This window comes from Micromonospora sp. NPDC047738 (assembly GCF_040642675.1).
Lineage (GTDB): Bacteria > Actinomycetota > Actinomycetes > Mycobacteriales > Micromonosporaceae > Micromonospora.
In genome coordinates, this window is record NZ_JBEYSO010000009.1 from 212,422 (window position 1) to 268,359 (window position 55,938).

Annotated in this window: 54 protein-coding genes and 1 pseudogene (2 of these 55 cut by a window edge); 30 read left to right on the forward strand and 25 right to left on the reverse strand. The window is 72.5% G+C overall.

The window, feature by feature from the left end:
• From ABZ783_RS17555 to ABZ783_RS17570, 4 genes are all read left to right on the forward strand, one after another.
• On the forward strand, nt 1–987 hold the 3' portion of the coding sequence (locus tag ABZ783_RS17555; RefSeq protein WP_357439044.1) for a divalent metal cation transporter. 297 nt of this gene lie to the left of the window's left edge; only the last 987 of its 1,284 coding nucleotides appear in the window; its start codon lies beyond the left edge, outside the window; it ends in the stop codon at nt 985–987.
• Between the two features lie 167 nt (nt 988–1,154).
• Nucleotides 1,155–2,270 carry a hypothetical protein gene (locus tag ABZ783_RS17560; RefSeq protein WP_357439046.1) on the forward strand — a complete coding sequence of 372 codons (1,116 nt, stop codon included), beginning with the start codon at nt 1,155–1,157 and terminating at the stop codon, nt 2,268–2,270.
• 71 nt (nt 2,271–2,341) lie between these two features.
• On the forward strand, nt 2,342–2,635 hold the full coding sequence (locus ABZ783_RS17565) for a metalloregulator ArsR/SmtB family transcription factor (RefSeq protein ID WP_073835181.1): 294 nt from the start codon (nt 2,342–2,344) through the stop codon (nt 2,633–2,635).
• Nucleotides 2,632–3,018 (forward strand): VOC family protein, encoded by a 387-nt coding sequence (locus ABZ783_RS17570; protein ID WP_357439048.1) that lies wholly within the window; start codon nt 2,632–2,634, stop codon nt 3,016–3,018. The genes ABZ783_RS17565 and ABZ783_RS17570 overlap by 4 nt, the downstream gene beginning before the upstream one ends.
• Before the next feature lie 25 nt (nt 3,019–3,043).
• Here the strand turns inward: ABZ783_RS17570 and ABZ783_RS17575 are convergent, their stop codons facing one another.
• Nucleotides 3,044–4,204: a hypothetical protein gene (locus ABZ783_RS17575; RefSeq protein WP_357439050.1), complete on the reverse strand. Its 1,161-nt coding sequence runs from the start codon at nt 4,202–4,204 to the stop codon at nt 3,044–3,046.
• A gap of 86 nt (nt 4,205–4,290) precedes the next feature.
• On the opposite strand from ABZ783_RS17575, the gene ABZ783_RS17580 reads away from it, so the two are divergent.
• The gene (locus ABZ783_RS17580; RefSeq protein ID WP_357439052.1) at nt 4,291–5,340 is read left to right on the forward strand and encodes a zinc-dependent alcohol dehydrogenase family protein; all 1,050 of its coding nucleotides are present in this window, start codon (nt 4,291–4,293) and stop codon (nt 5,338–5,340) included.
• A gap of 50 nt (nt 5,341–5,390) precedes the next feature.
• On the opposite strand, the gene ABZ783_RS17585 is transcribed toward ABZ783_RS17580, so the two are convergent.
• Nucleotides 5,391–6,377, reverse strand: coding sequence for a DMT family transporter (locus ABZ783_RS17585; RefSeq protein ID WP_357439055.1), 987 nt, complete (start codon nt 6,375–6,377; stop codon nt 5,391–5,393).
• A 105-nt stretch (nt 6,378–6,482) separates the two neighbouring features.
• On the opposite strand from ABZ783_RS17585, the gene ABZ783_RS17590 reads away from it, so the two are divergent.
• Nucleotides 6,483–7,376: a LysR family transcriptional regulator gene (locus ABZ783_RS17590; protein ID WP_357439058.1), complete on the forward strand. Its 894-nt coding sequence runs from the start codon at nt 6,483–6,485 to the stop codon at nt 7,374–7,376.
• A 43-nt stretch (nt 7,377–7,419) separates the two neighbouring features.
• On the opposite strand, the gene ABZ783_RS17595 is transcribed toward ABZ783_RS17590, so the two are convergent.
• The 9 genes from ABZ783_RS17595 to coxB are packed head-to-tail and all read right to left on the reverse strand — an operon-like array spanning nt 7,420 to nt 16,097.
• Nucleotides 7,420–9,183, reverse strand: a complete 1,764-nt coding sequence (locus ABZ783_RS17595) for a cytochrome bc complex cytochrome b subunit (protein ID WP_357439060.1) — start codon at nt 9,181–9,183, stop codon at nt 7,420–7,422.
• Nucleotides 9,180–10,043: a Rieske 2Fe-2S domain-containing protein gene (locus tag ABZ783_RS17600; RefSeq protein WP_357439063.1), complete on the reverse strand. Its 864-nt coding sequence runs from the start codon at nt 10,041–10,043 to the stop codon at nt 9,180–9,182. Before ABZ783_RS17600 ends, ABZ783_RS17595 begins: the two co-directional genes overlap by 4 nt.
• Nucleotides 10,040–10,819, reverse strand: a complete 780-nt coding sequence (locus ABZ783_RS17605; protein WP_357439065.1) for a c-type cytochrome — start codon at nt 10,817–10,819, stop codon at nt 10,040–10,042. The genes ABZ783_RS17600 and ABZ783_RS17605 overlap by 4 nt, the downstream gene beginning before the upstream one ends.
• Before the next feature lie 3 nt (nt 10,820–10,822).
• A complete protein-coding gene (locus ABZ783_RS17610) occupies nt 10,823–11,209 on the reverse strand; it encodes a c-type cytochrome (RefSeq protein WP_357439068.1) in 387 nt (128 codons plus the stop codon).
• Nucleotides 11,206–12,120: a cytochrome c oxidase assembly protein gene (locus ABZ783_RS17615; RefSeq protein WP_357439071.1), complete on the reverse strand. Its 915-nt coding sequence runs from the start codon at nt 12,118–12,120 to the stop codon at nt 11,206–11,208. Before ABZ783_RS17615 ends, ABZ783_RS17610 begins: the two co-directional genes overlap by 4 nt.
• Nucleotides 12,108–12,509 (reverse strand): hypothetical protein, encoded by a 402-nt coding sequence (locus tag ABZ783_RS17620; RefSeq protein WP_357439074.1) that lies wholly within the window; start codon nt 12,507–12,509, stop codon nt 12,108–12,110. Before ABZ783_RS17620 ends, ABZ783_RS17615 begins: the two co-directional genes overlap by 13 nt.
• Nucleotides 12,509–13,138 carry a heme-copper oxidase subunit III gene (locus tag ABZ783_RS17625; RefSeq protein ID WP_357439077.1) on the reverse strand — a complete coding sequence of 210 codons (630 nt, stop codon included), beginning with the start codon at nt 13,136–13,138 and terminating at the stop codon, nt 12,509–12,511. Before ABZ783_RS17625 ends, ABZ783_RS17620 begins: the two co-directional genes overlap by 1 nt.
• Nucleotides 13,135–15,063, reverse strand: a complete 1,929-nt coding sequence (ctaD, locus tag ABZ783_RS17630; RefSeq protein ID WP_357439080.1) for a cytochrome c oxidase subunit I — start codon at nt 15,061–15,063, stop codon at nt 13,135–13,137. The genes ABZ783_RS17625 and ctaD overlap by 4 nt, the downstream gene beginning before the upstream one ends.
• Before the next feature lie 8 nt (nt 15,064–15,071).
• Nucleotides 15,072–16,097 carry a cytochrome c oxidase subunit II gene (coxB, locus tag ABZ783_RS17635; protein WP_357439082.1) on the reverse strand — a complete coding sequence of 342 codons (1,026 nt, stop codon included), beginning with the start codon at nt 16,095–16,097 and terminating at the stop codon, nt 15,072–15,074.
• A gap of 137 nt (nt 16,098–16,234) precedes the next feature.
• Here coxB and ccsA point away from each other — a divergent pair, with 137 nt between their 5' ends.
• Genes ccsA through ABZ783_RS17660 form a run of 5 tightly spaced genes read left to right on the forward strand, consistent with a single transcriptional unit; the run spans nt 16,235 to nt 20,810 of the window.
• On the forward strand, nt 16,235–16,993 hold the full coding sequence (ccsA, locus tag ABZ783_RS17640; RefSeq protein WP_357439084.1) for a cytochrome c biogenesis protein CcsA: 759 nt from the start codon (nt 16,235–16,237) through the stop codon (nt 16,991–16,993).
• Nucleotides 16,993–17,400, forward strand: a complete 408-nt coding sequence (locus ABZ783_RS17645; protein ID WP_357439087.1) for a cytochrome c maturation protein CcmE — start codon at nt 16,993–16,995, stop codon at nt 17,398–17,400. The genes ccsA and ABZ783_RS17645 overlap by 1 nt, the downstream gene beginning before the upstream one ends.
• Nucleotides 17,390–19,312: a cytochrome c-type biogenesis CcmF C-terminal domain-containing protein gene (locus ABZ783_RS17650; protein WP_357439090.1), complete on the forward strand. Its 1,923-nt coding sequence runs from the start codon at nt 17,390–17,392 to the stop codon at nt 19,310–19,312. Before ABZ783_RS17645 ends, ABZ783_RS17650 begins: the two co-directional genes overlap by 11 nt.
• On the forward strand, nt 19,309–19,872 hold the full coding sequence (locus ABZ783_RS17655) for a redoxin domain-containing protein (RefSeq protein WP_357439093.1): 564 nt from the start codon (nt 19,309–19,311) through the stop codon (nt 19,870–19,872). Before ABZ783_RS17650 ends, ABZ783_RS17655 begins: the two co-directional genes overlap by 4 nt.
• 44 nt (nt 19,873–19,916) lie before the next feature.
• A complete protein-coding gene (locus ABZ783_RS17660) occupies nt 19,917–20,810 on the forward strand; it encodes a cytochrome c-type biogenesis protein CcmH (protein ID WP_357439096.1) in 894 nt (297 codons plus the stop codon).
• Nucleotides 20,811–20,821: 11 nt separating this feature from the next.
• On the opposite strand, the gene glpK is transcribed toward ABZ783_RS17660, so the two are convergent.
• Both glpK and ABZ783_RS17670 read right to left on the reverse strand, forming a co-directional pair.
• Nucleotides 20,822–22,339 carry a glycerol kinase GlpK gene (glpK, locus tag ABZ783_RS17665; RefSeq protein WP_357439098.1) on the reverse strand — a complete coding sequence of 506 codons (1,518 nt, stop codon included), beginning with the start codon at nt 22,337–22,339 and terminating at the stop codon, nt 20,822–20,824.
• A complete protein-coding gene (locus ABZ783_RS17670; RefSeq protein WP_357439101.1) occupies nt 22,332–23,705 on the reverse strand; it encodes a transposase in 1,374 nt (457 codons plus the stop codon). The genes glpK and ABZ783_RS17670 overlap by 8 nt, the downstream gene beginning before the upstream one ends.
• 24 nt (nt 23,706–23,729) lie before the next feature.
• On the opposite strand from ABZ783_RS17670, the gene tnpA reads away from it, so the two are divergent.
• From tnpA to ABZ783_RS17715, 9 genes are all read left to right on the forward strand, one after another.
• Nucleotides 23,730–24,155 (forward strand): IS200/IS605 family transposase, encoded by a 426-nt coding sequence (gene tnpA / locus ABZ783_RS17675; protein WP_357439103.1) that lies wholly within the window; start codon nt 23,730–23,732, stop codon nt 24,153–24,155.
• Between the two features lie 242 nt (nt 24,156–24,397).
• Nucleotides 24,398–25,684, forward strand: a complete 1,287-nt coding sequence (locus ABZ783_RS17680) for an erythromycin esterase family protein (RefSeq protein WP_357439106.1) — start codon at nt 24,398–24,400, stop codon at nt 25,682–25,684.
• A gap of 95 nt (nt 25,685–25,779) precedes the next feature.
• Nucleotides 25,780–25,938 carry a hypothetical protein gene (locus ABZ783_RS17685; protein WP_357439108.1) on the forward strand — a complete coding sequence of 53 codons (159 nt, stop codon included), beginning with the start codon at nt 25,780–25,782 and terminating at the stop codon, nt 25,936–25,938.
• 90 nt (nt 25,939–26,028) lie between these two features.
• Nucleotides 26,029–26,919, forward strand: coding sequence for an alpha/beta hydrolase (locus ABZ783_RS17690; RefSeq protein ID WP_357439110.1), 891 nt, complete (start codon nt 26,029–26,031; stop codon nt 26,917–26,919).
• A gap of 9 nt (nt 26,920–26,928) precedes the next feature.
• Nucleotides 26,929–27,696 carry a polysaccharide deacetylase family protein gene (locus ABZ783_RS17695; protein WP_357439112.1) on the forward strand — a complete coding sequence of 256 codons (768 nt, stop codon included), beginning with the start codon at nt 26,929–26,931 and terminating at the stop codon, nt 27,694–27,696.
• A 177-nt stretch (nt 27,697–27,873) separates the two neighbouring features.
• Nucleotides 27,874–28,449, forward strand: coding sequence for a hypothetical protein (locus ABZ783_RS17700; protein WP_357439115.1), 576 nt, complete (start codon nt 27,874–27,876; stop codon nt 28,447–28,449).
• An 11-nt stretch (nt 28,450–28,460) separates the two neighbouring features.
• Nucleotides 28,461–29,003, forward strand: a complete 543-nt coding sequence (locus ABZ783_RS17705) for a hypothetical protein (RefSeq protein WP_357439118.1) — start codon at nt 28,461–28,463, stop codon at nt 29,001–29,003.
• 7 nt (nt 29,004–29,010) lie between these two features.
• Nucleotides 29,011–30,471, forward strand: coding sequence for a hypothetical protein (locus tag ABZ783_RS17710; protein WP_357439120.1), 1,461 nt, complete (start codon nt 29,011–29,013; stop codon nt 30,469–30,471).
• Between the two features lie 48 nt (nt 30,472–30,519).
• Nucleotides 30,520–33,282: an AAA family ATPase gene (locus ABZ783_RS17715; protein WP_357439122.1), complete on the forward strand. Its 2,763-nt coding sequence runs from the start codon at nt 30,520–30,522 to the stop codon at nt 33,280–33,282.
• Nucleotides 33,283–33,473: 191 nt separating this feature from the next.
• On the opposite strand, the gene ABZ783_RS17720 is transcribed toward ABZ783_RS17715, so the two are convergent.
• Together ABZ783_RS17720 and ABZ783_RS17725 are read right to left on the reverse strand one after the other, a co-directional pair.
• Nucleotides 33,474–33,959, reverse strand: coding sequence for a hypothetical protein (locus tag ABZ783_RS17720; RefSeq protein ID WP_357439124.1), 486 nt, complete (start codon nt 33,957–33,959; stop codon nt 33,474–33,476).
• Between the two features lie 405 nt (nt 33,960–34,364).
• The gene (locus tag ABZ783_RS17725) at nt 34,365–35,318 is read right to left on the reverse strand and encodes a LysR family transcriptional regulator (protein ID WP_357439127.1); all 954 of its coding nucleotides are present in this window, start codon (nt 35,316–35,318) and stop codon (nt 34,365–34,367) included.
• 80 nt (nt 35,319–35,398) lie between these two features.
• On the opposite strand from ABZ783_RS17725, the gene ABZ783_RS17730 reads away from it, so the two are divergent.
• From ABZ783_RS17730 to ABZ783_RS17740, 3 genes are read left to right on the forward strand one after another with little or no spacing between them, the layout of a single operon-like run.
• Nucleotides 35,399–36,250, forward strand: coding sequence for an NAD(P)-binding domain-containing protein (locus ABZ783_RS17730; protein WP_357439129.1), 852 nt, complete (start codon nt 35,399–35,401; stop codon nt 36,248–36,250).
• Nucleotides 36,247–36,654 (forward strand): RidA family protein, encoded by a 408-nt coding sequence (locus tag ABZ783_RS17735; protein WP_357439131.1) that lies wholly within the window; start codon nt 36,247–36,249, stop codon nt 36,652–36,654. Before ABZ783_RS17730 ends, ABZ783_RS17735 begins: the two co-directional genes overlap by 4 nt.
• Before the next feature lie 55 nt (nt 36,655–36,709).
• Nucleotides 36,710–37,144, forward strand: coding sequence for a TIGR03668 family PPOX class F420-dependent oxidoreductase (locus ABZ783_RS17740; RefSeq protein WP_357439133.1), 435 nt, complete (start codon nt 36,710–36,712; stop codon nt 37,142–37,144).
• A 27-nt stretch (nt 37,145–37,171) separates the two neighbouring features.
• On the opposite strand, the gene ABZ783_RS17745 is transcribed toward ABZ783_RS17740, so the two are convergent.
• Together ABZ783_RS17745 and ABZ783_RS17750 are read right to left on the reverse strand one after the other, a co-directional pair.
• On the reverse strand, nt 37,172–38,083 hold the full coding sequence (locus tag ABZ783_RS17745) for a TIGR03619 family F420-dependent LLM class oxidoreductase (RefSeq protein WP_357439135.1): 912 nt from the start codon (nt 38,081–38,083) through the stop codon (nt 37,172–37,174).
• 84 nt (nt 38,084–38,167) lie between these two features.
• Complete coding sequence (locus tag ABZ783_RS17750; protein WP_357439137.1) at nt 38,168–38,539, reverse strand: hypothetical protein; 372 nt, start codon at nt 38,537–38,539, stop codon at nt 38,168–38,170.
• A 282-nt stretch (nt 38,540–38,821) separates the two neighbouring features.
• On the opposite strand from ABZ783_RS17750, the gene ABZ783_RS17755 reads away from it, so the two are divergent.
• Nucleotides 38,822–39,160 carry a hypothetical protein gene (locus ABZ783_RS17755; RefSeq protein WP_357439139.1) on the forward strand — a complete coding sequence of 113 codons (339 nt, stop codon included), beginning with the start codon at nt 38,822–38,824 and terminating at the stop codon, nt 39,158–39,160.
• Nucleotides 39,161–39,383: 223 nt separating this feature from the next.
• Entirely contained in the window at nt 39,384–40,607 is a 1,224-nt protein-coding gene (locus ABZ783_RS17760) for a hypothetical protein (protein WP_357439141.1), read from the forward strand.
• Between the two features lie 103 nt (nt 40,608–40,710).
• Here ABZ783_RS17760 and ABZ783_RS17765 read toward each other — a convergent pair whose 3' ends face one another.
• Nucleotides 40,711–41,673: a LuxR C-terminal-related transcriptional regulator gene (locus tag ABZ783_RS17765; protein WP_357439143.1), complete on the reverse strand. Its 963-nt coding sequence runs from the start codon at nt 41,671–41,673 to the stop codon at nt 40,711–40,713.
• A 234-nt stretch (nt 41,674–41,907) separates the two neighbouring features.
• On the opposite strand from ABZ783_RS17765, the gene ABZ783_RS17770 reads away from it, so the two are divergent.
• Nucleotides 41,908–43,476 carry an amidohydrolase gene (locus tag ABZ783_RS17770; RefSeq protein WP_357439145.1) on the forward strand — a complete coding sequence of 523 codons (1,569 nt, stop codon included), beginning with the start codon at nt 41,908–41,910 and terminating at the stop codon, nt 43,474–43,476.
• 50 nt (nt 43,477–43,526) lie between these two features.
• Here ABZ783_RS17770 and ABZ783_RS17775 read toward each other — a convergent pair whose 3' ends face one another.
• Both ABZ783_RS17775 and ABZ783_RS17780 read right to left on the reverse strand, forming a co-directional pair.
• Nucleotides 43,527–43,868 carry a transcriptional regulator gene (locus ABZ783_RS17775; RefSeq protein WP_357439147.1) on the reverse strand — a complete coding sequence of 114 codons (342 nt, stop codon included), beginning with the start codon at nt 43,866–43,868 and terminating at the stop codon, nt 43,527–43,529.
• Between the two features lie 170 nt (nt 43,869–44,038).
• On the reverse strand, nt 44,039–44,746 hold the full coding sequence (locus ABZ783_RS17780) for a hypothetical protein (protein WP_357439149.1): 708 nt from the start codon (nt 44,744–44,746) through the stop codon (nt 44,039–44,041).
• A 163-nt stretch (nt 44,747–44,909) separates the two neighbouring features.
• Between ABZ783_RS17780 and ABZ783_RS17785 the strand changes: the two genes are divergently transcribed.
• From ABZ783_RS17785 to ABZ783_RS17795, 3 genes are all read left to right on the forward strand, one after another.
• Nucleotides 44,910–46,376, forward strand: coding sequence for an alpha/beta hydrolase (locus ABZ783_RS17785; RefSeq protein WP_357439152.1), 1,467 nt, complete (start codon nt 44,910–44,912; stop codon nt 46,374–46,376).
• A 109-nt stretch (nt 46,377–46,485) separates the two neighbouring features.
• Entirely contained in the window at nt 46,486–47,727 is a 1,242-nt protein-coding gene (locus ABZ783_RS17790; RefSeq protein WP_357439155.1) for a histidine kinase, read from the forward strand.
• Nucleotides 47,724–48,419, forward strand: coding sequence for a response regulator transcription factor (locus tag ABZ783_RS17795; protein ID WP_357439158.1), 696 nt, complete (start codon nt 47,724–47,726; stop codon nt 48,417–48,419). The genes ABZ783_RS17790 and ABZ783_RS17795 overlap by 4 nt, the downstream gene beginning before the upstream one ends.
• A 46-nt stretch (nt 48,420–48,465) precedes the next feature.
• Here the strand turns inward: ABZ783_RS17795 and ABZ783_RS17800 are convergent, their stop codons facing one another.
• From ABZ783_RS17800 to ABZ783_RS17820, 5 genes and pseudogenes are all read right to left on the reverse strand, one after another.
• Entirely contained in the window at nt 48,466–48,843 is a 378-nt protein-coding gene (locus ABZ783_RS17800) for an NmrA family NAD(P)-binding protein (protein WP_357439282.1), read from the reverse strand.
• Nucleotides 48,773–49,051: pseudogene (locus ABZ783_RS17805) on the reverse strand (NmrA family NAD(P)-binding protein); the annotation flags it as partial. The pseudogene ABZ783_RS17805 and the gene ABZ783_RS17800, both read right to left, overlap by 71 nt.
• Nucleotides 49,052–49,282: 231 nt before the next feature.
• Nucleotides 49,283–50,368: a CapA family protein gene (locus ABZ783_RS17810; protein ID WP_357439161.1), complete on the reverse strand. Its 1,086-nt coding sequence runs from the start codon at nt 50,366–50,368 to the stop codon at nt 49,283–49,285.
• A 64-nt stretch (nt 50,369–50,432) separates the two neighbouring features.
• Nucleotides 50,433–53,927 (reverse strand): beta-N-acetylglucosaminidase domain-containing protein, encoded by a 3,495-nt coding sequence (locus ABZ783_RS17815; RefSeq protein WP_357439164.1) that lies wholly within the window; start codon nt 53,925–53,927, stop codon nt 50,433–50,435.
• A 257-nt stretch (nt 53,928–54,184) separates the two neighbouring features.
• Nucleotides 54,185–54,901 (reverse strand): TetR/AcrR family transcriptional regulator C-terminal domain-containing protein, encoded by a 717-nt coding sequence (locus ABZ783_RS17820; RefSeq protein WP_357439167.1) that lies wholly within the window; start codon nt 54,899–54,901, stop codon nt 54,185–54,187.
• A gap of 110 nt (nt 54,902–55,011) precedes the next feature.
• Between ABZ783_RS17820 and ABZ783_RS17825 the strand changes: the two genes are divergently transcribed.
• Nucleotides 55,012–55,938 carry the 5' portion of an NAD(P)-dependent alcohol dehydrogenase gene (locus ABZ783_RS17825; RefSeq protein ID WP_357439170.1) on the forward strand. It continues 57 nt past the right edge of the window, so only the first 927 of its 984 coding nucleotides appear in the window; it begins with the start codon at nt 55,012–55,014; its stop codon lies beyond the right edge, outside the window.

Below are 55,938 nucleotides of genomic sequence, written 5' to 3' on the forward strand. Positions count from 1 at the left end.
CTGAGCATCCTGTTGTTGATCTCGATCCTGGGGGTCAACGTCGTAACGATAGCCGCCGACGTCGCCGCCGGGGCGGCGGCGATCGGCCTGCTGGTCGGGGTGGAGTCCCGCTGGCTGGCGCCGGCCTTCGCCGCGGGGGTCCTCGCCCTGCTGCTGCTCGGCAAGTACGACGAGGTCGAACGGGTCCTCAAGGTGGTGATGCTGGGCCTGCTCGCGTACGGCGCGGCGGCGGTGCTGGCTCACCCGGACTGGCTCGCGGTGGCCCGGGGCAGTCTGATCCCGTCCATCCCCTTCACCGAGGCCCACCTCGCGGGGGCGCTGGCGATCCTCGGCACCACCCTGACGAGCTACATGTACGTGTGGCAGACGGTGGAACAGGTCGAGGAACCGCGGGCCCGCGAGCAGCTCAAATTCCGCGAGTTCGACGCGCAGGTCGGGGGCGGTCTGGCCGCGGTGATCTTCTGGTGCATCCTGGTCGCCAGCGGCGCCACGCTCGGCGCGCACCACCAGCAGGTCGAGACCGCCGAGCAGGCCGCCCAGGCGCTGCGTCCCCTGGCGGGGCCGCTGGCCGGTGTCCTGTTCTCGTTGGGGCTGCTCGCCTCGGCGATCATCGCAGTACCGGTGATCATGGCCAGCGGCGGGTACGTCACCGCCAGCGCCTTCGGCTGGCCGCGGGGGCTGAGCCGCACTCCCCGCCAGGCGCCCCGGTTCTACGCGGTGGTCGTCGCCCAGACCGTGGCCGGCGTAGCCCTGGCCAGCACCGGGATAGGTCCGATCCGGCTGCTGTTCCTGGCGAGCCTGATCGGCGGCATCGCCACCCCGTTGGGGCTGGTCCTGCTCGTCCTGGCCGCCGGAAACCCCAGGCTGATCGGCGCGACCCCGATCCACCTGAGTCTGCGGGTCGCGGGGTGGGCGGTCGCCGCGTTGGTGGCCGCCGTCAGCCTGCTCTTCCTCGCCCAGCAACTCCATCTCGTGCCGGGGGCGTGACGGGTGCCGGGCCGGATTCCTGCGGTGCGCCGCGGTAGCCGGGCCGTGCGCGCGGGCGTTGAACCCCACATGCGGCTGGCTCGGAGGCGGGAACGGTGGTGTGACGTGGGCTCGGTGGCCGTCTGGCGGCGGTGTGCCGCCGCGCCTGCGGGCGGACGGGGGCGCGGATGGACCTGATGCGGTGGTTCGCGGGGGTCGCCGGGCTGGCCGTCCTGGTCCTCGTCGCGAGCAGCATCCTGGGCAGTCTGGTGGTGCCCCGCGGGTTGGGGTCCGCGTTGGTGCGGGTGCTGTGGCGGTCGATGCGATGGGTGCTGCGCCGTGCGTCGGCCCCCTTCCACAGCTACGAGGTGCGCGACCGGTTCCTCGCCTGGCTCGCGCCGGCGGTGCTGATCGCGATGCTGTGGTCCTGGCTGGCCGGGCTGCTGGTCGCGTACGGGCTGCTCATGCACGCGGTGTCCGGGATCTCGTGGCCGGACTCGTTCCGGGAGGCCGGATCCAGTCTGTTCACCCTCGGCTTCGCCTCCGGCAAACGGTCCACGCTCAACCCGCTGGACTTCATCGCCGCGGCGAGCGGACCGGTGGTCATCGCGCTGCAGATCGCCTACCTGCCGACGTTGTACGGCGCGTTCAACCGCCGGGAGCAGGAGGTCACCCTGCTCCAGGCCCGCGCCTCGCAGCCCGCCTGGGGACCCGAGCTGCTGGCCCGGCAGGCCCTCGTCGGCACCGTCGACGAGCTGCGCGGCCTGTACGAGGACTGGGAGCGGCTGGCCGCCGACATCGGCGAGACGCACAGCAACTACCCGGTGCTGCTGTCCTTCCGCTCGCCGCGCCCGTACCGCGGCTGGGTGGTCGCCCTGATCGCGGTGATGGACGCCGCCGCCATGCACATCTCCCTCGCCCCGTCCGCGGCGGTCGTCCCCTCCGCGCGGCTGATGCTGCGGTCGGGGTTCACCGCGCTGCGCGAGATCGCCCGGGTGGTCCGCATCCCGTTCGACTCCGACCCCGACCCCGACGGTCCGCTCCAGCTGACGTTCGAGGAGTACGCCGAGGCCGTGGCGCACATACAGAAGGCCGGCTTCGTCACGGAACGCTCGGCGGAGGAGTCCTGGCCGCACTTTCGCGGTTGGCGGGTCAACTACGAGAGCATCGGCTACGCGTTGGCCCGCAACCTCGACGCCGTGCCGGCCCTGTGGAGCGGCGGGCGGGACTTCCCGCATGAACCGGTAGCCCCCCAGAGGCCCCTCGATCGGCGGCCGCAGCCGTCCCGGGACCATCCCTCCTGACTCGTGCGCCCGGTGGGCGTGCCGGGCCGGCGACTTGATAGGCAAGTGGCTGCTTGCATATACTCGGCACGGTGAAAGACGGTGACGTGTTCAGAGCGATCGCCGACCCGACCCGCCGCAAGATCCTCGACGAGCTGACCGAACGCGACGACCAGACGCTGTTCGAGATCTGCTCCCGGCTGACCATGCGGCACCAGATCACCTCCTCCCGGCAGGCGATCTCGCAGCACCTCGAGCTGCTGGAGGCCGCCGGGCTGGTGGTGTCACGCCGCGACGGGCGTTACAAGTTCCATTCCATCAATCCCGCCCCGCTCGAACAGATCGTCGAGCGGTGGCTCAACCGCCGGACGAAGGAGTCCTCGTGAGGATCAACCTGACCAGCGTGCTCGTCGACGACCAGCGGAAGGCGCTGCGGTTCTACACCGAGGTGCTGGGCTTCGTGAAGAAGACCGAGATCCCGATGGGCGCGGTCAGCTGGCTCACCGTCGTCTCGCCCGACCAGCCGGACGGCACCGAGCTGGTGCTCGAGCCGGACGCCCACCCGGCGGCGAAGCCGTTCAAGGCGGCGCTGGTCGCCGACGGCATCCCGTACACCTCGTTCGCCGTGGAGGACGTGCACAAGGAGTATGACCGGCTGCGGGAGAAGGGCGTCGTCTTCACCCAGGAGCCGACCGCCATGGGTCCGGTGACCACCGCCGTGTTCGACGACACCTGCGGCAACCTGATCCAGATCGCCTCCCAGCAGTAGGCGTCGGGCTGCGGGCCGGAGGTGGCTATCCGGCCCGCACCGCAAGCTGGTCGAGCTGCGGCAACCCGACGCCGAGTTCCCGCAGCCGGGCGCTCGCCACCTCGACGGCATGCAGCTGGCCGACCGTGTCGGCGACGAACAGCCACCGGCTGTCCGGCGACCAGACCATTCCCTGCGGGAAGAACCCGGCATCCACCGCCAGCTCCACCGGGACGTCCCCGCCGGAGCGCAGGTCGAGCAGATGGACCCGGGGCAATGCGCCCGGCGAGGTCACCCAGATGGCGGCCCTTGTCCCGTCCGGCGAGATCAGCCCACGGCTGACCTCGTTCTCCGGCAGCCGCAGCGGCACCGCGCGTCGGGCCCCGGTGCGCTGCTCGATCAGGACCGCGGCGCAGCGCAGGCGCTCGTCGCACTCCCGGGCCAGCCAGTGTTTCGGGCCGACGGCGAGCACCTCGCCGGTGGTGATCCGGCGGACCCCGTCGGGGCGCAGCGAGTAGACCCCGCCGGTCGCGCCGACCAGCGGGTATCCGGCACCGTCCGGCTCGGCGAAGCCCTGCATGTTCCGAGGGAGCACGAGCGTCTGCCCGGTGCGCCGGCCGTCGAAGCGGACCAGGAGCATCCGCCCGGCCTCCTCCTCACTCACCCACACCGAGGTCGGATCCGGACCGGGCAGCGCCGCGCCACTGCGGCTGAACTCGTCGGTCGCTTCGGCCGCGGGTCCCCCGTCCGGCACCACGTAGCCGGGCACCGCGTCCAACGGCCGGACGACCACCCGGTCGGGGCCGACCAGGAAGTTGACCGGGCCGGTGCTGCGCAGCATCGGCACGGGGGTGGTGGTCACCCGGCCGCTGGCGAACTCGACGCGGACCACCGATTCCGGCCCCCGGCCGTACAGCTGCCAGCCGGCGTCGATCCCGAGCAGGGGGTGGCCGAGCTCGGTGACCGCTGGGGCGGCCGGCCTGGGGGTGGCCCCGCTCGGCGATGCGGCGGCACTGGTCACGGACGGCGACGGGGTCGCCGGTGGCCGGTCCGCCCGGCTGTCGGCGCCGGTGCGCGCATAGACGGCCAGCCCGACGCCGGCGACGAGCACCAGCGGCAGCCACTTCCGCCAGGGGCGCCGGGGGCGGTCGTCGCGGACCGGACCGCCGATCTCGATGATGTCGCCCGGGTGGTCGTCGGCCGTCACCCTGCCATCATCTCCCGCGGTGCCGCCTGGCGCTGCCCCCCGGTCCGCGGTTGGCCGCCCGTCCACGGCGTGTGAGGATGCGGCGCATGCGAGCGGTGATCTTCGACGAGTTCGGTGTCCGACCCGAGGTCCGCGACGTCCCGGATCCGGTGCCGCCGCCCGGTGGCGCGGTGATCCGGGTCGAGGCGACCGGGCTGTGCCGCAGCGACTGGCACGGGTGGCAGGGGCATGACCCCGACATCCGCCTGCCGCACGTCCCGGGCCACGAGTACGCCGGGGTCGTCACGGCGGTCGGCGCCGGCGTACCCGGCTGGCGACCCGGCGACCGGGTCACCGTGCCCTTCGTCTGCGCGTGCGGGCGGTGCCCGACCTGCCTCGCCGGCGACCAGCAGGTGTGCGAGCGGCAGACGCAGCCCGGCTTCACCCACTGGGGCTCGTTCGCCGAGTACGTGGCGGTGCGGAACGCCGACGTCAACCTGATCCGGCTCCCCGACGAGCTGGGCTACCCGGCCGCGGCGGCGCTCGGCTGCCGGTTCGCCACGGCGTTCCGGGCGGTGGTCGGCCAGGGGCGGGTCGCCGCGGGCGAGTGGGTGGCGGTGCACGGCTGCGGCGGCGTGGGACTGTCCGCGGTGATGATCGCGGCGGCGTGCGGTGCGCAGGTGGTGGCCGTCGACATCGCCCCCGGCGCGCTGGGACTCGCCCGACGCTGCGGTGCCACCGTCTGTCTGGACGGACGTGCCCTCGCCGGCCCCGGCGCGGTGGCCGCGGCCGTTCGCGACGCGACCGGCGGTGGGACCCACCTGTCGCTCGACGCCCTGGGCAGCCACGCCACCTGCGCCGCCTCCATCGAGAGCCTGCGGCGGCGCGGACGGCACGTGCAGGTCGGTCTCCTGCCCGCCGCCCAGGGCCGTCCCGCTCTGCCGATGGACCTCGTGATCGCGTACGAGCTGGAGCTACGCGGCAGCCACGGCATGGCCGCCCACGCCTACCCGGAGCTGCTCCGGCTGGTCACCGCGGGCGTGCTGCGCCCCGCCGAGCTGGTCACCCACACCATCGGCCTCGCCGAGGTGCCCGACGCGTTGGCCGCCATGGACGGTCCCGCGCCGGGCGGAATGTGCCTCATCCGACCGGCGTGAGTGGGCGGGCCGCAGGCGGTGGCACACCGGTGGGTGCGCGGAGGATCCGCTCAACCGGCTCGGGTGCCCGCCGCCGCGGCAGGCCCGGCGTTCGCCGGGTCCGCGACCGGCCGGCCGGCCGGCGAATGGCCCACCTCGGCGGCGGGCGCTGCCTCCGGCGCCCGTGGCGGCCACCGGGTCAGGCCGACGCCGAGCAGGACGACGACCATGCCGACGGTCATCCGGATGGTGACCGGCTCGTCGAGCAGGAGCGCGCCCAACGTCACCGAGACGACCGGCAGGAGATAGCCGACGCTGGCGGCGTTGGTGGCGCCCTCGTGGGTGATGATCTTGTAGGTGAGGTGGAAGGTGACCGCCGTGCAGCCGAGGGCGAGGACGACGAGGGCGCCGACCGACGCCACGGTCACCCGCGGCGCGTCGAGGCCACCGACGGGCAGGAACAGGGCGCTCCAGCCGGTCGCGACGAGCAGTTGGGCGCTGGACAGCACGATCGTCGGTACGCCTCGGCCGACCAGGGTCCGCCCCAGGTAGGCGAAGGCGGCGGCGTAGCTGACGGCCGCGCCGAGGATGGCCAGGGCGTTCCAGCTGACCAGACCCCCGTGGCGCCACGGAGCGAAGATGGTCACGACTCCGGCGAAGCCGAGCAGGAGGCCGCCGAGGCGGATCGGACGCAGGTCGCGCTCCGCGCCGATCGCGAGGCCCAGCAGCAGCGACCAGAGCGGCGTGGTGGCGTTCAGCACCCCGGCGGTTCCCGAGTCGACGGTCCGCTGGCCGAGGCTGAACAGCGCGAACGGCAGGGCGTTGCAGAGGAAGGCCGCCACGGCCAGGTGCCGCCAGATCGACGGGTCCGTGGGCAGGCGGTGGCCGGCCAGCCGGCACGCCAGCAGGAGTGCCGCGGCGCCCAGGGCGCACCGGACGAAGGTCACCTGGGCGGGTGTGAACCCGTCCAGGGCCACGGTGATCCACAGGAAGGTGGAGCCCCACAACAGGGCCAGTACGCCCATCCGGAGCAGGTTCCGTGCGCCGCCGCTGATCATGGCTCTCCCGTCGAGGGGTGTCGTCGCGTCGTGCCGGCTCCACGGTGCCCCGACCGGATCAGCAGGACAAGTGAACGTTTCTACCTGACCGTTAAGCTCTGCTACATGCTTGACGTGCGTCGCCTCCAGGTCCTCCGCGCGGTCGTGACCAGCGGCTCGGTCACCGCGGCCGCGACCCATCTCGGTTACACCCCGTCGGCGGTCAGCCAGCAGATCGCCGCGCTGGAGCGGCAGACCGGCGTCCGGCTGCTGGAGCGGATCGGCCGGGGCGTACGCCCCACCGCGGCCGGCCGGCTGCTCACCGAGCACACCGGCATCATCGGCCGGAGCATCGCCGACGCGGAGACCGCGCTGGCGGAGCTCCGGGCCGGCCGCACCGGGCTACTGACGGTGCGCTACTTCGCCACCGCCGGCGCCGCCCTGATCCCGCCCGCGCTGGCGCGGTTCCGCCACCACCATCCGGACGTACGCGTCGAGTTGAAGCTGATCGACCCTGACCCGCTGCCGGAGGTGGCGCAGGGCCGCGCGGATCTGGCCATCCTCGTCCGCACGGGCGCGCCGCTCCGCGACGGCGTCCACCTCGTCCACCTGCTCGACGATCCGTACCTGGCCGTCCTGCCCGGCGATCACCGCCTCGCCGCGAAGGAGGCGGTCGACCTGGCCGATCTCGCCGCGGAGCCCTGGGTCAGCAGCGAGCCGGCCGGGCCGTGCCGGGAGGTGGTGCTGGCCGCCTGCGCGGCGGCGGGTTTCCATCCGCGGACCGCGGTGGAGTGCGACGACTACCCCACCGCGCAAGGTTTCGTCGCCGCCGGGCTCGGCGTCAGCGTGATCCCGCGGACCGCCCTCGACAGCCGCCACCCCGAGGTGGCCGTCCGGGAGATCCGGAACCCGCGGCCGGTCCGGCGGATCCACGCGGCGGTCCGGGAGACCTCGCTGGAGCAGCCGGCGCTGCGCGCCCTGCTCACCGCGCTGCGGGACGCGGCATGCGGGCGCGACTGACCGACCGCGGCGGCAGACCCGGCCGCCGCCACCGGCCCGCGGTTCACGCCGGGTCGCCGCCGCCCGAGGTGGCGTCTGCCTGCTCGGCCGGCGGAGGTTCGTCGTCACCGCCCCGCCGCCGGCGGCGTTCCCGCCTGCGCCCGAGCAGCGCCGCGACGAGCAGCGACCCGGCGGCGGTCGCGCGTCCCCAGCGGCGCAGGGCCACCCGGAGCGCCCGGGCCGGCGGCGGGGGCGGCCCCGGCACCACGACCCGGTCCACGCCCGGGTAGGCCAGCCGGGCGGTCTCGACCGCCTCCTCCTCCGACGTGACGGCCCGGTTGTTGGTGAGGGTCAGCTGTCCGGCCTCGTTCCGGTAGCGCCACCGCCACACCTCACCCTGTGGCCAGAGCTCGATCCGCTCCCCCGGGCGGTGGCGGACGGGGACCTCGGGTTCGTCCTCGCCGGTCGGGCGCCGCGGCGCGGGGCGGGCCCCCCGGCGCAGGTCGGCCCGGGTGAGTTCCCCGAGGGAGGCGGCCTCGCCCCGGTGCAGCGCCCGCGCGATGAGGAACGCGAGCACGCCGGTCACGATCGGCAGGACCAGCACCAGGACGCGGAACAGCGCCAACAGGTCGTAGACCGGCACCCGGAGCAGCCGGGCGAGGATGTCGTCGCCCGCGGCCACCACGAGGACCACGTAGAAGGTCAGTGCGCCCACGCCGATGCCGACCCGGACCGGGTGGTTCCGGGGCCGGTCGAGCAGCTGATGCGGGCGGCGGTCGCGGGTGCACCATCGTTCGATGAACGGCCACAGGTAGAGGGCGACGAAGCTCAGCCCGCCGAGCACGACGCCGGGGAAGAACGGGGCCGGCACCAGGTACCCGCCGATGCGGAACTCCCACGGCGGGAACAGGCGCAGCGCGCCGTCGCCCCAGGCGACATACCAGTCCGGCTGCGCCGGCGAGCTGGACTCGGCCGGCGCGAACGGACCGTACAGCCAGACCGGGTTGATCTGGACCAGCCCGCCGAGGGCGAACAACACCGCCAGCACCCAGGCGAACAGGGCGAGCGTGCGCAGGGTGTAACCCGGCCAGAACCGGGAGCCGACCACGTTGTGCTCGGTCCGTCCCGGGCCCGGGAACTGGCTGTGCTTCTGCCGCACCAGGATGCCCAGATGCAGCGAGACGAGGGCGACGAGGATCGCCGGTACGAGCAGCACGTGGGTGATGAACATCCGCGGGATCATCTCGTCGGAGGGGAACTCGCCGCCGAGGGCCAGCGCGGCCAGCCAGGTCCCCACCAGGGGGATGGACTCCACCACCGAGGTGATGATCCGCAGACCCAGCCCGGACAGGAGGTCGTCGGGCATGGAGTAGCCGGTGAAGCCGTTGGCCAGGGCGAGGGCCAGCATGGTCACGCCGATCAGCCAGTTGAGTTCGCGCGGCTTCCGGAACGCCCCGGTGAAGAAGATCCGGGACAGGTGCAGCACGATCGCCGCGACGAAGGCCAGCGCCGCCCAGTGGTGGGTCTGCCGGATCAGCAGTCCGGCCCGGACGTCCCAGCTCAGCCGCACCGTCGAGGCGTACGCGGCGGAGGTGGTGGCGCCGTCCAGCGGGGCGTAGGAGCCCTGGTAGACCCGGTCGGCGGAGCTGGCGTCGAAGAAGAAGGTGAGATAGACGCCGGTGAGGATCAGCGCGATGAACGAGTAGAGCGCGATCTCCCCGAGCATGAACGACCAGTGGTCGGGGAAGATCTTCGCCAGCGCCCGGCGGGTGATCGGGGAGAGCCGGAGCCGGTCGTCCAGCGCGCGGGCCAGCGGACCCATGATCATGGTCGGCTCCAGAATCCGGCGCCGGGCGGCGCGGTGAAGTCGCCGGTGGCCCGCAGGAAGCCGTCCGGGCCGACCTCGATCGGCAGCCCCGGCAGGGGCCGTGCCGCGGGGCCGGCGATCGGCCGGGCGCCGGCCAGCAGGTCGAACGAGGACTGGTGGCAGGGGCAGAGCACCCGGCCGGCGCCCTTGAGGTAGAGCCGCACCGGGCAGCCGGCGTGGGTGCAGAGCAGCGACCAGACGACCAGGCCGCCCAGGTGCCCGCCAGCGGGCTGGCGGATGAAGCGCTCCGGGTTGAGGCGGACCGCGAACGCGGGCGCGTCCCCGACGTCGATGCTGCCCTCCGGAAAGACCGCGACCATTGTGTCGGCTGGCACGTCGTCCGGCCGCAACGGTCGCCCCTGGTCGTCGACCAGCCGGACACCCGGCCCCCACGGGGTGTCCTTCAGCGACCGCGTCGGGCGTTGCCGGTCCAACGGAAGCAGGGAGCGCAGCGGGAACAGCGCGGCGACGCCGAGGGCGGTCAGCGCGAAGCCGAGCGCCGCGAGCAGCCCCCACCGACGCGTCGGGCTCTCCGGCGCGCGGAACACCGCCGCGGTCATTGCCTGCTCGGCGGGGGGCGGAACGAAGCCCTCGTGCTCCTCGACGTAGCCGCCGACCGGCACCAACCGGCGGGACCAGACCGCGAGCCCCACCGCCAGGCCGGCGAAGGCGACCGCCAGGCACACCCCTTCCCACTGGGTACCGCCGTTCAACCCGTACGTGACCGCGAAGCCGACCGCCCCGGCGGCGCTCACCAGGAACGCGGCGGTGATCCGGCGGCTCGCGGCCCGCTCGCTCTTCGACGGAGTCCGGCCGCTCACTCCCCCGCCCTCCGGCCCAGCCATCGCACGGCGCCCACCAGCAGGGCGAGCACCACCACCCAGCCGACCAGCCCCTCGGCCAGCGGTCCCAGCCGGCCGATCGGGTTGCCGCCCCGGTCCAGTCGCTCGGAGCGCAGCCGCTGCACGTAGCTGGTCAGGTCGTTCACCTGCCGGTCGGTGAGCACCTGGCTGGGGAAGGCCGGCATCAGCCCGGGCCCGACCCGGACCGCCTCGGCGACCTGGGTGGCCGTGGACTCGTACAGCGGCGGAGCGATCCAGCCGTTGGTGAGGACCGCACCGGAGCCGCCCGCCCCGTGGCAGGGCGCGCAGTTGGCGGCGAAGAGTGCGCGGCCCGAGACCACGTCGCCGGGCGCGACCCGGGGAATCTGCGGGCCCCCGCCGCCGAAGCTGGCCACGTGGCCGACCAGCGCGGAGATGTCGTCGGCGGAGAAGACCGGTGCGCGGCGGGTGGCCTGCGGCACCTCCTGCGAGAGCGGCATCCGCCCGGTGGAGAGCTGGAAGTCCACCGAGGCCGGTCCGACGCCGATCAGGGACGGGCCCCGCTGCGATCCCTGTCCCTGCGGCCCGTGGCAGCTCGCGCACTGCTCCAGGTAGAGCTGGGTGCCCCGGTCGGCGGCGGGGGTGGTGGCGGTCGGGCTCGGGGTGGGTGCGGGCGCGAGCGCCACCGGTCCCGCGGCCAGCGCCAGGACGGACCCGACCGCGAGGGCCCGGCGGGGGTGCGGGGTGGGCAGCGTCACCGCTCGTGGTCGCCGCATCGGTCAGTCCAGGGTGTAGAGGTACGCGGCGATGTCCTGCGCGTCGATCGCGCTGACGCCCAGCTTCGGCATGGCGGTGCCCGGTTCGACGGCCTGCGGGTCGGTGATCCACCGTTGCAGGTTGTCGGCGTTGTTGGGCAGCTCACCGGCGATGTACGACCGGGCACCGAAGCGGGTCAGCGGCGGGCCGACCAGCCCACCGGCCTGGTCGATGCCGGGAATGGTGTGGCACGAGCCGCAGCCGTACTGGGCGATGAGCTGCGCACCCCGGTCGGGCCGGCCGACGCGGGACTCGGGCGGCGGTGGGGGCGGCGCCGAGGCGCAGCCGGCCACGGTGACGACCGGCAGCGCCGCCAGCACGGCGCCCAGCATCCAGAGACGACGGCTCATCGCACCATCCCTTCCGTTGCGGCACCGGTCGCCGCCGGCTTCGGGTGCCGGCCCGGCCGGTCGGCAACCAGGTGGTCGGGCCGGTCCCGGTCCAGCCGCAGTAGCCAGGCGAGGAAGACCGCCAACGTCGCCACCAGCACCGCCACGTCCATCGGCGCCCACATCAACAGCCCGGCGAGCTGCTGGTCGGCGACCGGGTCGGGGCCGAGGACGCGCGCGGGATAGACCGGCTCGGGGGCGAAGGTGAGGGCCGCGCCGAGGGCGGACGCGGGCAGCATGGTGCCGACCAGCAGCAGCAGCGACACCGGAGCGGGCGCCCGGTGGCGCGCCGGGCCGAGCACCGGCGCCCACAGCAGCCAGGCCGCCGCCACCAGGCTCACGTGCTCGGCGGCGTGCAGGACCGGGCGGTCCACCGCGGCGACGTACGGGCCCGGCAGGTGCCAGAACCACAGGACGAGGGTCTGCGCCGCGGCGGCCAGCAGGGCGTACCCGGCCGGGCGACGCAGCCGACGCACCGGGCCCGCGGCCCGCCAGCGGGCCAGCAGCCGGCGCAGCGGCCGGGGTGCGGCCACGGTCAGCGGCAGCCCGGCCGCGCCCGCCGCGAGCAGCGGGCCGGCCACCAGCAGGAGCAGCATGTGCTGGGCCATGTGGCCGGCGAAGGAGGACTCCGCCAGCCGGTGCACCGGCCCCTGGTCGGCCGCCAGCACCACCAGCAGCCCACCGCCGAACGCAGCCACCCGCCAGCCCGGCACGACCCGGCCGGGGCCACGGCGCGCCCACAGCTCCTGCACGCCCCGGCCGTAGCCGGCGGCGAGCAGGCAGAGCCCCGCGACGACCAGCATGGTCAGCAGGCCGTCGGTCACCTCGCCGGGGCCGGGCCCGTGGGCCCGGTAGCCGCTCAGCCCTGACATGGCGGGAACACCAGCACGGCGACGCCGCCGAGCGCGATGATCGTCAGGAACAGCAGGTTCGCCCAGACACCCACCACGGCGAGCATCCGGGACCGGTCGAGGGCCCGGTCGTGGGCGCCGGCCGCCCGCGCCTGCCCGGTACGCCTCAGCACCAGGGTGGCGACCAGCAACGATCCCAGGGTGGCCACGCCCGGGACGAACACGGCGACGCTGAGGGCCTGCCAGAGCGGTACGCCGGCGATGCGCTCGGACTTGGCGGCGCAGGCGAGTTCGTCCAGGCTCCAGGCGGCGATCAGATGCACCGCCCAGGCGATCGCGCCGCCGAGCACGCCGTACCAGAGCAGCAGCCCGCCGGTCAGGCGGGCGTGTGGGCCGGGTCGCGCGGTCATCACAGGCGCGGGGAAAGGTAGACGGTGAACAGGATGGCGACCCACACCGTGTCGACGAAGTGCCAGTAGATCGCGGCGTTGCGGACCCGTTCGTGGCGGTGGGACCCGAAGCTGCCGCCGCGCAGGGAGGCGACGAGCAGCCACCCGATCATCATCAACCCGACGCTCACGTGCAGCCCGTGGAACCCGGTGATCACGTAGAACAGCGACCCGTAGACGTTGGTGGTCATGGTGAAGAGCCGGAGGTCGTCCTGGTACTCGATGACCAGTAGGGCCATGAAGGACAGCCCCATCACCAGGGTCGCGGCGAGACCGGCGCGCAGACGCCAGCGCTGGCCCCGCCGGATGCCGTGTTCCGCCCAGACCACCGGCAGGCTGCTGGGCACCAGCACCCCGGTCATCACCAGCGGGATGAGCAGCTTCGGCTTGTCGATGCCGTCGGGCGGCCAGACGGGGCCGTGCTGGAAGCGGAGGTAGAAGTAGCTGCCGAGCAGGCAGGCGAAGAGGGTGGCCTCGGTGGCCACGAACATCACCATGCCCCACCAGCCGGTCGGCCGGCCGACCGGCTCCTCCGTGGTCAGCGCCTCGACACCGGTGGCCGCGGCCACCACCCCGCCCCGGTCCGTCATGACGCTATCCCGATTTCCTCGTCGGGCCGCCGGGGCGGCCAGAGCCACGCCGCGATCGTCGCCGCCACCGCCAGTACGGCGGCCACCGCGACCGGGTACGCGCCCAGCAGCAGGGCGGTGAAGAAGATCAGCAGTACGCCGGCGAGCACGAGCGGCTTGAACGACGGCTCCGGCATCTGCGCCGCGCGCTCGGGGCGCGCGTCCAGCTCGCTGGTGAACAGGGTGCGCTTGCCCTCGCTGAGGATGCGGTCCTTGGTCGCGCCCGTGGTGGTCGACTCCACGGTCCGTTCGTCCCAGGTGGGATGCAGGCTGTGCACGCGGGGAATGACCGGGAAGTTGTACGCCTCGGGTGGCGAGGCGGCCGACCATTCCAGGCTGTCGCCCTCCCACGGGTCCGGCCCGGCCGGCCGGCCCCGCCGGATCGCGTGCACCACGCCGATGAGCACCAGCAGCAGCCCGAGTGCCAGCACGTACGACCCGATGCTGCTGATCAGGTTCCCCACATCCCAGCCCAGGTCGCTGCGGTAGGTGTAGACGCGCCGGGGCATGCCGAACAGGCCGTAGAGGTGCATGGGGAAGAACGTGACGTGCATGCCGGTGAAGACCAGCCAGAACGCCCACCGCCCGAGCCCCTCGTGGTACATCCGACCGGTGATCTTGGGGAGCCAGAAGTAGATGCCGGCGAGTATCGGGAAGAGCGCCCCGCCGAGCAGCACGTAGTGGAAGTGGGCCACCACGAAGTACGAGTCGGTGACCTGTTGGTCGAAGGCGGTCAGCGCGAACATCGCGCCGGTGAAGCCGCCGAGCACGAAGGTCACGATGAACCCGATGACGAACAGCAGCGGGACCCGCAGCACCAGCCGGCCGAGCATCATGGTGGCCAGCCAGGCGAAGATCTGGATCCCGGACGGGATGGTGATGATGGTGCTGGCCGCGCTGAAGAAGCTGTACGACAACTGCGGCAGCCCGGTGGCGAACATGTGGTGCACCCAGACCCCGAACGAGACGATGGAGATCGCGACGATCGCCAGCACGATCAGCGGGTAGCCGACGACGCCACGGCGGGTGAACGCGGGGAGCACGGCGGAGACGATGCCCAGCCCGGGCATCACGATGATGTAGACGTCGGGGTGCCCGAAGATCCAGAACAGGTGCTGCCAGAGCAGCACGTTCCCGCCGCCGCCCGGGTCGAAGAAGTGGGTGTCGAACCGGCGGTCGAGGAAGAGCAGCGCGTTGTCCGTGTTCAGCGCGGGCAGGGCGAAGACCACCATGAAGGCGGTGGCCACGATCGCCCAGACGAACAACGGCACCCGGTTGAGCGACATCCCCGGCGCGCGCAGCTTGAGCGCGGTGACGATGAAGTTGATCGCGCCCGAGGTGGTGGAGATGCCGAGGAAGAGCAGGCCCAGCGCGTAGACGTCCATGTGCAGGCCGGGGTTGTGCTGTTCCTGGTTGAGCGGCGCGTAGGCGAACCAGCCGTTGTTCGGCGCCGCCCCGAACGGCAGGCTCGCCCACATGAACAGCCCGGCGAAGAGGAACGCCCAGTAGCCGAAGGCGTTCAACCTGGGGAACGCCATGTCCCGGGAGCCGATCATCAGCGGGACGAGGAAGTTGCCGAAGCCGAACAGCATCGGCGTGGCGAACAGGAAGATCATCGCCGTGCCGTGCATGGTGAAGAGCTGGTTGTACTCCTGCGGCGACAGCACGCCGGACTCGGGCCGGGCGAGCTGGGTGCGCATCAGCAGGGCGCTGAGCCCGGCGAGGACGAAGAAGAACGCGGCGGTGACCAGGTACCGTCGGCCGATCTTCTTGTGGTCCACAGTGGTGAGCCAGGCGCGCAGCGAGCGGGGTTCGTCCCAGTGCTCGGCCAGCCGGGTCAGGTCGTCGCGGCCGATGCCGGGTGGTGTGCTGGTGGTTGTGGACATGGTGGCCCCTACTCCAGCGACCGAAGGTAGGCGATGAGGTCGGGCAGTCGGGCGGCGTCGACCGGTTGCGGCGGCATGGCGTTGCCGGGCTTGACGGTCTGCGAGTTGGCGATCCAGCCGCCGAGGTGGCCGGCGTCGTTGGGTACGGCGCCGGCGCCGATGCTCCACCGCGATCCCACGTTCGACAGGTCGGGCCCGACCCGCCCCTGCGCGCCGGTGCCCCGGATCGAGTGGCAGGCGGCGCAGGTGCCCTGCACGAAGGTCTGCTGGCCGCGCCGTTCGGCATCCGTCTGGGGCGCCCGGGCCGGGGCGTCGAGCCGGTCCAGGAAGGCGTCGAAGTCGGCGCGGGGTTGCGCCACCACGAGGAACGCCATGTGGGCGTGCTGGGTGCCGCAGTACTCGGCGCACTGGCCGCGGTAGCTGCCGGCCTGCCGCGCCTCCAGCCAGGTCTCGCGGGTCTCGCCGGAGATCAGGTCGGTCTTCGGCATCAGCTGCGGCACCCAGAAGCTGTGCAGCACGTCGTCGGTGCGCAGGCGTACCTTGACCCGCTCCCCCACCGGGATGTGGATCTCGTTGGCGGTGGCGCCGGATCGGCCCGCGTAGCGCACCTCCCACCACCACTGGTGGCCGATGACCTCCACGGTCAGCGCGTCCCGGCCCGGTCCGGCGCCGAGCGCGGCGAGGTCCCGCAGGCCGACGCCGTACACGGCCACGAGGATGATGAACGGCAGTCCGGCGCCGGCGATCGTCACGAAGCGCAGCGGCTGGCCGTGGCGCACCCGGGCGGCGCCCCGCCGGAACACCAGCGCCCACGCGAGCAGCGCCATGACCTCGGCGAACACCGCCACGGAGATCCAGAACAGCAGCCACCAGAGGCCGTTGACCCGGGCCGCTCCGGTCCCCTGCGGATTCAACGCGGACGGTGACCCGCCGGAGCAGCCGGCGAGCAGCAGCAGGCCGGCCAGCAGCAGCATCGGCCCGGGTCGGCGCTGCCGCCGGGCCGGGTGCGGGGCAGTCTCCGCTGTCGTCCTCATCGGCAAGGACCTTAGTCCCGGTTGACCGCCTTCACCCGTTTTATTCCGAACGGAGGGATATAGGGCTACGAGCGCCTTATGGTGGGCTCCAGTCCCCACCTTCGGTCAAGCGCCCCTGGGACGCGGACAGGGAGATCATGCAAGCCTCCACGGTGGACCTCGTCGCGGACACGGCCAGAGCGGCCGCCGCGCGCCGGACGATGGGCTGGGTCGCCGGCGGGCTCGCCGCGGCGGCCACGGCGGCCGGCGCGTGGCTCGCGCCCCCCGACGAACTGCAGGGCGACGCGCAACGGCTGATGTACGTGCACGTCCCCGCCGCCTGGGTGGCGTACGCCGCGTTCGCGGTCGTGCTCGTGGCCAGCGGGGCGTACCTGATCGGCGGTGACCTGCGCTGGGACCGGTTCGCCCGGGCGGCGGCCGAGCTCGGCGTGGTGCTCACCGCCGCCGCCATCGCCACCGGATCCGTCTGGGGGCACCTGGTCTGGGGCACCTGGTGGGCCTGGGATCCCCGCCTGGTCAGCACGGCCCTGCTGCTGCTCACCTACGCCGGCTACCTCGCCCTACGGCGGGCGCTGGCCGAGCGGACCGGGGGACGCGACGGCGGCGACCACCGGGTGGCGAAGCCCGCCGCCGTCGCCGGGGTGGCCGGGTTCCTCCTCGTGCCCGTGGTGCACTTCTCGGTCGTCTGGTGGCGCTCGCTGCACCAGCAGGCGACGATGCTGGCCCCGCACCGGCCGCCGATCGACGCCCGGATGGCCACCGCGCTGCTGCTCGCCGTGGCCGCCGCAACCCTCGCCGCGTGCTGCGTGCTGCTGCACCGGGTGGTCCGACTGGAGCGCCGCCTGGCGCCCGAGCCCGCCCCCACCGCCGAACGCACCCGGGTGAGAGTCGGATGATGCGTCGCCGGACGGGCCGGGTGGCCCTCCTCGCCGTGCTGCTCGCCGCCAGCGGTCTGCTGGTCACCAGCGCGCTTCGCGACACCGTCACCTACTACCGGACCCCGGCAGAGCTGCTCGACGACCCGGACCTCGCCCGGCACCGGGTCCGCCTCGGCGGTGACGTGGTGCCCGGATCGCTGCGCCACGACGGCGACCTGGTGACGTTCCGGCTCGCGGCGGCGGGTCGCGAGATCGCCGTCGAGCAACGCGGCGCGCCGCCCGAGACGTTCCGGGAGGGAACCGGGGCGGTCGTCGAGGGCACGCTGTCGTCCGACGGTGTGTTCCGCTCGGACCACGTGGTGGTCCGGCACGGCAACGAGTACCGGCCGTCGTCCCCACCCGTGGCTCCGGTCAATGCTCGGTGACCTCGGCACCGCCAGCCTCGCCATCGGGCTGGCCTGCGCGACCCTGACCGCCCTGCTCTGGCTGCGGGTGGCCCTGTTCGACGCGCCCGTACGCACCGCCCGGCTCGGCAGCACCGCCACCCTGGCCGCCGCCGCCGTGGCCTGCGCCCTGCTGGAGACCGCGCTGCTCCGGCACGACTTCAGCGTACGGTTCGTGGCCGAGAACGGCGGCCGGCACGTCCCGCTCTACTACACGCTGACCAGCCTGTGGTCCGCGCTGGACGGCTCGCTGCTGCTGTGGCTGCTGGTCCTCGGCGGGTACGCGGCGCTGCTGGCCCGGCGCGCGTACCCGCCCCGGCTGCACGGGTACGCGATGGTGGTCGTCAGCGTGGTCATGCTGTTCTTCTTCGCGCTGTCCAGCTTCGCCGCGAACCCGTTCCGCCCGGTGAGCCCGGTGCCGACCGACGGCCCCGGACCGAACCCACTGCTGCAGCAGCACCCGGCCATGGGCGTACACCCGCCGCTGCTCTACGCCGGTTATCTCGGTCTGGTCGTACCCTTCGCGTTCGCGCTCGCGGCGCCGCTGGCCGGGCGGGACGGACGCGACTGGGTGCGGATGGCCCGCCCGTGGGCGCTGGTGGCCTGGGCCGCGCTCACCGGCGGCATCGGCCTCGGCGCCTGGTGGTCGTACGCGGTGCTGGGCTGGGGCGGTTACTGGGCCTGGGACCCGGTGGAGAACGCCTCCCTGCTGCCCTGGCTCACCGCCACCGCGTTCCTGCACACCACGCTGGTACGCGGCCGGACCGCCTGGCACAGCGCACTCGCCTGCGCGAGCTTCCTGCTGGTGCTGCTGGGCACCTTCCTCACCCGGTCCGGCGCGGTGGCCAGCGTGCACGCCTTCACCGATTCACCGCTGGGTCCGATGCTGCTCGGCTTCGTGCTGCTGGCGGTGGTTGTGTCGACCGTCCTGACCGGCCGGCGGGCCCCCGAACCGGCCCGCACCGGACGGCCGCGGGCGCTCTCCCGCCCCACCCTCGTGCTGGTCAACGGGGTACTCCTGGTGACCATCGCCGCAGTGGTGCTGATCGGCACGATCCTGCCGCTGCTGTCCGCCCCCTTGGGCGGGACCCGCGCGTCCGTGGGACCCGCCTACTACCAGCGCACCGCGGTGCCGCTGGCGGTGGTGGTGCTGCTGGTGCTGGGCGTGCCGCCCGCCCTACGTGACCGGTCGGCGGCGCTGCGGCGGCTCGCCGTGCCCGCCGGCGTCGGCCTCGGCACGGTGGCTCTGGTCGGACTGCTCAGCCGACCCGGCCCGGCCGCGCTCACCGCGTTCGGCGCGGCGGCGTTCGTCCTCACCGGACTGGCCGGTGACCTGGTCCACCGGCTGCGCCGGTCCGGCCCCCGCCCCGGCCGGCTCGCCGGGCTGGTCGCGCACGCCGGGCTCGCCCTGGTCGCGCTGGGCGTCGCCGGGTCGTCGGCGTACGGGCGGGACGCCGAACGGACACTGCGGGTCGGCGAGACCCTGCGGGTGGGTGACGTCGCGGTCCGCCTGGTCGGCGTGGACCGGACCGGCGGCAGCGGGAGCATGGCGGTGCGGGCCCGGCTGGCGCTCACCGCGTCGGGCCGCGCCGGCCCGGCGATCACCCCGGCGCTGCGCTATCACCCGGCCCGGGACACCGCGGTGACCGTGCCGGCGATCGGCACCGGCCTGCTGCGGGACACGTACGTCACGCTGATCGCGGTCAGCGAGGACAGCGGCAGCGCCACCGTACGACTCGCGGTGAACCCGCTCGTCGGCCTGATCTGGGCCGGCGGGGCGCTGACCGCCACCGGCGGGCTGCTCGCCGCCGCCCGCTCCACACGGCGGCCGGCCGCCCGCGCCGGCCGGGCGGAGCCCGCCCCGGTGGCCGTCGGTTCCGGAGCGGCACGGTGAGGCGCCCGGCGCTGCGCCGCCCCGGATGGCTGCGCGGCGGGCCGGCGGTGGTCCTCGTACTCACCGCTGTCGTCGGCACTCTGGTCGTCCTCGGCCTGCGCGCACCCGCCGCCCCGAACCCGGGCGAGGGGTTGGCGGTGGCGGGCACACCCGCCCCGGCGCTGTCCGGCCCCACCCTGGATGGTGGCCGCTTCGCGCTCTCCGACGTCCGGGGCCAGGTGGTGCTGGTCAACGTCTTCGCCTCCTGGTGCGGGCCCTGCCGGGACGAGCTGCCGCTGCTGGTCGACGCCGAGCGTGAGTGGTCGCCACGCGGCGTGCGGCTGGTCGGGCTGAACATCCGCGACGGTGCCGAGGCGGTCCGGGCGCTGCTCGACGAGACCGGCGCGAAAGGGCTGACCGTGGTGCCGGACCCGGACGGCACCCGGGCTGTCGAGTGGGGTGTGCGGGGCGTACCGGAGACCTTCGTGGTCGACCGCGACGGCCGGCTCGTCGACCGGCGGCAAGGCGTGGTGACCCGGCAGTGGCTGGAGCAGCGGATCGCGCCGCTGCTGGCCGGATGAGGTGGCGACCCGCCCCAGGGCTTCTCTCCCGCAGAGACGCCCTCGTGGCGCTCGTGCTCGTCGCGCTGGCCGCCGCGGCCGGCATCGGGCTGGCCCGGACGACGAGCGACCACGGCCGCCAGAATCCGGTCCGCGCGGTGGCTGCCGGGCTGCGCTGCCCGGCCTGCCAGGGCGAGTCGGTGGCGGACTCCCGGTCACCAATCGCCGTGGCGATGCGACAGGTGGTGGCGGACCAGCTCGCCCAGGGGCGGGACCGCGACGAGATCCGGCGCTGGTTCGTCCAGCGGTACGGCGCGGACGTGCTGACCGACCCGCCGGCCCGCGGGGTCAAGCTGCTGCTGTGGGGCGTACCCGCGCTGGCCCTGCTGACCGGCGGCTACGCGGCAGTGCGGACGCTACGCCCCCGCACCGGCCGGGCCCGTCCGGCCGCGCCGTCGACGCCGGACGCCCGGGGCGCGCGGCGAGCCTGGCGGGTGGCGTCGGTGGGGGTGGTGGCGCTGGTGGCGTCCGTCGCGGTCGCCGCCGACCGGCTCGACCCGCCCGCGCGGCCGGCCCCCGCCGACCCGGTCGCGGTCGCCCTCCAACTCGCCCACGACCTGGAGACGCAGAACCGGTACGACGCCGCGGCGCGGATGTACCAGGAGGCGCTGCGGGAGAGGCCCGACGACGGCGTCCGGCTGCGGCTCGCGTTCGCGCTGCTGCGGGCCGGTGACAGCACTGGCGCCCAACGCACCGCCCGGGAGGTCCTGGCCCGCGAGCCCGACTCCCCCGACGGCCTGCTCGTGCTGGGACTGGCGCAGCGGACCACTCAGGCCGCCGAGGCGGCGACGACCCTGCGGCGTTTCCTGGCCGTCGCGCCGGCCCACCCGGCCGCCGCGGAGATCAAGCGGCTTCTCGCCGCGCCGCCGGCATCTGGCGGACCCTCCCGTGGAGGGTAAAGGTACGGCGGTCAGTCCACCTCGACCCAGTCGAGGGTGCGCTGGACGGCCTTCTTCCACCGGGCGTAGCCGTTCTCCCGCTGCTCCGGTGACCAGGCCGGCTGCCAGCGCCTGCTCTCGTTCCAGTTCGCCCGCAGCTCGTCGGTGTTCTTCCAGAACCGCACGGCGAGGCCGGCCGCGTACGCGGCGCCGAGCGCGGTGGTCTCGGCGACCACCGGCCGGCTGACCGGCACGCCGAGGATGTCGGCCTGCAACTGCATGCACAGGTCGTTGACGGTGACCCCGCCGTCGACCTTGAGGCATTCCAGATGCACCCCGGAGTCCTGTGCCATGGCCTCGGCCACGTCCCGGCTCTGGTAGCAGATGGACTCGAGGGTGGCCCGGGCGATGTGGGCGTCGGTGTTGTAGCGGGACAGGCCGACGATGGCGCCGCGGGCGTCGGAGCGCCAGTACGGTGCGAACAGCCCGGAGAAGGCGGGCACGAAGTACACGCCGCCGCTGTCCGCCACCTGGCTGGCCAGGATCTCACTCTGCGCCGCGCTGCTGATGATCTTGAGTTGGTCGCGCAGCCACTGCACGGCGGAGCCGGTGACCGCGATGGAGCCTTCGAGCGCGTAAACCGGTGCCTCGTCGCCGAACTGGTAGCACACCGTGGTGAGCAGCCCGGCCTTCGACCGCACGATCTCCCGGCCGGTGTTGAGCAGCATGAAGTTGCCGGTGCCGTAGGTGTTCTTCGCCTCGCCCGGGGCGAAGCAGACCTGCCCGACCGTGGCGGCCTGCTGGTCGCCGAGGTCGCCGGTCAGCGGGACCGGGCCGCTGAACGGTCCGTGCGGCCCGGTGCTGCCGTACGAGCGCGGGTCCGACGACGGCCGGATCTCCGGCAGCATGGCGCGGGGAATGTCGAAGAAGGACAGCAGCTCGTCGTCCCAGTCCAGCGTCTCCAGGTTCATCAGCATCGTGCGGCTGGCGTTGGTGGCATCGGTGACGTGCACGCCGCCCTCGACCCCGCCGGTGAGGTTCCACAGCAGCCAGGTGTCGGTGTTGCCGAACACGGCCTCGCCCCGCTCGGCGGCCGCACGGACCCCGTCCACGTTCTCGAGGATCCACTGGATCTTCCCGCCGGAGAAGTACGTCGCCGGCGGCAGCCCCGCCTTGCGCCGGATGACGTCGCCCTTCCCCTCACGTTCCAGCGCCGCGGCGATGCGGTCGGTGCGGGTGTCCTGCCAGACGATGGCGTTGTAGTAGGGCCGGCCGGTGCGGCGGTTCCACACCACCGTGGTCTCGCGCTGGTTGGTGATGCCCAGCGCGGCCAGGTCGGCGGCGGTCAGACCGCGCGCGTTCATGGCGGTCCGGATCACCGTCTGGGCCCGCTCCCAGATCTCCAGCGGATTGTGCTCGACCCAGCCGGCCTGGGGCAGGATCTGCTGGTGTTCGAGCTGGTGGCGGCCGACCTCGTTGCCACCGTGGTCGAAGATCATGAAACGGGTGCTGGTGGTGCCCTGATCTACCGCACCGACGAAGTCAGCCATGCCGGGTCTCTCCTTGTCGTGCTCGTCGGGAGGTCGCGGGCCGTCGGCGTCGCAGGTCAATGGCGACATTGACATCCACTCCCGCCTGGCGGGAGATTCCCGTTTCCAGCGTCGGTTGTCTGTGACGCTGGGTGGGTGGTCGACAGGACGCCTTTCGGCTCCTGTCCCGGACTGCCCGCCCGGTGAGTGGGGACGGCGCCTCGGCGGCGTCCCTGATGTTGATCGCCGCGTTCACGTCAGCGTTGGCCTGGTGTCCGCAGGACCCGCACCGGAACATCGCTTGGCTTTCGCGGTTGTTCCGGTCGGTGTTCCCGCAGCGGCTGCACCGCTGGGAGGTGAACGCGGCTGGCACCCGCACGATGCGGGTGCCGGTGGTACGTGCCTGGTTGGCCAGGGGCACGTGGAACAGCCCCCAGCCTTTGTCGAGGATTGCCCGGTTCAGTCCGGCCTTCGCGGCCACGTTGAGGCCAGGCTCGGTGGCGGTGCCCTTCGCGGTGGCGGTCATGGCCCTGATGTTGAGGCGTTCCAGCTTGACGGTCGCGTGCTGGGTGCAGAGCCGGTTCGCCGCCCACATCACGAAGTCGCGGCGCCGGTTGCGGATCTTCGCCTCGGTCCGGGCGATCTCCGCACGGACCTTACGCGCACGGTTCGAGGTTGTCGCGCCGCGCTTGCGGCGGATGGTCTCCTGCCGGCCGGCCTTCGACTTCAGCCTGGCCAGCTGGCGCTCCTGATCGGGTGAGGTGAAGGCGCGGTTCCACATACGCCCGTCAGACATCGCCAAAGCGACCTTCACTCCACGGTCAACACCCACAACAGTGGCGGGCCGGGCGTGCGCCTCGGGCGCCTTGACGTCGGCGTGGACGCCGAACCCGACGTGCCAGGCCACACCGTCGAAGGACGCTACCGCGTTGCGGACCGTGCCGCCCAAGGGGCGGGACCAGCGGAACTTGACATCGCCAATCTTCGGGAGGCTGACGGCGCCCCAGCGGCGGTTGAGGTGGCGGACGTGGATCGCCTGACCGGGGAACGGAATCGACAGCCGGGCAGACCGGCGTCTATGCGTCGGCGCCCCGGCGGAGTGCTGCGGGTTCCACCAGTTGCGGTACGCCTGATCCAGTTGGCGCAACACCTGCTGACCAGACTGCGCCGGCAGGTCCGCCACCCAGTCGAAGTCCTTACGCGCCTCCGTCAAGAAGGCGCACTGGGCGGTGACCCCGAGGGTGACCTTGCGCTGCTGCCAGGCGAACTGGCGCTGTTCCAAGGCGCTGTTGTACAGCCAGCGGCACGTGTGCCCCCACGCAGTCAGGCGCTGCGCCTGCTCATCGGTGGGGTATAGCCGGTATCGCCGGCCAGTGTCCGCTTTCACACCGCCAATCCTACAGTTGGTTTCATGGCCATCGATCACCCGGTTCGCACCGGCAGACACTGTCTCTTCCTGCTCCACGCCCATTTGGTTTTCGTTACGAAGTATCAGGCGCCCGTCTTCACCGACGAACACCTGCGCTACCTCGAACAGGTGATGCGGGACGTGTGCGAACAGTTCGAGTGCGAGCTGGTCGAGTTCGACGGCGACGACAACCACGTCCACCTGCTGGTCAACTTCCCACCCAAGGTGACACTGTCCAAACTGGTCAACTCCCTCAAGGGCGTGTCCTCACGTTACCTGCGCCGCGACTTCCCTGAGATCCGCCGCTACTACTGGCGCGGCGTCCGGCTGTGGGCCGGCTCCTACTTCGCCGGCTCCGTCGCCGGCGCGCCGCTGTCAGTGCTGCGCCAGTACATCGAACAGCAGAACCGCCCCGACCAGCCGAGATGACGCCAAGAGCCCTCGCGGCCTTCGACCACCCGGAATCGGAAAGCCGACTCACCACCGCCCTTAAGGACGGCGCACCGCGGCTTGTCTTGGTAATCACTTCGGCGGAAGGTCACCGCCTGTACTTTCCGTCCTGTTGGGTCCACATGAGCCACGGCCGGCGCGCCGGATTTGCGGCGGGCGGCGCGCCGAACTCGGGGTGGGCGGCCTCGCATGGCTGCTACCGCAACGGGTACCGCCCGCCCATGGGACGCTACGACGACGAGGTCGTCGGCCTGGCGGCGCCGCTGGCCGACCCCGGAGACCTGGACGCACTGCTGGACCGGGTGGGCGACGCCCGCGTGGTGATGCTGGGCGAGGCGAGCCACGGCACGCACGACTTCTACACCTGGCGCGCGTGGATCACCCGCCGGCTGATCGAGGAGAAGGATTTCTCGTTCGTCGCCGTCGAGGGCGACTGGCCGGACTGCGACCGGGTGGACCGCAGCGTCCGCTGCGGGCCCGACGCACCGGCGGACCCCCGGGACGCGCTGGCCACCTTCGAGCGCTGGCCGACGTGGATGTGGGCCAACGAGGAGATCGTCGACTTCACCCGCTGGCTGCGCACCCGCAACGAGCGGGTGGACGAGCCCGACCGCGCCGGATTCCACGGCCTGGACGTGTACTCGTTGTGGGAGTCGCTGCGCGAGATCCTCGTCTACCTGCGCGAGCACGACCCGGAGCAGGTACCGGCGGCGCTGGCGGCGTACGGCTGCTTCCAGCCGTACGAGGAGGACGCGCAGCAGTACGCGCTGGCCACCCGCCTGGTGCCGACGAACTGCGAGAACGAGGTCGTCGACCTGCTCGTCGGGCTGCGCGAGCGGGCCGCCGCCGACGGCGCGGGCCGCTTCGGTGCCTGGCAGAACGCGGAGGTCGTGGCCGGGGCGGAGCGCTACTACCGGACCATGGCGCGCGGTGGCCGCGAGTCGTGGAACGTCCGCGACCGGCACATGGACGACAGCCTCGACCGCCTCCTGCGGCACTACGGGCCGGCGGCGAAGGGGGTCGTCTGGGCGCACAACACCCATGTCGGGGACGCCCGCGCGACCGACATGACCGACGCGGGCGAGGTCAACATCGGCCAGCTCGCCCGCGGACGGTACGGGGCCGACCAGGTCGTGCTGGTCGGTTTCGGCACCCACCACGGCACCGTGGTCGCGGGCGACGCCTGGGGTGCGCCGATGGAGGTGATGCCGGTGCCGCCGGGCCGCCGGCACTCGCTGGAGGAGGTCCTGCACGGCGCCGCGCCGGCGCAGGCCCTGTTCGTGTTCCCCGGCGACGAGCCGCTGGATCTGCTCACTGACGAACTCGACCACCGGGCGATCGGCGTCGTCTACCACCCGGAACGGGAGAGCTTCGGTAACTACGTCCCCACCGTGCTCGGCGACCGGTACGACGCGTTCTGCTGGATCGACGAGTCCCAGGCGGTCCGGCCGCTGCGCCTGCGGCCCACCGCCCTCGCCGAGCCCGAGACGTACCCCTCGGGCGTCTGATCCCGCGCGGCCGACCGTTTGACCCCAGGGGCTGCGGGAACGCAGATCTCTCCAACCGGAGTCGCTTCAGGCTCTTGAGCACACGGGAGGCTGACATGGCCGATCGCGAGAAGCTTCACGACCTGCGCCAGCAGGCCCACAACGCCGGCATCGAGGGCAACTCCAAGATGACCGAGGGCCAGCTGCGGCAGGCGCTCAACAAGGTCAACAAGGGCGCCAATCCGCAGGAAGCCAAGCGGCAGGCCAAGGGTTGACATCAGCTCGCTCGCGGCGGTGCCGGGCAGAGGCGCCCGGCGCCGCCGTCGTGCGGCGCACCGCTCCTGCCGCCCGACGCGGAGGTCCTGATGTACGACGGTTTTGAGGCATTCGACCTCGCCAGCAGCGGTACGACGATCCACGGACGTCGCGGCGGCCAGGGGGAAGCGGTCCTGCTCCTGCACGGCATTCCCGAGACCCACCTGATGTGGCGGCACGTGGCGCCGGCGCTCGCCGAGCGGTTCACCGTGGTCGCCACCGATCTGCGCGGGTACGGTGCCAGCGGCAAACCGCCGACCGGCCCGGACCACGCGCCGTACAGCATGCGGGAGATCGCCCGCGACCAGGTCGAGGTCATGGCGCAGTTGGGGTACGACCGGTTCAGCGTGGTCGGCCATGACCGGGGCGCGCGGTGCGCGTACCGGATGGCGTTGGACCGTCCGCGGGCGGTCACCCGGCTCGCGGTGCTCGACGTCATCCCGACCGCGGACACCTACCGCAACGTGGACCGGGAGTTCACCCGCGGCTTCTGGATCTGGTCCTTTCTGTCCGCCCCGGAACCGGTCCCCGAACGGCTGATCGCCCAGGCCCCCGACGTCATCGTCAACCACATGCTCGACGCGTGGTCCGACCAGCCGGAGGCCTTCCCGGCCGACATCCGCGCCGCCTACGTCGACGCGTTCCGGCATCCCGACACCGTCCACGCCGTCTGCGAGGAGTACCGGGCGTCGATCACCCTCGACGTCGCGCACGACGAGGCCGACCGCGGCCGGCGGCGGATCAGCTGCCCGGTCCTCGCGCTGTGGAGCGGCACCGGGTTCCTCGCCGGCCGGTACGAGCCGCTGATGGTCTGGCGGCAGTGGGCGGACGAGGTGCACGGTGGCCCGATGCCGGCGGGGCATTTCCTCGCCGAGGAAGCGCCCGCGGAGACCGCACGCCGCCTCCTCGATTTCCTCTCCATCACTCCGGCGGCGGCTTAGCATCGCGGAGTGTCACCGGATCGCCGCGGCGCGCTGCGCGCCGCCGCCACTGCGGCCGCCGGACTTGTCGGACTGGCTGGCTGTAACCCGGCGCGCCGACCGTCGGTCGCCCGGTCGGCCACGTCGCCGCCCGCCTCCCCGCCCCCGTCGGCCGCCGGGGCCTCCGCTCCTCCCGCCCTACCGGGGGAGATCAGCAGCGGACCACGGGACCGGCCCAACGTGGCGCTGACCTTCCATGGCCAGGGGGAGCCCGCCCTCGCCCGCCAGTTGCTGGCCGAACTGGAGCGGGCCGACGCCCGGGTCACCGTCTTCGCGGTCGGTACGTGGTTGGCCGACCAGCCCGCGATGGCGCGGCGAGTCCTCGACGGCGGCCATGAGCTGGGCAACCATACCGAGAACCATGCCGACATCAGCCGGCTGACCCCGGGCGAGGCGTTCGCTGAGATCAACCGGTGCGCCCAGCGGATCAAGCAGCTCACCGGCTCGATCGGCGTCTGGTTCCGCCCGTCGCAGACCCAGCACGCCAACGCCATGGTCCGCGCCCAGGCCAGCCGGGTGGGCTATCCGACGTGCGTGTCGTACGACGTCGACTCGCTCGACCACACTGACCCGGGTGCACCGTTGGTGGTCCGGACCACGATGAGCCAGGTCCGGCCGGGTTCGATCGTCAGCCTGCACTTCGGCCACCGGGACACGCTGGCCGCCATCGGGCCGATCCTCGACGGGCTGCGCCAGCGGGGTCTGCACGCCGTGTCGATGAAGAAGCTGCTGACCTGATGCTCGTTGTCGGGTGGCCTCGCCGGCCTCCCTGGGGCGACGGCGGTGGCCGCCGGCCGCAGCGGGATCATGCGCTGGTCCTGGCGCCGGTGCGGGCAGCCGGCGCCAGGGCCGATTCGTGACGGCGTAGGGAATCACCCGATTACCCGGCGGCCCCCGCGCCATAGCGTCGACCGCATGGCCCGTCACCTGTTCGCGTCGGTCCGCCCCGCGGGGCGTCCCGCCGCACCACGCGCCCGAGCCCGTGCCCCCCGAGGGCGGCGGCTGCTGCCGCTGCTGCTGCTCGCCCTGCTCGTACCCGCTGCCTGCGACAGCTCGGCCGACTCCTCCGCGTCGAACGGCACCGGCTCGGGGGTCGACGCGAGATCGGACGACCTCGGCAAGCTCGCCGACTCCGTGCCGACGTGCCCCTTCACCGCCGACCGGGTGTCCGAACTGCTCGGCAAACCGATGAAGGACCAGGGCAACTGCGCGTTCGGCGACGGCAACGGCGTCGCCAGCCTCACCATCACCATGGCGTCCGAGTTCGCCGGTGCGACGACCTACGACTACCAGCACGAGCAGGCCGGCGAGCAGTACGACAAGGTGGTGGACCTCGGTGACCGGTCGTACCTCGCCGCCAAGGACATCGCGGGAGAGGCCGTCGTGGTCAGCCCCAAGGGCAGCTACACCATGATCATGAGCAGCTTCAGCATGGACGTCGCGACCTATGAGCAGAAGCTGCGTCAACTGCTCGACGCGCTGCCGGAGTGAGGGGGATCCAGATGCGTGGCAGACACCTCGCGGTGCTCGGTGTGGCCGTGGTCGCGCTCGTGCTGCCCACCGCTTGTGGCGGCTCGGACGACAAGCCCGCCGCGGGCGGCAAGCCGGCCCCGACGACCGCGGCGGAGCCGGCAACCGGGGAGAACAGCCCGGCGGGCGAGGAGAGCAGCCCGGCCTCCGCGCTGCCCGACGCCTGCACCCTGGTGTCCAAGGCGGACGCGGAGAAACTGGCCGGCACGCCGGTGGACGACGCGGTGGCGGTCCGGGAGAGCTGCACCTACACCGCACCGGTCACCGGCCCGACCGCACAGGTCGAGGTGTACGTCGGTGACGGCGCGAAGAAGTACCTCGACATCGAGCGCGACCTCGGCCACGAGGTGCGGCCGCTGTCCGGGGTGGCGGACGAGGCCCACCTCACGCTGGAGGCGTTCTTCATCAGGAAGGCCGACGTGTGGGTGGCGGTCCGGCTGGTACGGCTCAACGACCCGGCGGAGAACCGCAAGCCGCTGGAGGGCCTCGCCCGCGTCGTCGCCGGGCGGATGTGAGGTGTCGATGCGACCCCGTCGAGGGCGGGCCCTGCTCGCCGCCGCCGTCGCGGTCCTGATCGCGCTGACCGGCTGTGACAGTCTCCGGCCGGCGGTGCGAACCGACGCGACGATGGGCGACGCGGACCTGCGCTACGGTGCCGCGCCGGCACCCGCTTCCGGGGTCACGCTGCAACCTGACGTCGTCCTGGTGGGCGGGGGCGGCCGCTCGGTGCGTTCGGTCACCGCCGACGGGCTCACCTGGCGCATCGACGCGGCCGCGAGGAACGCCCGGCAGCTCGAACCCGGCAAGGTCATGTTCATCACCGGCCGCGGCGTCGGCCGGGTGCTGGACATCGCCGAGGACGGCGGTGACCTGCTGGTGACCATCGGCCCGGTGGACATCACCGAGATCATCCGGGACGGCACCTTCGAGAAACAGGGCGTCACCCTCGACGATCCGGTCACCTACCCCGCCGGCGAGCCGTCGTGGGCCGAGGACCAGCCGACGCCACCGAGCACCTTCGGCCGGAGCCGCCCGGTGCGGCGGCCGCCGCTGCTCGGGTCGTCCGACCCGCCGGTGCAACCACCCCCGCAGCGGGGTGGCCGGGTCGGCACGAGAACCCACGGCTACCAGGTGTACTCCAGCTGCTGTTCCGACGGCGTGGGCGCCCATTTCGCCTACGACGACGGAGGGGTCCGGCTCGTCGGCACAGTCACGCTCACCTTCAAGCGACCGGACGCCGCCTTCCACCTCGCCATCGGCGCCGGGAAGGTGACGCGGGCGGAGCTGGAGATCAGCGGTGGGTTCGGGATCAAGGTCGACTTCGAGGGTGGCATCCAGGACGGGCAGAACCACAAGAAGGTGTTCCCGATCCCGGTCGACATCTCCTTCCCCATCGGTCAGGTGATCGGGATCCCGCTCTCGTTCACGGTCAGCCAGACCCTCGAGGTCGCCACCGCGTTCGGCGCCAAGGCGGGCACGGTCAAGGGCTCGGGTGAATACTCCCTGGCCGGCAAGCTCGGCTTCGGCTACGTCAACGGCAGCGTCGGGCCGCGCGTCACCGAGCAGTTCCAGCGCCGCAAGAGTCTGCTCAACTCGCTCACCGGGGTACCGGTCGGGGTCATGGGCCTGGTCATCCGCCACGGCGTCCGGTTCACCGTCGGCCTCAGCGCCTTCCTGTTCACGGCCGGCGTCTACTTCGAGCTGACCACGTCGTACGGCTCGACGCTCGGCTCCGCCCTCGGCGCGCCGTACGCGCAGTGCCGGGGGGTGGGCATCGGAGTGAAGGCCGTCTTCGGCGTCGGTTACCGGATCCTCGAACCCGTGGTGAAGGTGATCAACAAGATCCTCAGCCTGTTGACACCGAGTAGAGCGCCGACGATCCCACCCGTCGTGGCGGCGAGCGGACCGCGCTGGAGCGCCGACGTCTACCGCAACGAGGAGGTCATCCCGAACGTGGCGGTGTGCGGACACGCGCCGAAGTGAGCGACCACATCGCTCGGCGGGATGGCACGGCTGTGCCATCATCCCGCCATGGACGCCTCCCTCGTCGGCCGTGACGCGACCCTCGAGCAGACCTGGCGAGCGCTGGTGGGCGGGGCGTCGGCGCTCCTGGAAGGCCCCAGTGGCATCGGCAAGACCGCGCTGTGGCGGGCCGTCGTCGCCCGGGCCGAGCGGTCCGGCTGGGTCCTGCTGGCCAGCGCGCCGACCGAGGCCGAGGCCGTGTTGCCGTACGCGGCCCTGGCCGACGTGCTGCGGCCGCTGGCCGGCCGGGTGGCGGCCCTGCCCCCGCCACAGCGGATCGCCGCCGAGGTGGTGCTGCTGTCCGCCGACCACGACGAGGCGATCGACGAGCGGGCGGTGGGGGCGGCCACCCGTTCGTTGTTCGAGGCCGCGACGGGTGGCGAGGTGCCGGTGCTGCTCGCCATCGACGACGCGCCCTGGCTCGATCCGCCGAGCGAGCGGGCCCTGCGGTTCGCGCTGCGCCGCCTTGCCCGCTGGCCGGCCACCCTACTCACCCGCCGTACCGACGCGGCCGGGGCGCCCGCCCTCCCGCTCGGGCTCGACGACGACCGGGCCGGCGACCGCCGGCTCACCCGGATCGGCGTGCCGCCGCTGGGCCCGGCGGCGCTGCACCGCATCGTGCAGGCGCGGCTCGGGGGCACGCTCAGCCGCCCCTTGCTCGCCCGGATCACCCGGGACGCCGGGGGCAACCCGCTGCTGGCCATCGAGCTGGCCCGGGCGGTGCTGCGGTTGCCCCGGCCACCGCGGCCGGGCGAGGACCTGCCGGTGCCGTCGTCGATGCGTCAACTGCTCGCGGACGCCCTGCGGGCACTGCCCCGGCCCAGCCGTGACGCGGTGCGCCTGGCCGCGCTGCTGAGCGTGCCCACCCTGCCGGACCTGCACGCGGCCGGCGTGCCGGTGGACGCGTTCGACGCGGCGGAGGAGGCTGGCCTGTTGAGCGTGACGCCGAGGCGGATCAGCTTCGCCCACCCGCTGTACGCCGCCGCGGTGCGCGAGAGCATCCCGTCCGGCGTCCGGCGCCGGCTCAACGGTGTGCTGGCCGAGGCGGTGTCCGACCCGGACGAGCGGGCGCGGCAGCTCGCCCGGTGCACGGTGGCGCCGGACGAGGCGCTCGCCGCCGAACTGGCCGCCGCGGCCGCACGCCAACACTCCCGGGGCGCTCCCGCCGTCGCCGCCGAGTGGTACGACCGTGCCGCCGACCTCACGCCCCCGACGGCCGCGGCGGATCGGGACCGGCGGCGCCTGGACGCGGTGCAGTGCCGGATCGACAGCGGCGACTACGCGGCGGCCGGTGCGGCGGCGGACGCCGCCGCCGGACAGCTGACCGGCGCGGCGCACGCGGAGGCCCTGCTGCTGCGCGCCATGGTCGCCTGGTGCGTCGACGACCTCACCGGCGCGGTATCCCTCGCCCGGCGTGCGTTGGCCGCGGCCGAGGGGCATCACGACCTGGCCGGACGCATCCACACGCACCTGACCCTGTTCCAGGACGCTCCGGAGCCCGCCCGCCGGCACGCCGAGGCCGCCATCGCGCACCTGTCCGACCGGGACGAGCACCGTCCGCTGCTCACCGCCGCGCTGTTGCTGCTGTTCTTCCACGAGGTACGCGCCGGGCGTCCGGCCCGGACCGAACTGCTCGACCGGGCGCTGGTCCTGGAGGCCGGTGAACCGTCCTGGCTCGCCGGGTCGATTCCGGCGATCTGGTGGAAGGCCACGGACGATCATGAGCGGGCCAGGGCGCGGCTGCACCACATGCTGGGTCGGGCCGTGGCGCGCGGCGACGAACCGTGGCAGCACGAGATGCTCACCCACCTGGGCGAGGCCGAGCTGCTGGCCGGCCGGTTCGACGCGGCCGGGGAGCACATCGCGGCGGCCCGCGAGCTGGGCGAGCAGCTCGGCACCGGCCTGGTCGGCGAGACCTGGCTGGCCGGCATGCTGGACGCCTACCGGGGCCGGCTCGCCGAGGCCGGCGCGGTGGCCGAGGGCGGGCTGCGCCGGGCCGACGAGTTCGACGACGCCTGGTGCCGGCGGATCCACCTGCAGCTGGCCGGGTTCGTGGCGCTCTCCGCCGGCCGGATGGCCGAGGCCGCCGCCGCGTACGGGGCACTCGTCGCCGAGTTGGACGGCTCGGGGATCGCCGAGCCGCTCGCGCAGCGCTTCGAGCCGGACTGGATCGAGGCGTGCGTCGGTGCCGGTGACCTGGAGACCGCGCGCGCCGCGCTGGTCCGCCTCGCCGAGCGGCACGCCCGGCTGGGCCGCCCGTGGACCACCCTCGGCCTTGCCCGCAGCCGGGTGCTGGTGGACAGCGCCACCGGAGCCGACCCGGCCGAGGCGCTGGCCACGCTCGTCGCGGCGCGGGCGAGCGTGCCGGTGGACGTGCTGCCGCTGGACCGGGCCCGCTGCCTGCTGGTCGCCGGCCGGGCACACCGCCGGGCCCGCCGCCGCCGGGAGGCCCGCGAGGCGCTCGACGCGGCGGCTGCCGAGTTCACCGCCCTGGGCGCCGTCGCTTTCGCCGAGCGGGCCCAGCTGGAGCTGGCCAGGATCGGCCGGCGTACGCCGGCGCCGACCGTGCTCACCGCCACGGAGGAACGGGTGGCCCGGCTCGCCGCCCAGGGCCGCACCAACCGGGCCATCGCCGACTCGCTGTTCATCAGCCCGAAGACCGTCGAGGCCAACCTCGCCCGGGTGTATCGGAAGCTCTGCATCTCCAGCCGCGCCGAGCTCGGCGCGGCCATGGGCAGGCCGGCGCCACCGCCGGAGTCCATCTCCAGCTGACCGGAACGGCCGCGGGCCGACACCCGCCGGAACTATGTCCGGTTTTCGCCGTTTAAGGCGTGTTTGTCGGGTAAGCTTGCAGGCATGATCGAGGTGGTGCCGTCAACGGCCGACGCAGGACGGAGCGCGATGCCGGGTGGACCGGCGGGCACTCGCGAGATCGACCGCGGGTCGTGGCGCGCGCCGTGCCCTCACCGTCCGGTCCGATGCTGGGGCACCAGCCGGGAGAGTGGCCGCGCCGCCCGTCCGTCCGTACCGCGCAACGCCACGTCGACAAAGGCGCCCACGCCGACCTGCGCGGCGTCCGACAGGCAGGCGACCACCAGCAGCCGGTGCATGACGTGCCGGGGCTCATCCGGCACGGCCGGATCCAGCGGGTGGTGGCGACCGGGCAGGAGTGCGGCCAGCAGCTGCCCGTCCACCTCCGGGAACCAGGTGCCGACGCGGTCGGCCTGCAACGCCACCAGCGGCCACAGGTCACCCGCACCCGGGGCGAACTCCTCGGCCAGCAGCTCGGCGGTGCCCGTGAGGGCCCGGCGCACCCAGGTTCCGGGCAGCCGGGTCAGCCGGTCGGCCGCCGCGGCGAAGGCCTCGCGATCCATCCGGTTGACCGCGTGGACGCCAGCCACGACGGCGTTCCACAGCTCCTGCTCCGCCGGGGTTGGCGGCTTCCACATCACCCTCTCCTCTCACATACCGGACCGGCAGGGCGAGGTGAGGGAGATTCTCGGCGCCCCGTCGCTGTCGCCACCGCCTCCGCCCCTTGCTGAGGTGGCCGGCACGGGCCCGTAGGAGGGCGAGACCCGTGCCGGCCGCGGTGATCACCCAAAATCACCGTCTGTCGCCGCTGCGGGCCGGAGGGGTTCCGGCCCGCAGCGGCGGTGGTCGTACCGCGCCGGGCGGCACACCTGCCGCCGCAGAACCGCCCGGCTGGTACCACCCCGTGCCGGTGCCGCCGATCGGCTCTGCCCGCGTGCCTGCACCGGGCTTCCGGGGCAGGTTCCGCTGGGTCGAGTATATGACACTTGAAGAAGTTACGGGCATTTTGCGAATATAAGCCGGAAGGTTGCATTCTGCCTGAGTTATCCCCCTGCGGGCTGGTGATCATCGGGTTGACCCGCCGGCATCCGGCCGCCAGCCAGCTCCAGCCCGGCCGCCGCTGTGTCGAGGTGGTCGAGGAACCGGCGCACCGCCGGCGGACGACTACGCCCGGCGACGGTGGCGGCGAACACCCGCCGGACGGAGACGTCGTCGGGATGCAGCCGGAGCAGTGCCAGGTCGGGCGGGGCGGCCCGGACCGCCAGGGCAGGGATCAGCGCGACGCCCAGTCCGGCCGCGACGCAGCCCAGCTTGCCGGTCCAGTCGGCGGCGACGATGTCGATCCGCGGCCGGAAGTCGGCCGGCAGGGTGGCGCGGAGCAGCGTCTTCTCGGCGTCCGCCGAACCGGCGATGAACGCGTCGTCGGCGAGCTCGCGCAGCCGCACGGTGCGCCGGTGGGCGAGCCGGTGCGTGCGGGGCACCGCCACCAGCAGCACCTCGTCGACCAGATGGTGCAGGTCGAACCGCTCGTCGTCGAGGGGCTGATCGGCGGGGGCGCTCAGCACGGCCACGTCGGCGTCGCCGGCGAGCAGGCCCGCCAACAGGCCCGGCGTCAGCCCCTCGACCAGGGAGAGCGCGACCCCCGGATGGGCGGACCGAAACGACGCCAGGGCGCGCGGCACGAGCGCGGCGACGGCCGTGGGGAACGCCCCGACCCGCAGCCGGCCGGCGGTCAGGTCGCGCAGCGCGGCGAGGTCACGGCGGGCGGCGGCCAGCCGGTCGAGCACCGCCTCGGCGTGACCGAGCAGGCAGCGGCCCTGCTCGGTCAGGGCGACACCGCGCGGCAGCCGGTCGAACAGGGTGGCTCCGGTCTCGGCTTCCAGGGCGGCGATCTGCCGGGACACCGCCGACTGGGTGTAGCGCAGAGTCCGGGCCGCAGCCGTGATGGACCCGTGCTCGACGACGGTACGGAAGACCTCAAGCGCATGCGGCTGCATTCCGCCATGTTCTCTCAGCATGGCTGGCATGTTCAACATTCGCTGGTGGCATGGCCGGCCGCCGCCTAACGTTCCGGATCATGGAAGCCATCGCACTGCTGGGCGCGGGCACGATGGGCAGCGCGCTCGGTCGCCGGCTGCTCGTCGCCGGGCACCAGCTCACCGTCTGGAACCGCACCCCCGGCCGGACGCGGCCACTGGTCGAGGCCGGCGCGCGGGCCGCCGCCAGCCCGGCCGAGGCCGTCCGGGACGCCGACGTGGTGATCACCATGCTCACGGACGCGACCGCCGTGCGGGAGTCGCTGTTCGGCGCCGACGCGGCAACCCGCGCCCTACGTCCCGGGACCCACCTCGTGGAGATGTCCACGATCGGCCCGTACGCCCTTCGTGAGCTGGCCGGACAGCTGCCGCCCGGCGTACGCCTCGTGGACGCGCCGGTCGCCGGCAGCGCCGCAGCCGCAGAGGCCGGCCGGCTCGTGGTCCTGGCCGGCGGCGCCGAGGCGGCCGTCGACCGCGTCGCTCCGGTGCTGGCGGCCCTCGGCACGGTCCGCCGGTGCGGTGGCCCCGGCCGGGGCGCGGCCATGAAGCTGGTGCTCAACACCGCCCTGGTCACCGCGGTCGCGTCGGTGGCCGACGCCCTGGCCGTCGCCGATGCTGTCGGCGTGGACCGCCGTACGGCGTGCGAAGCGCTCGCCGGTGGACCGCTCGGCGGCGCGGTCGCCCGGGTGACCACCACCGAGGCCGCGTTCGCCATCGCGCTGGCCGCCAAGGACGCCCGGCTCGCCCTCGACGCGCTCGGCGACGCGTCGGCGCCGGTCCTGCGGGCCGCCGCATCGGTGCTGGCGGCCGCGCCCCGGCCGGACGCCGACATCGCCACCCTCACCGACGTCCACCGCGTGGCCGTCACCCACCCCGACAAGGAGCAATCGTGACCGTGATCCTGGACAACCCCGCGACCGTGCCCGCGCCGTACGGCGACCGCTTCGCCCACGTCGCCCGCTTCGACCTGCCGGGTGGTGCACTGCTCGTGCTCTCCGGTCAGGTCGGCGTGGACGACGCCGGCGCCGTGGTGGCGCCCGGCGACGTACGCGCCCAGAGCGAACGGATCTTCGAGCTGATCGGCGGTCTGCTGGCCGCGCACGGCGCCACGTTCGCCGACGTCATGCATGTCCGCACGTTCATGACCGACCTCGACGACCTGGCCGGCTACGGGGCGGTCCGCAGCCGGTACTTCGCGGGCGCCCAGCCGGCCAGCACCACGGTGGAGGTGAACCGGTTGTTCCTGGACGGCGCGGTGCTGGAGGTCGAGGTGACCGCCGCGGTGACCAGGAGCTGACCGGGTCACGGCTGATGGGCCCCTCCCCCGGGCCGGGCTCGGCTATGGTCGGGCTGTGCCCGCCCACGACCTGCGGCAGCGGGTCGCCTCGGCCCGGGTCGCCCGGCTGGCCACCGTCGGCGCCGACGGCCGCCCGCACCTGGTGCCGGTGTGCTTCGTCCTGCTCGGCGACGCGGTCTACCACGCGGTGGACCGCAAACCCAAGCGCCACCGCCGGCTACGGCGCCTGGAGAACATCCAGGCGACCGGGCGGGCCTGCCTGCTCGTCGACGAGTACGCCGAGGACTGGTCGACGCTGTGGTGGGTACGCCTGGACGGGCACGGCCGGGTGGTGGTGGACCCGGCGGAGGAGGACGCCGCCCGCGCGGCGTTGTGCGACAAGTATCCGCAGTACGTGGCCCGGCCGCCGGACGGGCCGGTGGTCGCGGTCACGGTGACCCGGTGGTCGGCGTGGTCGGCCGCCGAGGGAACAGCGGACCCGGCGGCGTGAACCGAGCCGGGACGTCTCCGGGCCGGCTCACCGACCGGGGGCGAGGGCGTCGAGCACCTCGTCGGCGCGGCGCAACGACGCGTACGGGTCCGCCCGTGGTGAGCCGATCTCCGGGTCGAAGTTGAGGTCGACGAACAGTTCGGTGATGCCGGCCGCAGCGAGTGCACCCAGATCCGACCGGATCTGGTCGAGCGTGCCGGTGAGCGGCTCACGGTCGGGCGGGCTGGCCGCGCGTACCCGAACGGCACCTCGGCAGACGAAGCGCAGCGCCTCCGGGTCCCGGCCCGCGCCGGCCGCGGCGGCCTTCACCGTCGCGACCGCCTCGCCGATGCCCTTCAGGTCGGCCTGGCTGCCACTGACCCAGCCGTCGGCGAGCCGCCCCGCCCGGTCCAGCGCGGCGGGCGCGTGCCCGCCGAGCAGGATCGGCGGGTGCGGTCGCTGCACCGGCTTCGGCTGCATCCGCGTCGGCGGGACCTGGTAGAACGCGCCGTCGTGCGCCGCGACCTCGTCCTGCCAGAGGGTACGGAGCACGGTGAGGAACTCCTCGGCCCGCCGGCCCCGTTGGTGCCGGCTCGCGCCGGTGGCCTGATATTCCTCGTCCGCCCAGCCGAGACCGAGTCCGACGTCGAGTCGCCCCCCGGCGAGGATGTCGAGGGTCGCGGCCTGCTTGGCCAGCACCACCGGTGACAGAAACGGCATGTTGAGCACCGCCACGCCGAGCCGGATCCGCCCGGTGTGGGCGGCGAGGAAAGCCAGCGTCGTCAGCGGATCCTGGACGCTGTGATAGGACTCGCTCCAGGCGAGGTCGGCGGGTACCAGCAGGCGCTGGAATGTCCAAAGCGAGTGGTAGCCGAGCTGTTCGGCCCGGCGGGCAACGTGGATCATGTGCTCCGGCGTGGCCCACGACCCGGACACGGGCACGGCGAATCCAATCTCCACCCCGGCACCGTACCCAGATCCGCCGCAGTGCGGCTTGACAACGGTCCGGACGACGACCAGATGGCCGGGGTGCGGGCCCGGGACCTAACTTTCGGCATAGACGAGGTCCATGGTGTCGGTGCGCCCGGACCAGCGGAGTTCGAGGTGCCAGCAGCCGGCCCGCGGCACGTCGATGATCGACGGGCCGGGACCGCCGCTGACCTCGTGGGTCACCCGGGTGTCGGTGCCGTCCAGCGTCGCCGTGATCACCAGGGTGTCCGGCGATGTCGTGTCGGACGGTGCCGGGGCGGGCCGGGCGACCCAGAGGATCTTGTTGTTGTGCCCGTCAGCCGGGTGCTGCGACAGCGGGTAACCGAAGAGCACCCCGAGAATCTCGCCCTTCACGCCGAAGACATGCGGCGGTCCCGAACCGCCGCCGCTGAACCCCTCGTCCGCCCAGTCGGGCAGGGGTCCCATCTCGATCGGCGAAGGGCAACCGGCGGCCGCGCGCGGCGAGACCGTGCTGGCCGGCGCGGCCGACCGCCCCGTGGTGGTACACCCCGCCAGCAGGAGCACCGATCCCAGCACCACCCTGCTCCATGAGCCCATCGCACACCCCCGGACGATCCCGCCTGCCGATGGCCTGAGTCCCTCAGCCACTACAAGGACACCGGCAGGGGCACGCGGGTTCCGGCGAACGGTGCCTATAGCTACTCCGCTGGCCGTTGGCTGCCGCCAGGGGATCTGCGACCATGAACCATGGCTTCCCGATGGCGAAGCGGGGCCGATCTGCTGGCCGGCGCCGCGGCGTTGATCGCGGTGCTCATGCTCGGCCTCTACCTGGGAGTGATGCGCCAGCAGGGCGACCAGCCCCTCGCCTGGGTGGTCACCGCGCTGGCGCTGGCCGCGGTCCTCGCCGGCTACGGGGCGTTCTACGCAGCGCCCCGGCGGGGCTGGGCGCTGGCGGCGTCGGGGGTGCTGCTGGGGGCGTTGGGGCTGCTCGCCATCCTGTCGATCGGTCTGCCCATTCTCATCGCGGGCGGGCTGGCCCTGGTCGCCGCCGTCCGGAGCGTTCGGCGTCGCTCTCCCGCCCGCTGATTCCCTATCGGAGATCGGCTGTCATGGCTTCGCCTGCCTCGACCGTGTGGATGGGCTGGGTGCGTCCACGCTTCGTGCTCTACCGCCAGTGCGTCTGATCTCGGTCATGGCGACTTCCCGCCACCGTCGAACCCTGTCGCTTCGTCGAGCCGGAGCCGATGCTGGCTGGACCGGAACCGTCCGCGATGCGGACGGTGGTTGGACGACAACCCACGGAGCGTACATGAGGAAGAACGCCCTTTGGCTGGTCACCGCAGTCTCCAGTATGGCCCTCATCGTGGGGCCCGGACTGCCGGCCGCCGCAGCGGATCCAGCCCTCGCGACGACCGCGTCGCAGACCTACACCTACGACCTCGCCACCGGCACCACAAGCGACCCGGTGGCCCAGGCGAAGATCGACAAGATCGCCGCACAACTACCTGCGGACTGGCGTGCCCGGCTGGCGGCCGTGCGGGCCGAGTCCGGCATCGAGCCGTCCGGCTTGCAGAACGCCATCGCCGCAGCCATCGACCCCGACGACTACGTGTGTAGCGACACCGCGTTCAGCGCCTGGGTGGACGAAATCGTCGGCGGCATCGATTTCGGCACCCTGTTCGTCCTGCTCATCTTCGGGGTCCTCGACTATCCGACCTACGACGCGGTGCTGTACGGCTCGTCGGCGAACCAGGCCGACTACGGCCTGCCCGCGCAGTACCAGAACTCGATGTCGGTGGCCTTCCGCGCCGCGAAGAAGTTCTGGGACGTGCCGCTCGACGATGTCGACTTCCTCGCAATGCAGAACGACATGCTGCAGGATCCGGAGCGGGTCGCCCGAATGGTCACGCTCTTCTGGGGCCTGAGCCCTGAGGACGCCCTCAGCATCGCCGAGCAGCTCATCGGGATCATCGACTCCGCTCCCGGCCTCGCCGGCGGAGACAGCCCGCTCTTCACCCTCAACGCCTTCGCGTTCAGCGCCGTGGACGAGACCGAGCCGCCCTTCGCCAACCTGCCCGACAAGATGGTCTTCGGCGAGGGCATGTTCACTGCGCTTGAGGTGTTGGGCATCAGCGACGCCGGCCCGCGTGCGGTGCTCGGCCACGAGATGGCCCACCACGTCCAGTACGAAGCCGGCCTGTTCGACAGCCCGCTCACCGGTCCGGAGGCCACGCGTCGCACCGAGCTGATGGCCGACGCGTTCGGCACCTACTTCGTCACCCACGCGCGCGGTCTGGCCCTGAACACCCGCCGGGTCCTGGAGGCGGAGCGGGCCTTCTACGAGGTCGGAGACTGCTCGTTCACCTCGGGCGGCCACCATGGCACCCCGAACCAGCGGCTCAGGGCCTCAACCTGGGGTGCGGACCTCGCCAGTGCCGCACAGAAGCAGGGTCACATCCTGCCTACGCTCACCATCGATCTGAAGTTCGAGGAGCAGTTGCCGGTGTTCGTCGCGCCGGACGCGAACGAGTGAGACTGCGCTCCTGAGCAGGCGGGCCGTCCGCTACGGGCGGCCCGCCGTGCCCCCGCGCCGCCGATGCTGTTCAGCTTCGCCGCCTTGCGATCGCGGCTCCCGTTCAGAGCCAGCCTCGTCGCGCTGCCTGCACACCCAGCTGAAACCGGCTGCGGGCGCCGAGTGACTTCTGCAGGGCGGCGATCCTCCTGGTGACGGTACGCTCGCTCACGCCCAGCTCCCGCGCGATCGACTCGTCGGTGAGGCCCGCACCGAGCAAGGTGAGGAGATGCCGGTTCGACTCGCTGGGCCCAGCATCGAGCGCGCCGTCCGCGGGAATGGCCGAGATCGGCACGCCAAGTGCCCAGAACGACTCGAAGACGCCGATCAGGGCGTCGAGGAAACCGCCGCCGAGTATCACCAGCCCGTGCAGACGCTCGGCACCGGGCATGGGTGCGGTGAGGACCGCCCTTCGGCTGTCGGCGATGGTGAGATTGCAGGGCACGTTCGGGAAGACTCGGGCGGATTCTCCCACCAGGATCGCCTGTTGAACGAGCGCCATCGCCGTGGGCTGCCGAAGGATGTCCGCGCTGTAGACCACGCGGTACGTGACACCCCGACTCATCGCCTCGAAGGACCCCGGTGCCTGCGCCAACTGGGGTGGGTCACTGCCGACGGGTCCGACCGAGAGTGCCATGACCTCGCCGCGCACCTCGCGGTGCAACTTCTCCTGCGCCGCGTACGTGCTGTCCGTGGTGGTGAGCACCTCCAGGTAGACGGGCAGGGGTGACTGCTCCGCCCACAGCCGCCCCAGCACTTCGGAGCTCTCTCGGGCCGCTGCGGCGGTACGCAGGTGCTGTTCTGCGAGGACCTCGAGGGTGAACCGTGGCGGCAGCGGGACGCACCTCTCCCCGGTGAGCTCCACGAGGCCGAGGCCGACCAGCTCGTCGAGCGCGACATCGACAGCAACCACATCGGTCTCGAGCCGTGCGGCGAGCTCCTCGCGGTGTCGAGGACCTCCCTGCACCAGGGCGAGGTAGGCGCGTTCGGCCACTTCAGACAATCCGAGATCACGCAGTGCACCCACCACAGCTGTCTATCACGGATCTTGGGCCGGGCTGTTCAGCCTTTTCGGGCTGCAGCAGGTCCGATTGGTGATACGGGCACGTCCGGCATGCTCGTCATCTTTCGGCGATCCGCACCGGGGTGCACGCGCCGATCGCGGCGCGGACGAACCGCATACCCGGTGGGTGTCCCTGTGGGGCGTAGGTAGAGGATGGCAAAGTGGTGGATCACCGCCCCTCGAGACCGTGAGAGTCACATGAGCATCCGCGTGTATCGCAACGCCGCCATCCACACGGGAGACAGCGGCAACCCCTTGGCCGAGGCCATGGCCGTGGACCGGGGTCGCCTGCTGGCCGTCGGCCGCGAGGCGGAGGTTCGGGCGGCCGCGGGCCACGGTGTGGAGCTGATCGACCTGGAGGGCGCCGCGGTGCTGCCCGGGCTCTACGACGCCCACATCCACACCGCGCAGTACGCGCAGAGCCTGGGCGCCGTGGACCTGCGCGAGGTGCGCTCCCTGGACGACGCCCTCGCCATGGTGGCCGCGCACGCGGCACGGCTGCGGCCGGGAGCCTGGCTGTTCGGCGGACGCTGGAACAGCAACACCTGGGATCCGCCGGCGCAGCCGGACCGGTACGCGCTGGACTCGGTCTGTCCCGAACTGCCGGTCGCGTTGCCCAACGCGGACGGCCACACGGTGTGGGCCAACTCAGCGGCCCTGCGGCTGGCCGGCATCGACGCGAGCACGCCCGACCCGATGGGCGGCGAGATCGTCAGGGACGCGAGCGGAGAGCCGACCGGCATCCTGCGCGAGGCGGCCTCGTACCCGCTGCGCGACCTGATGGTCTCCCCCGACCTGCGCGACCTGCTGCTCGCCGCGCAGGAGGAGCTGCTCGCGCTCGGCCTGACCAGCGTGCACGACATCGACGGCGAGGACTGCCGGGCCGCCTACCTGGCTCTGCGCGACGCCGGCGAGCTGAAGCTACGCGTCCACAAGGCGATCCCGATGGTGCACCTGGAGACGGCCATTGCCGAGGGCCGCCGCACCGGGCAGGGCGACGACTGGTTCCGCACCGGGCCCGTGAAGATCTTCAGCGATGGCGCGCTCGGCTCGCACACCTGCCACATGAGCAGGTCCTTCGCCGGCGAGCAGGGCAACGTGGGCATCGCCGTCACCCCGTACGAGGACCTGGTCAGGCTGTTCGCCAGGGCCACGGGAGCTGGCATCGCGGTGGCCACGCACGCCATCGGTGATCAGGCCAACCGCCTGGTCATCGATGCCTACGAGGCGGTCGGCGGTACGCCGGGGCTGCGGCACCGCATCGAGCACGCGCAGCACCTGCGGCCCGCCGACCTGGCCAGGATGGCCAGGTCGGGCATCGTCGCGTCAATGCAGCCGGTGCACTGCACCAGCGACATCGATCTGGTCGACGCCCTGCTGGCCGGCCACGAGCTGGCCTCCTACGCGTGGCGCGGGATGCTGGACGCCGGCGTCACGCTGGCCTTCGGTTCCGACGCCCCGGTCGAGCATCCCAACCCGTTCGCCGCGCTGTACTCCGCGGTGACCCGTGCCCGCCCCGACGGAACTCCGGCCGGTGGCTGGCAGCCTGAGCAGCGGCTGAGCATGGCCGAGGCCGTCACCGCCCACACCCTGGGCGCGGCCTATGCCGCCGGCGAGGAGGACCGCAAGGGCGTCCTCGCGCCCGGCAAGCTCGCCGACTTCATCGCGGTGGACACCGACCCCTACCGGGAGTCACCGGACGCGGTGCTCCGCACCAAGGTCATGACGACTGTCGTCGGCGGCGAGATCCGCTGGCAGCAAACCTGATGGGCACGGGCGCCGACTGGTGCTGCCCGGCCAGCGGGGCCGCCTGCGCCTCAGCCGGCCTCCGGCTCGTCCGTGGCCGCGCGCAACCGGTGCACCAACTGCTCCAGCGCGGCGACCTCGGCCCGCAGCGCCGCGCGCCCCTGCCGGGTCAGCCGCAGCCAGGTGCACGGGCGACGGGCCTCGTACCCCTCGTTCACCTGGAGCAGCTCGGCCTGCTCCAGGATCCGCAGGTGGCGGTTGAGGTTGCCGTCGGTGAGCCCCAGTTCGTCCCGCAGGGTGGCGAACTTGCACTCCCGGGTCTCGCTCAGCACGGTCAGGATGCCGAGCCGTACCCGCTGATGGACGGTGTCGTCCAGACTCAGCGCGGGATGCGACGGTCGGGGCTCAGTCACGGGTCGCCGGGGCGGACGAGGGGCCGCCGACGGTCCGGCGGGGTGGGCAGCATGCGTAACGAGGCGAAGCTGATCAGTGGCAACGCCATCAGCACAAGGTAGTGCCCGGGGCGCAGGGCCAGCATGCCGCCGAGGTGGTCCGGCCCCGCGCCGAGCAGCAGATCTCCGAGCTACTGTTCCTGCTCGGATTCTGACCGGGCTACTCGGCCGGCGACCCGCCACAGGAACACCGCCAGCAGCAGCATCCACACGATGAACAGGCTGACACCGAAAAGGGAAGAGTTGCCTTCGACGGTCCGGCCGAGGACGCTGAAGATCGCGCCCAGGGCGAACACGCCAGCCGCGACGAGCCCGCCGACGCCGAGCCACTTCGGCAGCAGCCCGGTGCGAAGTGCGCTGAGGGAAACCGTGGCGGTCAGCGCGGTGATGCTCCACACGATCGGGGTGCGTCCTTGTAGCTGGTTGAGTGCCAGCACTGCTGACGGGTCGCCCGCGCCGGCCGCGCCGACGAGGGCGGTCTCGGCGGCCTGGGACACGAACCCGAGCGTGACGAACACCGTGCCGCTGATCGCGATCGCGGTGGCGAGCGTGTCCTGACCAGCCCTACGTACGACCGGCGCCAAGGCCGCGACGAACGCGATCGCCGCCAGCAACGCCGCGCCGACAGCGACCTCGCTGGCCACCAGTGCCGCCCGGTGCGCCACGTTGAACGCGGCGACGGCGGCGGGAGTGTCCCCGTCCGGGCCGAGCCCTTGCAGCAGCCGATGGATCACGTAGAACACGTCGAAGCCGAGCGCCCCGAGGGCTGCCGTACGCAGACCGCGAGTACCGGTGACACCGATAGTCGTGCCGGACGAGGAAGCGAATGCGATGGACATGCCTGCGATGCTGTCCCAATCGGGCGGCCGGGATCGTCCGCCGGCGGGAGACAGTCGCTCGCGCGGCTACTGCGGGCGGAGTAGGCGACAGTAGTACCGGCGAGCGGTGGTTGCCTCCCGGGGGCGGACGATGGCGTGCGTCCGGGTCGCGACGATCGGTGGCATGCCAGAGACGTCGCTGTCCCCACCCGCCGCAAACGCCGTCCTGACCCCCGCGGCAGAGCACCTGCCGTTGCGCCGGGGCCCCCTGCTGGTCACGTCGCTGCTGGCCGTGACGGCCGGCGCCCTGATCTACCTCGCTCCGCTGGCCGCAGTGTGGCGCACCTCGTGGCCGTACGCGCTGCTGTTCGCCGCGCTGGGCACAGCACAGTTGGTCACGGTTGCCCGCGTGCTGGCCCGCCCGGCGTCGCGTCGGGTGGTGTTGGCTGCCGGCGCGGCGCTGGCCGTACTCGTCGTGTGGTTCCTGACCCGCCGCACGCCGGTCCTACCTGGTCCCTCGCCGTGGATACCGGCGGACTCGGTGATCGGGTTCGTCGACTACCTCTGCGCGGGGCTGCAGGTCATCGGCGTTGCGGGATTCGGCATCGGGTGGGTTCTGCGCGCGATGGCCCGCTCCGGCGGCGCCGAGGCGCAGGCTCGGCGCCGGCCGCGGCTGCGCCGGGTGGCGGAGGCGGTCGCCGTCACGCCGGTGACGCTGGTCGTGCTCCTGGCCACGTTCGTGGGGTTCAGCGGAGCCAGCGACGGGTTGGCGGGAGCGGGCTTCCCCGGCGACACCGTGCCGCCGCGCCATTTGCCCGCCGGGAAGCGCAGCACAGTGGAGTATTGCCGAATCGACGGGGTCCCGCTGGCCATGGATATCTACACCCCACCGGCCGGTGCGGCGACGCCCGGCCGGGGCGCCCCGGTGGCGATGTACATCCACGGCGGTGGCCTGGTACTCGGTGACCGGAAACTCTCCGGGCTTGGCGCGTCACTGTCCAACCATCAGGCGGCGCTGTTCACGCCGCTGCGGAAGCGGCTGAACGCCGATGGCTACGTCGTCGCTTCGATCGACTACCGGTTGACCCCCGCCGCCCCGTGGCCCGCCCCGCTCGATGATGCCAAATGCGCGGTCCGGTTCCTCCGGGCCCACGCCGCCGACCTCGGTATCGACGCATCCCGCATCGGTACGTGGGGTGCCAGTGGCGGTGGTTGGCTCTCGTCGATGCTGGGTCTGACCGGCCGGCAGGACGGGACCGGCCCGTACGCCGAGCAGTCCAGCGCGGTCCAGGCCGTGGTGGACATGTTCGGCCCCACCGACCTCAACGACTTCGCCGACGCGCCGCCGTTCATCCGGTTCCTGCTCTGGGCCGGTATCGGTACATCCACGGCTACCCGCCACTCGGCCAGCCCGATCAACCACGTCACTGGCAGTGCGCCGCCGTTCTTGATCCTGCACGGCGCGCAGGACGAGGACATCGCGCCGCGCCAGTCCGTCCGGTTCGCCGAGCGGCTGCGCACCGCCGGTGTGCCGGCAGAGTTCGTCGAGGTCGCCGGCACCGGGCACACCCTGGCCACCCCCGGACAGCGACCGTCGACGCAGGAGCTGACCGACATGGTGGTCGATTTCTTCAGGGCGACGCTGCGATGACGCCCGTCCGGGGTGGGCGGGCGTCACCGCAGCGTGAACAGGGGTTTGCGCTCCTCGTCGGCGGGATGACCCATGGCGGATCGCGCGTGCGGGCGCATACGGTGAGCGCGTGTTGAGGGGCGGGGCGGTGCTGCGGCGGTGGATGGTGGACGCCGGAATCGCGCTCGCGGTGTTGGTCGCCGCCGAGATCGCGATAGCGACCGGCAACGAGGACGGCTCGGTCGACCGGGACTGGTTCGCGTACCTGCTCGGAGTGGCGATGGCGGTACCGCTGCTGCTGCGCCGGCGGTACCCGACCGTCGTGCTGTACGCAGTCTCAGCGGTGCTGTTGCTGTTCTACGCCCTCAACTATCCGGGCTTCCCGCCGGCCCTGGTGCTCGCGGTACCGCTGTACGACGCGGCCCGCGCCGGCCGCCTGTGGTGGGCGGTGCCGGTACCGGTGTCCTTCCTGGCGGTCGGTGCCGTCGTGCTGATCGTGCACCGGGAGATGCCGCCGCTGGAACTGCTCGCCGCGTTCCTGCCGCAGGCCACGACGCTGGCGGTGGCGGTGCTGCTCGCCGCGTTGATGCGCAGCCGGTCCGCGTACACCGCGGAGGTGCGGCACCGGCTGGACCAGGCAGAACGGGAGCGCGAGTTGGAGGCGCGGCGCCTGGTCACCGAGGAACGGCTGCGGATCGCCCGTGACCTGCATGACACGGTGGGGCACGCGATCGCCACCATTACCGTCCAGTCCGCCGCCGCGCTGCGGCTGCTGGACGCAGAGCCGGAGCGGGCTCGGGAGGCGTTGGTGAGCATCCGGGGCACCGGCAAGGCGGCGCTGGCCGAGATGCGGGCCACCCTCGGTCAGCTGCGCTCCGACGGCAGGCCGGGCTCGGCGGGGCCGGACCTGCGGGGGCGCGGGCAAGCGGAGCGGGACACGGGACTGCACCGGCTGCCCGAGTTGCTGGCCGCGGTGCAGGCGGCGGGTTTGCCGGTCGAGGTGAACAGCGAGCTGTCCGGCGAGCGGCTGCCCGCAGCGCTGGACGAGGTGGCGTACCGGATCGTGCAGGAGTCGCTGACCAACGTGCTGCGGCACGCCGGGGCGGCCGCTCGTGCCGAGGTGCTGCTGCGGGCGGTGCCGGACTCGCTGTGGGTAGAGGTACGCGACGACGGGGTGGGCGCCGGTGCCGGCGGGACGCCGTTCGGCGGGCGGGGGTTGACCGGGATGCGGGAACGCGCCGAGGCACTGAGCGGCCGGTTTGAGGCGGGGCCGCGGCCGGGTGGGGGTTTCCAGGTCCGGGCGATACTGCCGCGGAATGCGCCGGAGGGGACGTCGCCGGCCCGGGAGACGCTGGAGGGTGGGGCGCGGTGATCCGGGTGTTGCTCGTCGACGACCAGGCCCTGGTCCGGGCGGGGTTCCGGGCGCTGCTGGAAGGCGTGCCCGATATCGACGTGGTGGGCGAGGCCGGCAACGGCGGTACGGCGGTGGCGCTGGCCCGGGAGCTCCGCCCGGACGTGGTGCTCATGGACATCCGGATGCCCGATGTGGACGGGGTCACCGCGACCCGCCGGATCACCGGCGACGCCCAACTGTCCGGCGTACGGGTGCTGGTGCTGACCACCTTCGCCGAGGAGGACGACGTGTTCGCCGCCCTCCGCTCCGGGGCCAGCGGCTTCCTGGTCAAGGACACCGACCCGGACGATCTGCTGCAGGCGGTACGCGTGGTTGCCCGCGGCGACGCGTTGCTGTCGCCCAGCGTCACCCGAGCGGTGATCAGACGCTCGGTCGGGGCGGATCAGCCGGCCGCCCGGCCGAGGCCGGCGCCGCCGGAGTTGGCCCTGCTCACCGCCCGGGAACGGGAGGTGGTGCAACTCGTCGCCGCTGGCCTGAGCAACGATGACATCGCTTCCCGCCTGGTGGTCAGCACGCTCACTGCCAAGACCCACGTCTCGCGGGCGATGGTCAAGGTCGGCGCGCGGGACCGGGCCCAACTGGTGGTCTTCGCCTACCAGAACGGCCTGGTTACCCCGGACGGATACGACGCTGGGAGTACGCCCCGGTAGCTGGCCGCCGGCAGCTCGCCGGACCAGCGAAGGCCCCTGGGAGTGTTCACCGGACGGATCCGAACGTGTGGTGGGCCCAATCGGCGAAGCTGGTCCAACGAACCTCGGGGTGGGCGGCATGCAGCGTGGCGATGTCGACCTGGTAGCCCGGCCCATTCAAGAATGTCCACATCGCGCGCATGTCCGGATTGCCGACCTCGGCCAGCGGCACCCTCTCGTGGTGCACTTCCCGTCCCAGCGCCGCGCTCAGCGCGGTCGCCATCTGGGCGGGGGTAGGGGCATCGCTGGCCAGCTCGATGCGCCGCCCGACATAGGGGGCGGGGTTGCGAAGTATCTGCGCGGCGAAGACGCCGAGATCGGTGCGGGCAAGCTGCTGCAGCGGCCGATCCGCCGGCAGCGGCAGATCGAGCAGCCCACTGCGAATGCGATCCGCCCCGCCGAGGGCGTTGTCGAAGAAGTACGTCGGCCCCCGCGACCACCTCGACACCCCGGTCGGCCAACCGGCGAGCCGCACCCCGCTTCGGGTCGCGCACCAATGCCCGCACCCGAGCGCCGTGGCCCAACAACGCCTCGGTGACGGCGCTGCCCTGGCCGCCGGTCGCCCCAAGCACCAAGATCGGCGCATCGGCCATCACAGACACCTCTTCTCGGCGAGCAAGCGGCGGCGACCGGTCGTCGCCGCGCGCCACAATATCCGCGCGCCTCGGTCGTCACCCCACCCTTGCGCGCGTTCGGCAGATTGGCTGTCGACCACCACGCGGGCGGCGCTCGGCCTGCTGAGTGCCCGAGCCGGGGCAGCTTGCCAAGGGCCGACCAGGCGTTGTGCCCGCAGGGCGGCCGCCGGAGCAGGCACGGTGACGGTGTCAAGGCCGTTTCGTCGTGAGGCCGGTGCACCTCTTCGCCGTAGCGATCTTGTCCTCGATCCGCTCGCTGGCCGCGCCGGACACGAGCACGGGCTGCCCGGTGTCCGACACCGTCGCTGGCAGGAACTCGGTGCGTGTCACCGTCCGCGCACGCACGGTCAACCGCAGGACTCCGGAGTCGGTGCTGTGCGACTCGCTGTACCAGAGGAAGTTGCCGAGCCCGTAGTGCACGTAGGTCTTACCGAGCCAACCGTCGGCGAGCAGGGTGTGCGCGTGGGTTCCGACCACGATGTCCGCTCCGGCGGCGGCCATCCGGCGGGCGAACGTCTTCATCTCCCCGGTTGGGCAGGAGTTGCCCTCGACGCCCCAGTGCATGAAGACGATCACCAGGTCGGCCTGCTGGCGGGCTGCCTGCAGCGCGGCGGTGGCGCGGGCCTCGTCGAACGCCATCGCGATTCCCGGCCGGGTTTCCGTCGCTTTCCACTGCGCGGCCAGCTCGTGCACCTGCGACATCCCCAGCACCGCGATCCGCACGCCCTTCACGGTGCTCAGCCATGGTGCGTACGCCGCGTCGACATCACGCCCCGCACCGAACACCGGGAAGTCCGCGGCCGCCGCCGCGTCGAGGGTGTCGAGCAGCCCCACCTGGCCGTAGTCGAGGGTGTGGTTGTTGGCAATCGATGCCGCGTCGATCCCCGCCGCGCGAAGCGCCGAGTACGCGGTCTCCGGCGATCGGAATTGATAGCGTTTGGGCTGCGGCGTGCCGCGGTTCGTCACCGCCGTCTCGAGGTTGACCAAGGTGAGGTCGGCGTCGCGTAGCACCGCGGCGATGCGACCGAATGCCGTCTCCGGGTCGTCGAGCAGACGCAGCGTGCGGCCCGTGAAGTGCACGTCGCCCGCGAAAGCCAGCCGCAGCTCGACCGGCGGGGCCACGCCCGGCTCGGTGCCACTCGGCGATGCCGTGGCGTTCGACGTCGTGGCGGCTGGGGGCTTCCACTCGGCTGCCGGGCGGCCTTCGGCGGCACACCCGGCCAATGCTGCCCCGACCGCGACGGCCGCCACCGCCACCCGCACCTTGCTGATCACCCGCTCAGGATAGTGGGGCCGAGGAAGGCCACCGGAGAACAGCTGCGTCTCGGGGCAACCTCCGCTACGGCGCGACCGGGTAGACCTCCATCTCATAGAGCGAATAGCCGTATCCCGTGCCACGCTGAACGCCCTGCATCCGGACGAACTTCGCCGCCGGCGCATCGAAGCGCAGGGTATCTGTCCCGCCGTCGCCCGCGGTCACGGCCGCCGCGGTCGTCCAGGTCGTGCCGTCGGCAGAGGTCTCGATCCGGTACGCCCGGCCGTAGGCCGTCTCCCAGCGCAGAACGACCTTGCCGACCCGCTGCGGCTGCGCGAGTTCCACCTGCAGCCACTCGTTGTCCGTGTGGTTGGACGACCAGCGGGTCGTGCGATCACCGTCGATCCCATGATCGGGGGTGAACTGGGAGAGGTTCTGTTCGGTGGTTGACGCCGAGGCGGTGCCACCGTTCGTGGCCAGCGCAGCGTTGGTGCCACTGGTCTTCGGATAGACGTGGACCGTCAGCACCGCACTGACCGGCTCACCGCTCGCTGGGCGGAAGGTCACCCGAACGTCGTACGTCCCCGTCGGCGTGCCAGCCGGGACGGTGACGGCCACGGGGACGGCCGTGTCCTGGCCACGGAAGATCGTGGTCGGCTGGCTCGCCGGTTGCGCGGAGATTCCCTCCGGTGCGGTGACGGTCAGGGTGCCGGTGAGGTCCGCAATGCGGGCCGGCACCAGGTGTGCTGTCGTCCTCGCGGGCTGCCCGCCCGCCTCGACGTCAACCATCGCCGGGTCGAGGGAGAGATCAGCGACCGGAGCGTCGGCAAACCACGGAATCAGCTCGTTGATCCGCGGTGCGGCGGAGGCGTCCTGCCAGGCGAGCCGGATCGCGTCGGTCTTCACGCCTGCCGCGTCGAGCTGGGTGTAGCCGCCGGACAGGACGCCGATGGTGGTCCAGGTGCCGTCGGCGGAGCGGACCTGGACCGCAGCTGTCGCCGCGGTGCCGGACTGGAGGACCACCACCTGGTCGACGGGACGGGCCGGCGAGATGCTGACCTGGAGGAACTCGCCGGGCTGCGGTGCCCGGTCCGCGACATACGGGGTACCGACGTCACCATCGACGGCCTTCGCCAGGCTGGATCCGGTGGCTGGCGGCGGAGTGCCGGTCGCCGTCAGCTTGGTGCCGCCAACCACGGCGACCTGGAACTCCCGGACCACCACCCAGGTGCTCTGTGCCGCCGTCGCGCGCATCCGGGCGTACCTCGCCTTGGTCCCTGGGGGGACGCTGGCGTGAATCTCGGGCTGGTCGGTGTAGGTGCCGATGGCGGTCCAGGTGGATCCGTCGGTGGAGAACTCCAGCGTGCCCTGGCGGATGTAGTCCGTCGGGCTGGTGGGCTTACTCATGTAAAGGTCGATCGTGCTGATCTGCTGAACCGACCCGAGGTCGACTCCCACGTAGGCGCCGGAGTCCGCGGCCCGGTCGCTCCAGTAGAACGTGGTGAGGTCCCCGTCGACCATGTTGGCCGGCGAGTTGGCCTGCCACTGCCCCATCGAGGTCGTGCCCCTCGCCCTTCCGCCGGTCGTCCCGAGCCAGCGGTCACTTGCTGACGTGGCCCGTTCGAGGAACGAAGGCATCACTCCCGGCGCAACGCTCTGGCTGATCGCATCGGCCTGGGCCCGCGCCGTGTTGAGCGCTTGACGCTCGGCCCACGCCGCGTTGCCGTCGCCCGCCCGCTGTGCCAGCAGCATCCGCACGGCGTGCTGGCCCGCCTGACCGTAGCGGCCGAGCTTGTCCAGCCACGGCTTGACCTCGTCCAGGAACGCCTGGTTTCGCAGCCCGGTACGGAGCGCGGCCGGGCTGCTCGCCATCCGGCCGAAGTAGTCCTCGAGCCCGGCTGCCGCGCTCTTGAGCCCTTCGCCGCGCTCATAGGCCGACCAGAACGCGTCGATCATCGGTTTGAGGGTCGGCGACTCGACCGGATCGATGTTGGAGGAGTAGTTGTTCTCGGCGAAGACCTTCAGCGCCGGCCATGCCGGACCACCGATGTCCTGCAGCGCCGCCTCCCACGCCCGCGCCGCGTCGTACGCCTCGGGGTTCCAGAGGAAGGCACCGGACGTGAACTCCGCGATCTTCGACGCCTCGGCCTGAACCATCGGGTTGGCCGTCACACCGACGAGATGCTGCCCGATGCCGGGCTCGCGCCCGACGTACGGACCGAGCAGCAGCCGGTTGGTCACGTAGTCGTTGACCGGGTAGTTGTCCCACACCAGGATGTCGTGGTCGAAGACCTCGCGCGCGCTCTTGGCCTGGACGGTGGTGATGACCGGAGCCACCACCCCGACACCGGTCCACTCGACGATCACCGCCGGGTCGAGCTGGGTGCGGAGGGCGGTCTTGTAGGGCGAGTCGCTGACGTCGTAGTACTCCGTCGGCACCATCTGCAGCCGCTCGGCGCCGGGGTGGGTGGCGATGAACTCGTGCTGCACCCGGTTGAGAAGGAACGCCTGTGCCGCGCCCGCCGCGCCGCCGCCCGTGCCGAACTTGGCCGCATCCTCGGCGCAGTTCCATGTCGTGTAGCTGATGTCGTCCAACGGAATTGCGAACGAACGTACTCCGATGTTCCACAGCGACTGGAACTTGTCCACCAGTGCTCGCTTGTCGCGGTCAGAGCTGTAACAAACGGACAGACCCGGCGAGAGCGCGTAGGTGAACTCGACGTGGTTGCTCGTCGCCGTCGCCACGAGTTCCTGAATCGGGCCGAGCTTGTCCGGCGGGTACGCCTGGCGCCACTGTTCCCGCAGGTAGGGGTCGTCCTTGGGCGAGTAGACGTAGATGTTCTGCTTGGTACGGCCGTAGAACTCCAGCTGGCTCAGCCGGTCCTGCTGCGACCACGGCTGCCCGTAGAAACCCTCGATCACCCCGCGCAGCGGCATGGCCGGCCAGTCTCGGATGGCAACGGCAGGAAACACGTCCCGGCCGGAGTGCGGCACGAGGAGCTGGCGCAGGGTCTGCGCGGCGTAGAACGTACCGGTCGGGTCGACTCCGTCCAGGACCACCCTCGCGTTACCGTCGCTACCCTTGCCGATGCCCAGGACATAGCCGTCGCGGGGCAGGCCGGTGGCGTCGGCGGCGATGCCGATCTCCTGGAGGGCCTCGTCGGAGGCGGAGTTCTCGCTCGGCCCGCCGATGTAGAGGATGATCCCGGCGTCCGGTGCCGGATCCTTGTCGGACACGATCCTCACCTTCGTGACACCCGCCTCGGTCAGCACTCGGTTGACCACGGCGACCGCCGACGGATCGGTCTTCGCACCCGTCACGAGTGCAGCGTTGGGCGTGACCGGAACCAGGTTCTTCTTGTCCTCGACGGACTGGGGCGGCGGCCAGATCGCCGGCAGTGGGACTGCTGCTGCGGCTGCCGGAGCCGCAGTTGCGAGAGAGATGGGCAATGTGGTCGCCACCGCGACGCTCGCAGCGGCGACGAGCGCGCCGAGCTGTGCGGGCATTCCCCTCCGTCGCGCGCCCATCCGGGCTTTCACGGCGGGCCGTCCCGATAGGAGCGTTCGTCTGCTAGGCATGTGTCTCCTTTCGAAGACGGCACGCCAGCCTCCGCGCTGACGATCGTTAGTGCGCGACTCTCCGGCTATCTGCGCACATTCCCACAAGGTCCAGGATGTGTCAAGAGGCGCTCACTGTGCGTGGCAGCCTCACGTGGGGCCGCCCGCGCAGTCGCACCGCGTCGAGGCCTGGGAACGCTACCCTTTGTGGACTCTTCGAAGCCGGCGAATGGGTTCCTAGACTTTCGCCGGATCGCTACGCACCCAGCCTGGCCGTCTCACCGGGGTCGGCGCGACGACGTCCAGCCTTGCTGGTGCAGCCGTTCGATGCCGTCCAGCAGCAGGTCCAGCGCGAACTCGAACTCGAACTGGTCGTCGCAGCCCTGCCCTACGACCGAGGCGTTGTCGTGAGACGCCGCTGTGGCGATCTCCGCGAGGTGCGGGAACCGGGCCGCGGCCTCCGGTGGTAGCGCCGCCGGCGGGTCCGGGTTGGCCGCGCCGGACCGGCCGGCGCGCCGGGAGGCGTCGAACAACTCCTGGCTGAAGCCCAGAATCCGGCTGCCCATCGCGTGCATCACGTGGTGGGCGAGGTCGGCGGAGAACCCGCCGGCCCGGAACGCCCCGACCATCGAGTCGAGGTAGGCGAGGATGGCCGGCGTCGCCATGTTCCGCGATTCGATCGCGAGCGGCGCCCAGGGGTGGCGCTGCAGCACCTGCCGTGCCGAGAGGATGCGCCGGCGGACCATGTGCTTCCAGTCGGCGCCGGGCATCAGCGGGTCGATCTCGCCGACGACCACGTCGATCATGCCGTCGAGCAGCTCGTCTTTGTTGGCCACGTGCTTGTAGAGAGCCATCGGCACGACGCCCAGATCCTGGGCGAGGTTGCGCATGCTGAGGGACTCGATCCCGGTCTCGTCGGCGAGCGCGACGGCGGCGCGCAGGACCCGGTCCCTGCTCAGCGGCGTCCGGCGCAGCGTTTCAGCCTGCTCAACCATCTCGGTCCTCGTCTTCCGGCGACGGTTGAACCATAACCGCCTTGACAGGTGTACGGCGTACACCTAATCTGCTGCTATGAGGTGTACGCCGTACACCTGAGGGAGGGGAAATGAGAGCGATCGTCCAGGACCGATACGGCCCGCCGGAGACCCTCACGCTCGCGGACGTCGACGCGCCGGTGCCCGCCGCCCACGAGGTGCTCGTACGGGTCGAGGCCGCCGCGCTCAACGCGTACGACTGGCATGCCATGCGTGGCGATCCATGGATGGCACGGTTGGCCATGGGCCGATCAAGGCCCCGAGCACGCATCCGTGGCCGCGACTTCGCCGGCCGGGTCGAGGCCGTTGGCACCCACGTTCGACAGGTGCGTCCCGGCGACACCGTCTTCGGCGACCTCGGCGAAGCCAACGGCGCGTTCGCCGAGTACGTATGCGTGCCCGAGAACCTCGTCGCGCCGAAGCCGGCGAACCTGACGCCGCAGCAGGCGGCCGCCCTGCCGCTGGCCGGTATCACCGCGCTCATGGGACTGCGCGACGTCGCGCAGGTCGAGCCCGGCCACCGCGTCCTCATCAACGGCGCCTCCGGCGGCGTCGGCACCCTGGCCGTCCAACTGGCCAAGCTGCTCGGCGCGACTGTGACCGGGGTGTGCAGCACCCGCAACGTCGACCTGGTCCGCTCCCTCGGCGCCGACCACGTCGTCGACTACACCCGAGACGACTTCACCCACGACGCACGCCGCTACGATGCCGTGTTCGACCTGGTCGGCAACCGCACCCTCACCGCGCTACGGCGGGCGCTGGTCCCAACCGGGACGCTGGTGCTCTCCGGCGGTGGCGTGTACCGCGGCGGCAGTCTCATCGGACCGGTCTGGCTCATCACACGCGGACGACTGCTGGCACCCTTCGTTCGACACCGCATCGTCACACTCACCACGGCACCCAGCTGGCAACACCTCGACACACTCCGCGCCCACGCCGAGGCCGGCCGCCTCACCCCGGTCATCGACCGGACCTATCCGCTCCACGAGGTGCCCCAA

Coding starts and splice junctions, on each gene's coding strand:
- ABZ783_RS17560 (WP_357439046.1), top strand. CDS start 1,155: ATGGACCTGATGCGGTGGTTCGCGGGGGTCGCCGGGCTGGCCGTCCTG.
- ABZ783_RS17580 (WP_357439052.1), top strand. CDS start 4,291: ATGCGAGCGGTGATCTTCGACGAGTTCGGTGTCCGACCCGAGGTCCGC.
- ABZ783_RS17585 (WP_357439055.1), bottom strand. CDS start 6,377: ATGATCAGCGGCGGCGCACGGAACCTGCTCCGGATGGGCGTACTGGCC.
- ABZ783_RS17590 (WP_357439058.1), top strand. CDS start 6,483: ATGCTTGACGTGCGTCGCCTCCAGGTCCTCCGCGCGGTCGTGACCAGC.
- ABZ783_RS17595 (WP_357439060.1), bottom strand. CDS start 9,183: ATGATCATGGGTCCGCTGGCCCGCGCGCTGGACGACCGGCTCCGGCTC.
- ABZ783_RS17605 (WP_357439065.1), bottom strand. CDS start 10,819: ATGCGGCGACCACGAGCGGTGACGCTGCCCACCCCGCACCCCCGCCGG.
- ABZ783_RS17610 (WP_357439068.1), bottom strand. CDS start 11,209: ATGAGCCGTCGTCTCTGGATGCTGGGCGCCGTGCTGGCGGCGCTGCCG.
- ABZ783_RS17615 (WP_357439071.1), bottom strand. CDS start 12,120: ATGTCAGGGCTGAGCGGCTACCGGGCCCACGGGCCCGGCCCCGGCGAG.
- ABZ783_RS17620 (WP_357439074.1), bottom strand. CDS start 12,509: ATGACCGCGCGACCCGGCCCACACGCCCGCCTGACCGGCGGGCTGCTG.
- ABZ783_RS17625 (WP_357439077.1), bottom strand. CDS start 13,138: ATGACGGACCGGGGCGGGGTGGTGGCCGCGGCCACCGGTGTCGAGGCG.
- ctaD (WP_357439080.1), bottom strand. CDS start 15,063: ATGTCCACAACCACCAGCACACCACCCGGCATCGGCCGCGACGACCTG.
- coxB (WP_357439082.1), bottom strand. CDS start 16,097: ATGAGGACGACAGCGGAGACTGCCCCGCACCCGGCCCGGCGGCAGCGC.
- ccsA (WP_357439084.1), top strand. CDS start 16,235: ATGCAAGCCTCCACGGTGGACCTCGTCGCGGACACGGCCAGAGCGGCC.
- ABZ783_RS17645 (WP_357439087.1), top strand. CDS start 16,993: ATGCGTCGCCGGACGGGCCGGGTGGCCCTCCTCGCCGTGCTGCTCGCC.
- ABZ783_RS17650 (WP_357439090.1), top strand. CDS start 17,390: ATGCTCGGTGACCTCGGCACCGCCAGCCTCGCCATCGGGCTGGCCTGC.
- glpK (WP_357439098.1), bottom strand. CDS start 22,339: ATGGCTGACTTCGTCGGTGCGGTAGATCAGGGCACCACCAGCACCCGT.
- tnpA (WP_357439103.1), top strand. CDS start 23,730: ATGGCCATCGATCACCCGGTTCGCACCGGCAGACACTGTCTCTTCCTG.
- ABZ783_RS17680 (WP_357439106.1), top strand. CDS start 24,398: ATGGGACGCTACGACGACGAGGTCGTCGGCCTGGCGGCGCCGCTGGCC.
- ABZ783_RS17685 (WP_357439108.1), top strand. CDS start 25,780: ATGGCCGATCGCGAGAAGCTTCACGACCTGCGCCAGCAGGCCCACAAC.
- ABZ783_RS17690 (WP_357439110.1), top strand. CDS start 26,029: ATGTACGACGGTTTTGAGGCATTCGACCTCGCCAGCAGCGGTACGACG.
- ABZ783_RS17700 (WP_357439115.1), top strand. CDS start 27,874: ATGGCCCGTCACCTGTTCGCGTCGGTCCGCCCCGCGGGGCGTCCCGCC.
- ABZ783_RS17705 (WP_357439118.1), top strand. CDS start 28,461: ATGCGTGGCAGACACCTCGCGGTGCTCGGTGTGGCCGTGGTCGCGCTC.
- ABZ783_RS17710 (WP_357439120.1), top strand. CDS start 29,011: ATGCGACCCCGTCGAGGGCGGGCCCTGCTCGCCGCCGCCGTCGCGGTC.
- ABZ783_RS17715 (WP_357439122.1), top strand. CDS start 30,520: ATGGACGCCTCCCTCGTCGGCCGTGACGCGACCCTCGAGCAGACCTGG.
- ABZ783_RS17720 (WP_357439124.1), bottom strand. CDS start 33,959: ATGTGGAAGCCGCCAACCCCGGCGGAGCAGGAGCTGTGGAACGCCGTC.
- ABZ783_RS17725 (WP_357439127.1), bottom strand. CDS start 35,318: ATGCAGCCGCATGCGCTTGAGGTCTTCCGTACCGTCGTCGAGCACGGG.
- ABZ783_RS17730 (WP_357439129.1), top strand. CDS start 35,399: ATGGAAGCCATCGCACTGCTGGGCGCGGGCACGATGGGCAGCGCGCTC.
- ABZ783_RS17750 (WP_357439137.1), bottom strand. CDS start 38,539: ATGGGACCCCTGCCCGACTGGGCGGACGAGGGGTTCAGCGGCGGCGGT.
- ABZ783_RS17755 (WP_357439139.1), top strand. CDS start 38,822: ATGGCTTCCCGATGGCGAAGCGGGGCCGATCTGCTGGCCGGCGCCGCG.
- ABZ783_RS17760 (WP_357439141.1), top strand. CDS start 39,384: ATGAGGAAGAACGCCCTTTGGCTGGTCACCGCAGTCTCCAGTATGGCC.
- ABZ783_RS17770 (WP_357439145.1), top strand. CDS start 41,908: ATGAGCATCCGCGTGTATCGCAACGCCGCCATCCACACGGGAGACAGC.
- ABZ783_RS17780 (WP_357439149.1), bottom strand. CDS start 44,746: ATGTCCATCGCATTCGCTTCCTCGTCCGGCACGACTATCGGTGTCACC.
- ABZ783_RS17785 (WP_357439152.1), top strand. CDS start 44,910: ATGCCAGAGACGTCGCTGTCCCCACCCGCCGCAAACGCCGTCCTGACC.
- ABZ783_RS17815 (WP_357439164.1), bottom strand. CDS start 53,927: ATGCCTAGCAGACGAACGCTCCTATCGGGACGGCCCGCCGTGAAAGCC.
- ABZ783_RS17820 (WP_357439167.1), bottom strand. CDS start 54,901: ATGGTTGAGCAGGCTGAAACGCTGCGCCGGACGCCGCTGAGCAGGGAC.